Raw genomic sequence first — 45,571 nt, 5'->3', positions numbered from 1 at the left:
AGCTAACCGAATGCGGAGCGGTAGTTCAGTCGGTTAGAATACCGGCCTGTCACGCCGGGGGTCGCGGGTTCGAGTCCCGTCCGCTCCGCCATTAATTTGAAGGCCTTCCCGAATGGGAAGGCCTTTTTGCTATGGGCGCTCTTTACCCAGTGCCCTACAGATTTGCTCTATACCACGACTTTATCAGCTCAATTTACAGCCATTTGATTGGTGCTATGTCCGACCACAAATCAGGCTTCTGCCGCCTGCTGGCTACAGAGAAGTTCCATATTGACCACCCCCTCTTCCATTTGTACATCGATCTTGAAGCCAAGCCGTTTGGCGAGGTTGACCATGCCGCGATTGCTGGGCATGGTCATGCCAGATAACTGGCCAATTCCCTGCTCTTTGGCGTAACGGATGATCTTCTCCATCATCAATTTGCCGAGACCCACCCCTTTCAAGTCCGATCGCACCAGAATGGCAAACTCGGCATCGCTCTGGTCCGGGGTCGAAATGGCGCGCACTACGCCGAGGATCTGATCCTGCAGCTCGCCATCTTGCCCCACAGCCACGAAGGCCATCTCCCGGTCGTAATCGATCTGGGTCATGCGAGCCAGCTCTTCATGGCCCAGCTCGCCCACATCGGCAAAGAAGCGTTTGTACCTGTCTTCATCGGAGACTTGCAGTACGAACTGCTTGTGAGCAGGCTCATCTTCCGGCCGGATCGGGCGCAGCAGGATATGGCGCTGATCTTTAAGCCAAGCACCTTCTTCCAGCTCGGTAGGATAGGGGCGGATCGCCAGTCGGTTGCTGGCCGGGATGGCGGGGTCAGCCAGCGTGAGGCTGGCATCCAGCACCACCATTTCGGTACCGCACGCTTGTAGCGGGTGCAGATCCAGCTCATGAATTTCCGTAAAGGCGAGCAGCAGCTCGGAGAGCTGGCAGAGCACCTGACCGAGAGCATCGATATCCAGTCGCTCCGGCGTGGCCTGTTCGCGGATTTTGCGGCTCTTGAGCGCACCGATGATCTGGTAACGAGCCAGCGCCTGATTGAGCGGTGGCAAGGCAGCCACCATCTCCTGCGGTTCCGCACCCGACTCACCCAGCAGAATGACGGGGCCAAAGATGGCGTCTTGCTGGATGCGTACCCGCAGTTCGAGGCCGCCGCTGCGGCGAGCCATGCGCTGTACCAGCAGCCCTTCGATACGGGCGCCCGGATCATGCTGTTTGACCCTGTCCAGAATGGCATCTGCGGCTTGCGCCACTTCGGCCGAGGTGCGCAGATTGAGCACCACCCCGTGTACGGCAGATTTGTGCAGGATATCGGGCGAACGGAGTTTGACTGCCACCGGGTAGCCGATCTGCTCGGCAGTCAGGGTCGCCTCGATGGCGTCGGTGACGATCCAGGTTGGCAGGGTCGAGAGACCTGCGGCTTGTAAAATTGGGTGCACCAGATGGGTATCCAATCTTAGCTGTTTGCGCTCCTGCGCTTGGCGGATCAGCTGCTGGCACAGCTCGACATTGAGCTGGTTGCCATGTAGTGACGCCGGTGTCTCCATCAACTGCTTCTGGTTGCGGCGGTATTCCACCATGTGCATGAAGGCGGCCATGGCGCTTTCCGGTGTGCGGTAGGTCGGGAAGCCCGCTTCGGTAAAGAGTTTGCGCCCCTCCTGCGCCGAGTATTCACCCGCCCAGTTGGTGAGGATGTTGAAACGGCGCGCTCTGGGGTGCTGTTTCAGATGGGCAATAAGATGGCTGGCCAGCGGTGCGCTCGGTGCCGTGAGCGAGGGGGCGTGGATAATCAGGACGGCGTCGATGCCATCCTCCTGCAACACGCTGTCCAGCGCCTCCTGATAGGTGGTGATGGTGGCATCGCTGCCGATGTCTAGCGGCGGGCGAGCAAGCTTGCCACCGCGTTCCAGCAGCACATCCACCGCCATATTGGCCAGTCCGCGGCCGTTGGAGATGATGGCGAGCCGCTCCCCCTTGAGGGTCATGGAGTGGCTCAGGGTTTCGACTGCGGCAAACAGCTCGTGGGTATCTCGTACCCGCAGCATACCGGCGCGGCGGATGGCGGCGTCATAGACATTGTCGAGGCCGTGGGCCGGATCGTGGCGCCCGCTTTTCAGCACCAGGATCGGCTTGTTGCGCGAGGCTGCCCGCGCCGCCGAGAGAAAGTGGCGGGCGTCATGCAACTTGTCCATGTAGATCAAAATGGCGCGGGTGACGCTGTCGCGGGAGAGCTGGTCCAGCAGCTGGCCGAAGTCGATGTCGCAGTGATCGCCAAGGGAGATGAAGGCGGAAAAGCCCAGTTCATGCTGCTTGGCCCAATCCAGAATGGTGGTGCTGACGGCGGCGGATTGCGAGAGAAAGGCGACCTGCCCCGGCTTGGCTGCAATGGGTGAAAAGCTGGCGTTAATCCCCTGGCCGGGCAGCAGCATCCCCATGCTGTTGGGGCCGAGCAGGCGAATACCGTATTGCTGGCAGACCCGTTTCAGCTCCAGCCGCTCCTCGGGGGAAAAGTCGGCGGCCAGTATGATGGCTGCCCCCGCGCCCTTCTGGCCTAGCGCTTCCAGCAACGGCAGGACCCGCTCCCGCTTGGTGCAGATGATGGCGAGATCCGGGGTTAGCGGCAGGCTGGCGATATCGGGATAGGCCAGCACGCCGGCGATGGCCTTGTTGCGCGGGGTGACGGGGAGGATGGGCCCTTTGAACTGGCCCGCCAGCAGGTGGCGCACGATCACATGACCCGCCTTGAGCGGGTCGGTCGAGGCGCCGATCACGGCGATTGAGTGGGGTTTGAACAGCCGATCCAGACCGCTTGCTTTCATGGGCACTCCCGACAAAAGGGGGAAGATACCAGTCTAATACGCCTTTGCTGCGGGTTCTGTGACCGGATCCTGATCACCGTTTGTTCAGGGCATTGGCACGCAGATAAAAGCGCAGTTCGCCTTGCACCCGGCGAATGGCTCCCAGGTGGCGTTCCTGCAGATAGATATCCTGCTCCCGATCGAGCGCCGTGCTGGGCACGCCCATGCTTTGCAGATACTCGTCAAACAGGGTTGAACCCTTGATCTCTACCAGATGCTGTTTCATGGCTCTCCTCCCTGCGCCTTGGCGTTTGTTGATGAACGCCCAGTCTGCGATGACCTGCCGGGTTTGCCTATTGTCACTTTTGACACGAGAGCGCTCACACATCTTTCAGAGAGGGCGCCGTTGAGGTGCTGGCTGGCGTTATAGTATGGCGAGGAGCATGAGGCACGGATGGTGCGCAGGATGATCAGAGTCTGGTGGTGGTGCATGGCACTGTGGACGGTTGGCGTATCGGCAACTGAGCAGCCTATCCGCGCCTGGAATCTGCTGCTGGATCACCCCAACCCCGCCGTCGTCCAGTTGCTGCGCCTCTCTCTCGATCTCACCGTGCCCGAATATGGCCCCTACCAGTTGGTTTCCAGCCCGCAGATGGAGCAGGGGCGGGCGGTGAAGGAGCTGCGCAGCGGCGAGCTGGTTCAGGTCGGTGTCTTTGCCCCGGATGGGGAGCGAGAACGGGAGTTGCTGGCAATCCACATTCCGCTGGCCAAGGGGCTGCTGGGATGGCGGGTGTGTCTGGTTCGGCAGGGGGATGAGGGGCGTTTTGCCGCGATCGGATCGTTGGCGGACTGGCATCGCGCCGGGCTCTCCATCGGTCAGCACAGATCCTGGCCAGACACCCAGTTGCTGCGGGCTAACGGCCTCAAGGTGACGGTGGGCAATCTTTATGAGGTGCTCTTCAACATGCTGCGCAAGAAGCGCTTTGACTGCTTTCTGCGCTCGGTCATCGAGATCGAGGATGAGCTCAGGCAGCATCCCGATCTCGCCATCGAGCCCCGTCTGGTATTTCGCTATCCGCTGGCGTTGCTATTTTTCGTCTCGCCAAAATATCCGGAGCTGGCCCAGCGCATCGAGCTTGGCCTGCTGCGGGCGCGGCAGTCTGGTGCTTTTGACCGGGTCTTTGAAGAGGGATTTGGCAGTACCATTCGGCGGCTGAAACTGGATGAGCGGGTGCGCCTCGAGCTGCACAACCCCGACTTGCCGTTGCCCAGTCGCGTCATGATGGCCGATCCGGCCCTCATCTATAATCCGGTGTCAGCGCAGTGAACCCTGATTCTGCGCGGTATCCCAGAAGGCGCGGATCAGCGGTTCTTCCAGCCGCTTCTTTAGCACCCCGATCCCCACATCAAATGGCTTGAAGGCTGGCTTGAGGTCGATGATCCGCACCTTGTCGCCGAGCGGGCTGTGGTCGATTACCGCCGCTGGCACCAATCCTACGCCACAACCAAGTGCCACCATGGCGACGATCCCCTCGTTACCCGCCACTTCGGCATAGATGTTGGGGGCGATCCCCTTGTTGCGAAACCACTGATCGCTGCGTTTGCGGGCCAGCCCCTGCTCGGAGAGGATGACAGGCAGCTGCTCCCAGTTCGGCTCGCCCTGACGGAACCACTGGTTCAGCTGCGGGGCATTGCGCGGCGCGATAAAGACCAGCGGCACCAGTTGCAGGCTGGCGAACTCCAGTTTGGCGGGCAGGGCATCGGGACGGGCGGCGATGGCGAGATCGGCTTCATCGGCCAGGATCTTGTCCACCGCCAGCGCCGGGTCGCCGGTCTCCAGCTTGATCTCCAGCTGGGGGTAGCGGCGGCGAAAGCGCTCCAGTACCTCGGGCAACAGAAAGTAACTGGCGGTGACCGAACAGAAGACCCGCAGACGACCTTGCAGTGGTTCATCGCTGCGTTTGAGCTCCTGCTTGAGCTGACGCCACTCCTGCAACAGGCCGCCGCCGAATTCGCGCAGCTTCTCGCCGGCGGGGGTGAGCCGAACCGAGCGGTTGTCCCGCTCGAACAGGATGCAGCCGGTCTCCTGCTCCAGCCGCTGGATGGCGCGGCTCAGGGTGGAGGGGCTGACAGCCATGGCATCGGCACTCTTGCCGAAATGAAGGGAGTCGGCGAGGTGGAGAAACAGCTCGAGATTGCGAAGGTCCATCTTTCAGCTCCTGGCGCGGCTTGTGTGCCCGATACCCAGCGGTTGGCGGCTTGTTTCTGCCATCTCGCGGTACATTCAGCAGGCAATTATGAAGAGTGAGTCTTTCAGTTATTGCAACGTACTGTTTCGAATATATCAGTTCAGGCAATAAGTGTCCCGCGCTATAGTGGTTCAGACAACGCCGCTATCCGGCATGGAATCAATCGAACGGAGCAATCACCATGGCTAACTATTTCAACACCTTGAACCTGCGTCAGCAGTTGGCCCAGCTGGGCAAGTGTCGTTTCATGCAGCGCGAAGAGTTCGCGGACGGCTGCAACGTGCTGAAGGGCAAGAAGGTGGTGATTGTGGGCTGTGGTGCCCAGGGTCTGAACCAGGGTCTGAACATGCGTGACTCCGGGCTGGATATCTCCTACGCCCTGCGCAAGGCCGCCATCACCGAGAAGCGTGCCTCATGGCAGAAAGCCACCGACAACGGCTTCGCGGTCGGCACCTATGAAGAGCTGATCCCGACCGCTGATCTGGTGCTGAACCTGACTCCGGACAAACAGCACTCCGACGTAGTGAAAACCGTGATGCCGCTGATGAAGCAGGGCGCCGCGCTGGGCTACTCCCACGGCTTTAACGTGGTGGAAGAGGGTCAGCAGATCCGCTCCGACATCACAGTTGTGATGGTGGCGCCCAAGTGCCCGGGTACCGAAGTGCGTGAAGAGTACAAGCGTGGCTTTGGTGTACCGACCCTGATCGCCGTTCACCCGGAGAACGATCCCAAGGGCGAAGGCATGGCCATCGCCAAGGCGTGGGCCTCTGCCACCGGCGGCGACCGTGCCGGGGTGCTGGAATCCTCCTTCGTGGCGGAAGTGAAATCCGACCTGATGGGCGAGCAGACCATCCTCTGCGGCATGCTGCAGGCCGGTTCCCTGCTCTGCTACGACAAGCTGGTTGCCGAAGGCACAGACCCGGCCTACGCCGGCAAGCTGATCCAGTTCGGCTGGGAGACCATCACCGAAGCCCTGAAACAGGGTGGCATCAGCCTGATGATGGACCGCCTGTCCAACCCGGCCAAGTTGCGCGCCTTCGAGCTCTCCGAGCAGCTCAAGACCCTGATGCGCCCGCTGTTCGAGAAGCACATGGACGACATCATCGCCGGTGAGTTCTCCCGCGGTATGATGGCCGACTGGGCCGAAGACGATGCCAAGCTGTTCGGCTGGCGCGAAGAGACCGGCAAATCGGCCTTCGAAAACGCCCCGGCGTTTGCAGGCAAGATTGCCGAGCAGGAGTACTTCGACAATGGCGTGGTGATGGTGGCCATGGTCAAGGCGGGTGTCGAGCTGGCATTCGAGACCATGGTGGCTTCCGGTATCTACGAGGAGTCTGCCTACTACGAATCCCTGCACGAGTTGCCGCTGATCGCCAACACAGTTGCCCGCAAGCGTCTGTACGAGATGAACGTGGTCATCTCCGATACCGCCGAGTACGGCAACTACCTGTTTGCCAACGCTGCAGTGCCGTTGCTGCGCGAGCACTTCATGCCGACCCTGAAAGCGGGCGATCTGGGTGCCAGCAAGGCGGAAGGGCAGAGCGTCGACAACCTGGCGCTGCTGGCGGCCAACGAAGCGACCCGCAACCACCCGATCGAAAAAATCGGCCAGGTACTGCGCGGTTACATGAAGGACATGAAACGCATCGCCGTTGGCGGTTAAGCCCGCATCGGGCAGGATGATGAAGGGGCGGGGATGACGATCCCCGTCGCCGGTCGGACTGGACACCCGACCGGCCAGCCAGAAAAACCAGCCTGACAGTCATAAAAAAGCCCCGCTCATCGAGCGGGGCTTTTGCATTCAGAAAGGCTGGATAAATCAGGCTTTCCACGCTTTCCAGGTGTTGATCAGACCGTTGGTGGAGCAGTCGTGGCTGGTGACAGCCTCGTTGTTGCCCAGCTCCGGCAGGATCTTGTTGGCCAGCTGTTTGCCCAGCTCCACGCCCCACTGGTCGAAGGAGAAGATGTTCCAGATTGCGCCCTGTACGAAGATCTTGTGTTCGTACATGGCGATCAGGGCACCCAGGGTTTTCGGGGTCAGGCTCTTGAACAGGATGGAGTTGGTCGGGCGGTTGCCTTCGAACACCTTGAACGGCACCAGATCCTTGACCTGCTCCAGGGTTTTGCCAGCCGCCAGGAACTCGGCTTCAACCTCTTCCTTGCTCTTGCCGAAGGCCAGCGCCTCGGTCTGGGCGAAGAAGTTGGCCAGCAGTTTCGGATGGTGGTCACCGATCGGGTTGTGGCTGATGGCTGGCGCCAGGAAGTCACAGGGGATCAGCTTGGTGCCCTGATGGATCAGCTGGTAGAAGGCGTGCTGGCCGTTGGTACCAGGCTCACCCCAGATGATGGGGCCGGTCTGGTAGTCAACCGGCTTGCCGTTGCGATCCACGTACTTGCCGTTGGATTCCATGTTGCCTTGCTGGAAGTAGGCAGGGAAGCGGTGCATGTACTGGTCGTACGGCAGAATGGCTTCGGACTCGGCACCGTAGAAGTTGTTGTACCACAGGCCGATCAGCGCCAGCAGCACCGGCACGTTCTGCTCATAGGAGGCAGTGGCGAAGTGCATGTCCATCTCGAAGGCGCCTTGCAGCAGGGCTTCGAAGTTCTCGAAACCGACAGACAGGGCGATGGGCATGCCGATGGCAGACCAGGAGGAGTAGCGGCCGCCAACCCAGTCCCAGAACTCGAACATGTTGTTGGTGTCGATGCCGAACTCGGCCACGGCCTTGCCGTTGGTGGAGAGGGCAGCGAAGTGCTTGGCAACGTGGGCCTTGTCACCGGCGATATTGATGAACCAGTCGCGGGCGGTCAGGGCGTTGGTCATGGTCTCCTGGGTGGTGAAGGTCTTGGAGGCCACCAGGAACAGGGTGGTTTCCGGATCGATCTTCTTCAGGGTCTCGGCGATGTGGGTGCCATCGACGTTGGAGACGAAGTGCATCTGCAGGTGGTTTTTGTAGGGACGCAGTGCCTCGGTGATCATTACCGGGCCGAGATCGGAGCCACCGATACCGATGTTGACCACGTGCTGTATCGCTTTGCCGGTGTAGCCTTTCCACTCGCCGGAGATGATCTTCTCGCAGAAGCCCTTCATCTTGGCCAGTACGGCGTTCACTTCCGGCATCACATCCTTGCCGTCGCTCTCGATGGGGCGGTCGGAGCGGTTGCGCAGGGCCACGTGCAGTACGGAGCGGCCTTCGGTCATGTTGATCTTGTCGCCATTGAACATGGCATCGATCGCGCTGCGAAGATCGGTCTCTTTGGCCAGATCAACCAGCAACTTGAGGGTTTCTTCGGTGATCAGGTTCTTCGAGTAATCAACCAGGATGTCGCCGCCGAAGGTAAGGGAAAACTTGTCAAAGCGCTTCGGGTCCTGCGCGAACAGATCCTTGAGTCGGGTCTCTTTGTTTGCTGCAAAGTGTGCTTCCAGTGCCTGCCAGGCCTGGGTTTGGGTTGGATTGATATTTTTCATAGGATTCCTGAAATGCCAAGTTGTGTTTGAACCTTGCAGGCAAGGTCCCGCCAAACCTTATTATCCGAGCATTATAGCGAGCCGAACGGGCGGCCCGTGTAACAGATTTTTACCGATTGTCTTTTACTGCAATGGGTCACTGTCGGGAGCATACAACCAGAACATTGGGATTATGTGTCACGAAAGCAAGGCGGATCTTGCGCTTGCTCATGATTGGGGCCACCCCGATAGCCTGAAATTGTTTTCATCCGGTTGGCGTGGTTATGCACCGACATGGCCATGGGCTGGGGCCAGAAACGACAATGCCAGCCCGAAGGCTGGCATTGTCTGTTGCAGCAGAACCGCGATCACGCCTGCGGTTTTTGCATGTGCATCACCATCTGTGGGAAGGGGATCTCGATGCCTTCAGCATCAAAGGTCAGTTTTACCTTCTCATGGAAGTCGAACCAGACACCCCAGTAGTCAGCGGTTTTCACCCAAGGGCGCACCACTATATTGACCGAGGAGTCGGCCAGCGCGGCAACGGCGATGGTAGCGGCCGGATCTTTCAGGATGCGCGGCTCTTCGCTCACCAGACGCTCGAGGACCTGTTTGGCCTTGCGCAGGTCAGAGCCGTAGCCGATGCCAAAGGTCATATCGACGCGGCGGGTATCCATGCGCGAGTAGTTGACGATGGTGCCGTTGAGGATGGCGGAGTTCGGGACTACCACCATCTTGTTGTCACCGGAGGTGAGGGTGGTGGTAAAGAGCTGAACGGACTGCACCACACCCGCGGTGCCCGCCACTTCGATAAACTCGCCCGCCTTGATGGGGCGGAAGATAATCAGCAGGAAGCCGGCAGCGAAGTTGGAGAGCGAGCCTTGCAGCGCCAGACCGATGGCCAGACCGGCGGCACCGATAATGGCGACGAAGGAGGCGGTCTGCACGCCGACACGGCCCAGCGCGGCGATCACAACGAACACCAGAATGGCGTACTTGAGGATGCTGCCGACGAAGTGGGTGACTGTGGTGTCCAGCTTGCGGGCCTGCATCACCTTGACCACGCCACCGCTGATGAGGTTGGCGGCGATATAGCCGACCAGCAGGGTCAGCAGGGCGGCGGCGATATTGACGCCGTATTCGATCAGCAGTCCCTGATTATTGACCAGCCAGGTCTGCGCTTCGGTAATGATTTCGGGTTCCATAGAATGTCCTGTCAGGTTCTAAAAGGTTTATGGTGGATAAATCTAACACCGCAGCGCGACAGTACGGGTCGCATCTGGTACTTCTTTTCTGCCATAAAAACCTGACACAAAAAAGAAGGGAGGCCAAAGCCTCCCTTCTTTTTGCTGAATGATGCGAAAAAACCATCAGCTCTGCAGCAGCTGGCTGCGGATAAATTGCCACTGATCTTCGAAACCGGCGGTCGGCTTGAGCTTGAACTCGGAGCGCACGAACTGGCTGATGCGGCCTTCGGTGTAGGCCAGCAGCAGATTGGCCAGCATGGTTTCGTCGAGCTGGAAGCCTTGCCCCTCGCGCAGCCGCTTCTCGCGCAGCACCTGTTTGATCTGGGTCTCCAGCTTGTCGAACAGGATGCTGATGCGATCCCGCAGCCGATCGTGCTCACCCAGCAGGGCGTCGCCATTGAGGATGCGGGTGATGCCGGGATTGCGCTCGGCGAACACCAGCAGCAGCTGCAGGATATGGTGACAGCGCGCCATGGTGTCCTTCTCTTCCGCCATGATCAGATTGACCCGTGACAGCAGGGAATCCTCGATAAAGTCGATCAGCCCCTCGAACATCCGCGCCTTGCTGGGAAAATGTCGATAGAGGGCTGCTTCAGAGACGCCGACCTCGGCCGCCAGACGGGCCGTGGTGATGCGCTGACCCGGACTGGTTTCCAGCATATGGGCGAGCGCTTGCAGGATCTGATCGCGCCGACTCTGTTTCTGATTACTGCTTGCCATGGATTCCCCTAAAAAAACAATGGCTTGATTCTGTTATTAGGCACCGCCCATCGGGCTGGTGTGGTCTGTTATTGGCGACCAGAAGAACCAAAACCGCCTTCACCCCGTTCGCTCTGATTGAACTCATCGACCAGTTGGAAGCTGGCCTGAACCACCGGCATGATCACCAGCTGGGCGATGCGCTCGCCGGGTTGCATGGTGAACTCATCTTTGCCGCGGTTCCAGACCGATACCATCAGCTGACCCTGGTAATCGGAATCGATCAGGCCGACCAGGTTGCCCAGCACGATGCCGTGCTTATGGCCGAGGCCGGAGCGGGGCAGGATGGTGGCACACAGACCCGGATCCTGGATGTGAATGGCCAGACCGGTCGGCACCAGGGTGGTATCACCCGGAGCCAGAGTAAGCGGTGCATCCAGCAGTGCGCGCAGATCCATGCCGGCAGAGCCCGGTGTGGCGTAGGCGGGCAGCGGGTACTCGGTACCGATACGGGCATCCAGAATCTTCAGTTCAATTTGTGTAGTCATGAATCGCTTTTTCAGTTGGATCTTGTATTGGCGCCCCTCTTGGCAGGCGGGGTGCCGTGAGTCTTGTTCTTTCGGGACGCTCAGTGCCGGTAGTGGCGTGCAATCAGGGCGATCAGGTGACGAGCCAGCGTCAGCTTGTCGGCCAGCGGCAGCGGGGCCTGGCCCCCTTGCCAGAACACGGTCAGGGCGTTGTCATCGGCGTTGAAGCCTTGCCCCTCGCGGGACACATCGTTGGCGGCGATCATGTCCAGCCGCTTACGCTGCAACTTGTCGAGGGCGTATTGTTCCACATCCACGGTTTCGGCGGCAAATCCGACGGTGAAGGGTTTGTCTGAAAGGGCACCGACGGCCGCGATGATGTCGGGGTTTTTCACCAGCTTCACCACCATCTGGTCGTTATCGCCGGTCTTCTTGATCTTCTGACTGGCCACCTGCTCGGGGCGATAGTCGGCCACCGCCGCGCAGCCGATGAAGAGGTCGCACTCGCCGACTCGGCTCATCACAGCCTGATGCATCTGCTCGGCGCTCTCGACATCGATGCGGGTAACGCCCGCAGGCGTCGCCAGCGTCACCGGCCCGCTCACCAGCGTCACTTCGGCACCCGCTTCACGGGCAGCTCGGGCGATGGCGTAGCCCATCTTGCCAGAGCTGTGGTTGCTGATGTAGCGCACCGGATCCAGTGCCTCGCGGGTTGGCCCTGCGGTGAGCAGCAGCTTGACGCCTGCCAGCAAGGGCTCGGCGGCCAGCTGCTGGCAGCTGCGCTCCACCAGTTCGAGGGGATCCAGCATCCGGCCCGGGCCCACATCGCCACAGGCCTGGCTGCCGGCATCCGGCCCCCACAGCAGAATGCCGCGGCTGGTCAGGGTCTTGAGGTTGGCCTGGGTCGCGGCGTTGAGATACATCTGCTGGTTCATGGCAGGTGCCAGCGCGATGGGCGCCGGAGTGGCCAGACAGAGGGTGGTCAGCAGTTCGTCGGCCATGCCTGCAGCCATCCGCGCCATCAGGTTGGCGCTGGCGGGGGCGATCAGTACCAGATCGGCCCACTTGGCCAGCTCGATATGACCCATGCCAGCCTCGGCAGAGGGGTCCAGCAGGCTGTAGGCCACCGGATGACCGGAGACCGCCTGCAGGGTCAGCGGGGTGATGAACTCCTTGGCGGAGCGGGTCATCACCACCCGCACTTCGGCGCCCTGATCTTTCAGGCGGCGTACCAGCTCGGCACTCTTGTAGGCGGCGATCCCGCCACTGACACCCAACAGGATGCGTTTATCGGCCAATCTCATCTGCTGTTTCTCTATCCGGCTCATTCTGACTGGTCGGCTAAGATACCACAGGCAATGGATGACGACAGGGGTTGGCATCAAGGGGTGTGGTCGGGCGCGCGCAATTTTTTGCTATGTTTTTTCTCAACAGGGATGAGGGAGAGACAAATGAGCATCAAAGAGTGGCCGGAAGATGAACGCCCCAGAGAGAAGTTGCTGCGTCAGGGGCCCGCGGCGCTCTCCGATGCCGAGCTGCTCGCCATCTTTCTGCGCACCGGCGTCAATGGCCTGAGTGCAGTGGATCTTTCACGTAATCTATTGAATCAATTCGGCTCTTTACGCAGTTTGCTGGGGGCGGATCAACGGACATTCTGCGAGGCGCACGGCCTTGGCCCGGCCAAATATGCCCAGTTGCAGGTGGTGCTGGAGATGGCCAGACGCCATCTGGCCGAGCAGCTGCAACGGGGTGATGCCCTCACCTCGCCCCAGCTGACCCGCGACTATCTGCAGGCCCAGCTGCGGGATCGGCCGCGTGAGGTGTTTGCCCTGCTGTTGCTCGACAATCAGCACAGAGTCATTCAATTTGTTGAGCTTTTTTTCGGCACCATCGACTCGGCGAGCGTCTGGCCAAGAGAAATCGTGCAGATCGCGCTCAAACATAATGCAGCCGCGGTGATTCTGGCGCATAATCACCCGTCCGGCGTCGCCGAGCCCAGCAGGGCCGACCGCCAGATCACGGATCGGATCACGGCCGCTTTGGCCCTGATCGATATCAGAGTGCTGGATCACTTGGTGATCGGTGATGGCATCACGGTTTCTTTTGCCGAGCGCGGTTGGCTATAACTGTGCTCTGGCACCGTATTAGTTGATCTTTGATCACGGATGCTGTATAAAATGCCGCCTTCTGTTTGCCCCGCAATCGAAGGCCAGCGGGGCAGATATTTGCTCGAGCAATGAAGTAAGATTTGGAGAGACTGACATGTCTAGAGTATGCCAAGTAACCGGCAAGCGCCCGGCAGTTGGTAACAACCGTTCGCACGCTAACAACGCCACCAAGCGTCGTTTCCTGCCGAACCTGCACACTCACCGTTTCTGGGTTGAGAGTGAAAAACGCTTCGTAAGCCTGCGCGTATCCGCAAAAGGCATGCGTATCATCGACAAGCGTGGCGTTGAAGTGGTTCTGGCTGAACTGCGCGCCAGCGGTGTTAAGGTATAAGGAATTAGATCATGGCTAAAGGTATTCGCGAGAAAATTCGCCTGAACTCCAGCGCCGGTACTGGTCACTTCTATACCACTACCAAAAACAAGCGCACCATGCCCGAAAAAATGGAGATCAAAAAGTTTGATCCCGTTGTTCGTCAGCATGTGATCTACAAGGAAGGCAAAATCAAGTAATTACTTGATGCTGCATTCCCAAAAACCCGGCTTCGTGCCGGGTTTTTTTATGCGCCGAATTCAGTACACTGCCGGTTCAAAGGGAGGCTTGCCATGTTCAAATTGAGCCGCAAAGGCTGGAATAACGTGATCATCGTGGTGGTGCTGATCGTGATCACCCTGTTGCATCGTATGGAGACTGCCCAGCAGGAGAACAGCGCCAAGCGGGCTCGCCCCTTGCTGCCGGATGCAGCCGTGGTGCTCACCTGGCAGGGGCCGAGCTGGCAGATTGAGCGGATTGGTCAGGGCTGGCGCAGCATGCCGGATCTGGGACTCGACACAGCGCAGCTGGATGCCCGTCTGGCGCGCTGGCAGAGCTGGTTGCTGCCCCCCGGCGAGGTGGTGCGCGGTACCCCGGTGACCATCAAGGTGTGGATTGCCGGCCAGAACGATCCGGTCGAGATCGGCCTCTATCAGAACAGCGGCCAATATGGCGCTCAGCTGCCCTCCGGTCTCTGGCTCGCCCTCACTGCCGAGCAGTATCGCGATCTGCTGCGTCCTGCTCCCTGAGTTTCTTTTCCTTGCGAGGTGTCCATGCCCGAATTGCCAGAAGTTGAAGTCAGTCGTCAGGGGATCTCCCCCTGGCTCACCGGTATCAAGGTGACGCGCGTGGTGGTGCGGGATGGCCGCCTGCGCTGGCCGATCCCCGGTGAGATTCAGGAGCTGGTGGACCTCACCATCCATCGGGTGCGTCGCCGTGCCAAATACCTGCTGCTGGAGACCGATTTCGGTACAGCAATCCTTCATCTGGGGATGTCCGGCAGCCTGCGGGTGCTGGATATCGGCACCCCGGCCGAGAAGCACGACCACGTGGATATCGAGCTGGAGAATGGCAAGCTGCTGCGGCTCAACGATCCGCGCCGCTTCGGCGCCCTGCTTTGGACCCGTGAACCGGCCGAAGCCCATGCGCTGCTCGCCAAGCTGGGGCCCGAACCGCTCACCGATGCCTTCAGTGCTGATTACCTGCGTGAGCGCGCCAAGGGACGCAGCACCGCCATCAAACAGTTCCTGATGGACAATCAGGTGGTGGTCGGGGTGGGCAACATCTACGCAAACGAGGCGCTCTATGCTGCCGGCATTCACCCCAAACGGGCGGCGGGCAATATCAGTGCCGAGCGGCTGGGAACCCTGGTGGCCGAGATCAAGCGCGTGTTGGCCGAGGCGATTCGCCAGGGCGGCACTACCCTCAAGGATTTCACCAGCGCCGATGGCAAGCCGGGCTATTTCGTGCAGCAGTTGCAGGTTTATGGCCGTGGCGGTCAGCCCTGTTTCCACTGCCACACCCTGCTGACCGAGACAAGAATGGGCCAGCGCACCACGGTTTTTTGCAGTCATTGCCAGCGCTGAGCGCACTTTTTGCCCCGATACGGGGGAAGTTGTAACAGCGTATTTCCACTCTGTTGAAGATTTGCACAGCTGTCACTAGTATCCCGACCGTTCAGGCGGTTTGAGAATATAAAAATGACAGTTAAATCAATAGACTGGGAATATTTATCCCGGCAGGAGCGCTATTGCGCAAAATCCATGGCCCGCTTCCTCTACCCCGAGGGATGTGACCGGAAAACCTTCAATCGCGGCAAGTTCGTGCTGCGCAGCCTGCTCTATCGCAAGTCGCTGAGTCGGGTTTTCAGCCTGTTTCAGTGCGACTCGCTCAAGGCGCTGCCGGCGGTCTATCCCGAGCTGCTCGACAAGCCGATGCGACCCTATCGCTTCGCCTGTGCCAGCGCCCGTGAGCGGGCCGAGATGCTGGAAAATCACTATCAGTTGCTGCTGGAGTGCTACCCGCAGCTGATCGACCCGCTCTATCTGGGCGAGGGGATCGCGCTGGGGCACTATCCACAGAGCGGCTGCCGCATTCTGCTGCGTCACGATGGCACCTTCCGCCGCGAGGCCGAGCTGGCGCTCTCCATCGTCAATGGCGAGGGACAGCGCCTCTACAGCTGCGCCTTTTCGCTGGCGGGTAGCGTGGATCGTTTGATTCTGATGATCGGCTCCATGCAGGGGCCGGAGCCTGCGGTCGACAATGCTCAGGATCGGGTGCGCGAGCTGACCAAAGAGGGGCACGGCCTGCGGCCCAAATCCCTGCTTGTGCAGCTGGTGCTGCAACTGGCGCAGGCCATGGGGGCGGCGGAGGTGCTGGCGGTGCGCAAGCGGGCCCACGTGTTTCAGGCCAAGCGCTACAGCAGCAAGCAGAAAGCCAATTTGCAGGCCGATTATGACGAGCTGTGGCAGGAGTTCGACGCCCGGGATGTGGATGCCAACTTCGTCGCTCTGCAAGCCCAGCCGCGCAAGCCGCTGGAGGAGATCGCCTCCAAGAAGCGGGCCATGTATCGGCGCCGCTACGAGTGGCTCGATCAGCTGGTGCAGGAGATGAATGAGCGGTTTGCCCGTCAGTAACCAGCAAGCAGGCTGACCTCTCCATGCGAGAGAGATACAACAAGGGCTACCCACGGGTAGCCCTTGTTCGTAGTTGCCGTCGGGAATGGCCAGTGTGGAAGGGGATCACCCTTTCTGTTTGGCTGCGATGGCCTGGGCCACCACGGGATCGACAAACTGACGAATGTCGCCACCGTGCAGCGCCACCTCTTTCACCAGAGTGGAGGAGATAAAGGAGTTCTCCTCGGCCGGGGTGAGGAAGACGCTTTCCAGCTCAGGCATCAGGCGGCGGTTCATGTTGGCCAGCTGGAACTCGTACTCGAAGTCGGAGACGGCGCGCAGGCCGCGGATCAGCACGTTGGCCTGATGCTCTTTGGCGAAATCGACCAGCAGACCGGAGAAGCCCACCACCTTGACGTTGGGAAGCGTGCTGGTCACTTGCTGGACAAGCTGGACACGTTCTGCCAGATCGAACAGAGGTCGCTTGCTCGGGCTGTTGGCGACACCGACCACCACCTCGTCAAACAGCTTGGCGGCGCGGCCGATGAGATCGGCGTGGCCATTGGTAACGGGATCAAAAGTCCCGGGATAAATTACCCTGGTAGTCATCTTTGCGGTCCTGCAACCTGGAAATTTGGTCGCATTATAAGGTCGTCGCTTGAGAATAGCAGTGCATCAGGCAAGAATACGCCATCGCGCATCAAGCCTCCTTGCATTGGTGACAGGGAGCAAAGGGATTTTTTATGAAACGTATTCTGGTCGTTCGCAATGACAAGATTGGTGACTTCATGCTGGCGTGGCCTAGCTTCGCCATGCTCAAAGGTTCCATGGAGTGTCATGTGACTGCCCTGGTTCCGGCCTACACGGCCCCGCTGGCCCGGCTCTGCCCCTGGATTGACGAGGTGATCATCGATCCGGGCGTGCGTGCCGACAAGGAGCAACAGCGGGCACTGCTGGCCCGGATCAAGGCGGCGGCGTTCGACGCGTCCATCTGCCTCTTCTCCAACTCCCGCAACGCCATGCTGGTGTGGAAGGCGCACATCCCTTACCGGTTGGCGCCGGCGACCAAGCTGGCGCAGGTGCTCTACAACCAGCGACTGGTGCAACGCCGCTCCCGCTCCCAGAAACCGGAGTCCGAGTACAACCTGGAGCTGATCCGCCGCTTCCTGGCCGATCAGCAGGTGGCCGTGGTGGAGCCCAAGACCCCCTTCCTGCAGTTCGATGACGAGACCCTGCTAGAGGTGCGCGAGCAGTTGGCACTCAAGCTCAAGCTCGATGCCAGCCGCCCCTGGTTGATGGTGCATGCCGGCAGCGGTGGCTCGGCCAACAACCTCTCCATCGAGCAGTACGCCCGCATCATTATCAAGCTCAATCAGGCCTGCCCCGAGCTGCAGTGCGTGCTGACCGCAGGCCCGGGCGAGGAGAAGATGGCCGAACAGCTGGCGGCCGAGTTGCTGGCCCACGGTGGCAACGGCTGGATCTACCGCTCCAGCGATGGTCTGCCGATGTTCTGTCAGGTGTTGGCCAACGCAGCCCTGTTCGTTGCAGGCAGTACTGGCCCGCTCCATATCGCCGGTGCGCTCGACGTGCCGACCATCGGCTTCTTCCCGATGCGCCGCTCCGCCACCCCGCTGCGCTGGAAGCCCCTCAACAGCGAAGGACGTCACCTCGCCTTCAGCCCGCCGGAGGACAGCGATCACCCGGAGGATATGAGCCAGCTCGATCCCAAGGCCATGGTGCCGGAGATGGCCCGCTGGGCGGCGCCCTTCTGGCGCAAGTAACCCATGCAGCAATGCAGACAGGGCCCCGCGGGGCCCTGTTTCGTATGACGGTTATTCCGGCTGCTGCGGCTGCTGGCGCACCCAGAGGTCGGCGTATTTGACGAAGGTGGAGTGGGCGGAGAGGATCGCCAGCAGCAGCCCCTGCTTGCCGTCGAGGAAGCCCGCTTTGAGCAGGTACATCTTGAGGAAGCAGCCGACGGCGTGAATTAGCCCCTGACTGAGGGAGCCCTTCTTGCCGCGGGCGGTGCGCTGATCGGCCCAAGCGCGGGCATAACCGGCGGATTTGACCAGATAGTGCTCCAGATCCCGATAGGTGAAGTGGAGCAGGTCGCCATGAATGTTGACGATCTTCATGTTGGCCCGTACTTCCACCTTTTCGTGCACCAGCGCTTCATTGTAGCTGGTGAGTGCCTTGGGATAGAGACGCAGCACCCGATCCGGATACCAGCCGCTGTGGCGGATAAAGCGGCCAAACACCCAGGAGAGGCGCGGGATCGAGTAGATGGTATCGCTGGCCGGATTGGCCATCACCTCGGCGATGGCGGTTTTCAGCTCGGGGGTGAGCCGCTCGTCGGCGTCCAGCCACAGCACCCAGTCGGATTGCACGTGGGACTGGGCCAGCCGGCGCTGTTTGCCAAAGCCGGGCCACTTGGCGTTGACGAAGAAACGGGCGCCAAACTCGGCGGCGATGGCCGGGGTCTCGTCCTGACTGCCCGAGTCCAGAATGACGATCTCGTCCACCAGTCCGTCGAGGGAGGCGAGGCACTTGCGCAGGTTGTCGGCTTCATTCTTGACGATCAGAACGGCAGCCAGAGTCGGTTTTTTCACGAAATGGGGCTCACGGTTATTGCCCGGCTGGCGGGTCGAATGCGTATTGATGGGCCATTCTAACGGAAAAACGGGTCAAAGAGAGAGCCGCCATTGCCCGTTTCTATCAGCTGTTTGCCTGTCTCGTCACGTCCGGTTGGAAGCGGGGCACCGCTGGAAAAATGGGGTGACGGCAGCGTCTGCCAAGGATCTTCTGTTATTTATCCAGTCATTCTTGGGGCATAATCTCGCCCAGTGATGATTAACAGCCGGGCCAGTCCCGAGAGAAGACGCGTAATGAAAATATTGGTGATCGGCCCCTCCTGGGTCGGCGATATGGTGATGTCCCAGAGCCTCTACAAGGCGATCAAGGCCAACCATCCGGAGTGCGAACTGCACGTGATGGCCCCCGCCTGGTGCTGCGCCCTGCTGGAGCGGATGCCGGAGGTGGACAAGGCGATCACCATGCCCCTCGGCCACGGTGACTTCAAACTGGTGGCGCGCCGCCGCCTCGGCAAGCAGCTGGCCGCCGAGAAGTACGATCAGGCCATCGTCCAGCCCAACTCCATGAAGTCGGCGCTGATCCCCTGGTTTGCCCGCATTCCGGTGCGTACCGGCTGGAAGGGTGAGAGCCGCTATGGCCTGCTCAACGACCTGCGCAGCAACAAGTCCGCCTTCCCGCTGATGGTGGAGGGCTATCTGGCGCTCGCCTATCCCAAGGCGCAGATGAAGAGCCGGGCCGATATTCCGACCATTCCGCACCCGGCGCTCCACGTCGATCTGATCAACCAGAGCAAGGCGCTGGAGCGGCTGGGACTGGATCGCGCCCGCCCGGTGCTGGTGCTCTGCCCCGGTGCCGAGTTTGGCCCGGCCAAGCGCTGGCCGGAGGGGCACTACGCCGTGGTGGCCCAACAGCATCTGGACGAGGGGTGGCAGGTGTGGATCTTCGGTTCCAACAAGGATGTGCCGGTGGCCAATACCATCCGGGATCGGGTCAATCTGCTGACTCGCCCCAACTGCCACGTGCTGGCGGGCAAGACCAGCCTGCACGAGGCGATCGATCTGATGGCGCTGGCCGGCCGGGTCATCTCCAACGACTCCGGCCTGATGCACATCGCCGCCGCCCTCAACCGGCCGCTGGTGGGTGTCTATGGCTCCACTTCGCCGCTCTACACCCCGCCGCTGGCGGATCGGGTCGAGATCGTCCACACCGACATCGAGTGTCGCCCCTGTTTCAAGCGCACCTGCAAGTTCGGCCATCTCAAGTGTCTGATCGATCTGGCGCCGGAGCAGGTGGTCGATGCCTGCAAGAAGCTGGAGCAGAGTCAGTAAGATGCCCTACCGTCTGCTCTACAACCTGCTGATCCATCTGGGATTGCCGCTGGCGCTGCTGGCCCTCTACAAGCCGAAGAAAGGCAAGCCCGGCTTTGGCAAGCGCTGGGCCGAGCATCTCGGACGGCTGCCCGCCACCGGACAGGAGGCGCCGCTCTGGATCCATGCGGTGAGCGTGGGGGAGACGCTGGCCATCACGCCGCTCATTCGCGCCCTCAAGGCGGAGCGGCCCGATCTGCCGATCCTGCTCACCACCACCACCCGCACCGGCGCCGATCAGGCTGCCAGGCTGGGGGATCTGGTGATCCATCGCTACGCGCCGCTCGACTACCCCTGGGCCATTGCCGCCTTTCTCGACACCTTCAAGCCGCGTGCGCTCTGGGTGATGGAGACCGAGTTGTGGCCGAACTGGCTGGCCGCCTGTGAGGCGCGCCACCTACCGGTGACCATCATCAACGCCCGCCTCTCCGAGCGTTCCTGCCAGCGTTATGCCCGCTTCCACGGCGCCTTCGATGCCCTGAGCCGGCCGCTGACCCATCTGCTCTGCCAGCATCAGGATGACGCCGACCGCTTCGCCCGCCTCGGTATCGAGCGTTCGCGGCTGGCGGTGACCGGCTCTATCAAGTTCGATATCCAGTTTGGTGACGAGGTGCAGGCAAAAGGGCGCGCCCTGCGCCAGCAGCTGGGGGCGGATCGGCCGGTCTGGATCGCCGCCAGCACCCATCAGGGGGAGGATGAGCAGGTGCTGGCCGCCTTCGATCTGCTGCTCAAACGCCATCCCGATGCGCTGCTCATTCTGGTGCCGCGTCACCCCGAGCGGTTCGACCGGGTGGCCGAATTGTGTGCCCCTTACGGCTGCGTGCGGCGCACTGATGGTGCTGTGGTGCGTGCGGAGGATAAGGTCTATCTCGGCGATACCATGGGCGAGCTGCCGCTGATGCTGGCGGCGGCCGATGTGGCCTTTGTCGGTGGCAGTCTGGTGAAGATTGGCGGTCACAACCTGCTGGAGCCGGCAGCCCTCGGCAAGCCCTGCCTGACTGGGCCCGCCTACTTCAACTTCAGCGACATCACCCGCCAGCTGGTGGCTCAGGGGGGCGCCGCCATCGTGGCCGATGCCACCGAGCTGGGCGAGCAGGTGAGCCAGCTGTTTGCCGACGAGAGCACCCGCCGCGAGATGGGCGAGCAGGCCCGCGCCGTGGTGCTGCGCAATCAGGGAGCGCTGGCCCGCAGCCTCTCTCATTGTCTCACCGCGCTGGAGAACGACTGAGTGTCAGCCTTTCATACAGCCCGCCATCCATCATCGATGGCCGGCCATAAAAAAACGGAGCGCGATGCGCTCCGTTTTGTTTTTGGCGGTGGCCGGGATTAGCGAACGATCAGCCCCAGCAGGATGCCGACTACACCGAAGTCGGAGTCGCTGAAGGTGGTGTTGGCGAAGCCGAGGTCGCCCAGCACCGGCAGCAGGAATACCGGCAGAATGGTGAGCAGCAGCAGGCCGTTGGCGAAGGAGCCCAGGATGGCGCCGCGACGACCACCGGTGGCGTTGCCGAAGACCCCGGCAGCGGCGCCGACGAAGAAGTGCGGTACCACGCCCGGGATGATGACGGTCAGCCCCATCACGTAGAGAAGTGCCATCCCCACCAGACCGGCGGCAAAGCTCGACAGGAAGCCGATCAGTACAGCGTTGGGGGCGTAGGGGAAGACGATGGGGCAGTCGAGCGCCGGTTTGGCGTTCGGCACCAGCTTGTCGGAGATCCCCTTGAAGGCCGGAACGATCTCGGCGATGACCATCCGCACACCCTGCAGGATGACGTAGACACCGGCGGCGAAGGTGATGGACTGCATCAGGGAGAACATGAACCAGTGCTTGCCCTTGGCGACGCTGGAGACAAACTCGGGGCCGGCGAAGGCGGAGGTCACCAGGAAGATGATGCCCATGGTGAAGGAGATGGCCACCGGGGTATCGCGCAGGAACAGCAAGCTCTTCGGTACCTGCACATCTTCGCAGCTGTGGGCCTTGTTGCCGAACTTGGCGCCGATCAGGGCGGAGAGCACGTAGGAGCAGGTGGAGAAGTGGCCCAGCGCCACGTCATCGGAGCCGGTGATCTGCTTCATGAAGGGGTGGGCGATGGCCGGGAAGAAGACCATGGCGACGCCGACCACCAGACTGCCCACCGCGATCAGCGGCACGCCACTCATGCCGCCGGCAGAGAGGATCACCGCCACCATCATCGACATGAACAGGGTGTGGTGACCGGTCAGGAAGATGAATTTCCACGGGGTCAGACGGGCGATCAGGATGTTCACCAGCATGGCGAAGAACATGATCATCGCCATCTCCTTGCCAAACGAGGTCTGGGCGATGGAGACGATGGCCTCGTTGTTGGGGACGACCCCCTTGATGCCGAAGGCGTGCTGGAAGATGACGGCAAAGTCACCCAGCGAGTTGATCACCAGGGTGGCACCGGCCCCCAGAATGACGAAACCCATGATGGTCTTGACCGTGCCCTTTATGCACTCGGTCACCGGTTTCTTCTGGGCAATCAGGCCGATAAGCGCGATCAGGCCGACCAGCACGGCGGGCTCGGACAGCACGTCAAACATCAGAAAGTTGAAAAATTCCATGGTCAGCTCCTGGCAATGGAAGATGCGGCCTGCAGGCCGCATGGAGGATCCTTAGAGGGCGCCCAGTTCGCGCAGGGCGGTGGCGAGCTTCTCTTTCATCGCGGCCTTGTCGACCATGTTGTCGAGGGCCACCAGACGGCCGTTGACGCCCATGCTCTGTAACTGCTCGGCGATGTCGCGGGTGGCGACAAAGATCTCGGCGGTTTCGCTGCCGGCGGAGGCCAGATCGCGGTGATCCACCTCGGCGGTGACTGCCAGCTCTTTCAGGATGCTCTTGATGCTCATCTCCATCATCAGGCTGGTGCCCAGACCGTGACCGCATACAACCAGAATTTTCATTGTCTCTTCCTCTGTCAGGTGCGCCGTGGCGCAGATCAGTAGCGCGCCAGAATGCGCAGGATGTCGTCTTTGGTGTCGGCCGCGATAATGGCCGCCACGTCCTCTTCATTCATAAACAGCTCGGCCAGCTGGGCGATGGTCTCCACGTGGGAGTTGCTGTCGCTGGCAGCCAGGGTGATCAGCAGCTGGATCGGGTCGTTGCCCTCGGAGTCGAAGTTGACACCCTGCTTGATGACGGTCAGCCCCAGACCCAACCGGTTGACGCCGTCTTCGGGACGAGCGTGGGGCATAGCCAGACCGGGGCCCAGCACGTAGTAGGGGCCGAGCTCTTCATGGGAGCGAAACAGCGCCGCCACGTAGGAGGGTTCGATGGTGCCATTGGCCAGCAGGGGCGCCGTCGCCAGCTCGATGGCGTGACGCCAGTCGCGGGCTGCGGGTTCGATGCGGATGACATCCTCGGTCAGCAGTTGAGTCAGCATGGTGGTGATCCGGCTAGTTAAGATGGCGCCAATCTATCGATCTTGCGGTGGTGAAACTGTGAGGGTGATCGCGAAAGTTAGCGCTATCAGATAGCGCTAACATCAAACTGTGATAGCGCTATCACTTCACCCATTAACGGGAGTCATCTTGCCCCCGTGATCCGGGAAAGAGGGTAGAATCGGCCCTGAGCAAATGGTCAGTGGCGCTCTTTTGCCTTAAAGTGAGCAGCCGCAAGTCGAGGATGGGATGGATGTCAGAAGCAAAGAAGCGCCGTAGCACGGGTCGGGTGACCCTCAACGATGTGGCCCAGCTGGCCGGTGTGGGGGCCATGACGGTTTCCCGTGCCCTGCGCACGCCGGAGATGGTCTCCTACAGGATGCGCGAGCGCATCGAAGCTGCGGTGGAAGAGCTCGGCTATATCCCCAATCGGGCCGCCGGGGCGCTGGCCTCTGCGACTTCCCAGACTATCGTAGTGATCGTCCCGAGTCTGGCGGAAGCTGGCTGTGGCGAGATGATCGCGGGCCTGCAACAGACCCTGCTCGAGGAGGGTTACCAGATCATGCTGGGGGATGCCCAGCATCTGAAACAGCAGGAAGAGAGCCTGCTGACCAGCTTTTTGCAGCACAATCCGGCGGCGGTTGTGCTGTTTGGTGGCGATCCCGGCGAGACGATCCGTACCCGCCTGAAAGCCTCCCGCCTGCCGGTGGTGGAAGTGGGTGCCATGGCCCGCAGCCCCATCGACATGAACGTGGGGGTCTCCAACTTCGATGCCGGTTATCAGCTCACCCGCCACCTTATCGAGCGGGGCTACCGCAATATCGGTTTTCTCTGTGCCCGTCAGGAGCAGTGGATGCTGCAACAGCGGATGCAGGGCTGGCACAAGGCGCTGCTCGACAACTACCTCTCCCCCGATGCCATCATCAACACCTCGGAGCGGCCCAGCTTCAGCACCGGTGCCACCATGCTGGGGGAATTTCTGCTGCGCTGGCCCGAGCTGGACGCGCTGATCTGCGTCAACGATGAACTGGCGGCCGGGGTGCTGTTCGAGTGCCAGCGCCGCCATTTGAATGTGCCGGGCAAACTCGCCATCGCCGGATTTGACGATCTGGATGTGGCGCGCGCCTGTTATCCGACCCTTACTTCGGTCAAGATCCCCTATCGCAAAATGGGACAGGAGGCTGCCGAGCTGATCCTGCGCCAACTGGCCGGGGAGCCCGTGATGGGCACTGCTCTGGTTCTCGATTTTCAACTGCAAAAGCGTCAAAGCAGCTGATCCCCGTTTCACACGTCATCAAAGAGGCAACCATGTTCAAGGCTCTGTTACTGGAAAACCAAGACGGCAAGACTGTTCCGACTCTGACCCGGCTGGCCGAGAGCCAGTTGCCGGAAGGTGAGGTGCGGGTGGCGGTCGCTTACAGCTCCATCAACTACAAGGACGGGCTGGCCATCACCGGCAAGGGCAAGATAGTGCGCCAGTGGCCGCTGGTGCCCGGTATCGACTTCGCCGGTACCGTGCTCGAATCTGCCGACAGCCGCTATCAGCCCGGCGACAAGGTGGTGCTGACCGGTTGGGGCGTGGGCGAAGGGCACTGGGGCGGCATGGCCGAACAGGCGCGGGTCAAGGGGGACTGGCTGGTGCCGTTGCCCGCCGGGCTGGATGAGCGCCAGGCCATGTGCATCGGTACCGCCGGTCTCACCGCCATGCTCTGCGTGCTGGCGCTGGAAGAGGCGGGCATTACTCCCGCAAGTGGCGAGGTGCTGGTCACCGGCGCGGCAGGCGGTGTTGGCTCCACCTCGGTTGCCCTGCTGGCGGCCCTTGGCTATCAGGTGGCAGCGCTGACCGGTCGGCCCGAAGAGCAGGGCGCCATGCTCACTGCGCTGGGTGCCAGCCGCATCGTGCCGCGCAGCGAACTGCTGGTGCCCGCCAAACCGCTGGAGAAGCAGCTATGGGCCGGTGCCATCGATACCGTCGGCAGTCAGGTGCTGGCCAAGCTGCTGGCCCAGATGAACTATGGCGGCGCTGTGGCAGCTTGTGGGTTGGCGGGCGGTTTCGATCTGCCGACCAGTGTGATGCCCTTTATCCTGCGCAATGTGCGGCTGCAGGGGGTCGATTCGGTGATGTGCCCGCTGGCACGTCGTCAATTGGCTTGGCAGCGACTGGCACGGGATCTGCCAGCCAGCTTCTTTGCTCAGGCGGTCACCGAGATCGGGCTGGAGCAGGTGGTCGAGGCTGCCGAGGCCATCACGCTGGGTCAAATCGCGGGGCGCACTCTGGTCAAACTTTGAACTCTGACGACTGGCGAGCCCGACATTTCCGGATAGAATTGGATTGCGGGTGAACTATCCAAGGAGAGTGAAGATGGGTGGACACAAGCCGGATTACGACTCGTCAGACGATGATTGGGAGCCGGAATCCTGGGAAGAGGAGCTGGATCAGTGGGAAGACGAAAGCTGGCAGGATGATGACCCTTTCGATGACCAGTGAACCACGGCATTGAACGAACAGGCGGGCTTTGGGCCCGCCTGATTTTTTTGCCGCGCTCACACGGCTGAGCGTTCGTCCTTGGTCAGGGGCGGGGCGCTGGGTAGAATGAACTGCCCAAATGACGCTCAAGGATGACTATGCGACTCTCCATCATATTGTTGGCTGCCCTGCTGGGTGGCTGTGTCTCCAACGATGACCCTTGCGAGAAGGTGTGGAGTGAGGTTGGGGAGGCGGATGGCAAGCTGGGCTTCACCACCGAGCGGATCGAGTTCCATCAGGGCCAGTGTGGCAAGAAGGTGGATCCCGAACTGTGGAAGCAGGGACATCAGAAGGGATTGGCATGGTATTGCCGCCCCGAGCATCTCTATCTGGCTGGCCGTTCAGGCGAGGAGTATCGCGGTGTCTGTCCGAATGATACCCAGGCGCGCAGATTGTTCGAACAGGGACGTCAGGGGTGGACCGACCAATAACGCCCTGACAGGGAGGGGCGTTACTCCTCTTTCAAGCGCAGCGGTTGGCAGAGGTAACCCTTGTCATTGGCACTGCGGGCACACTTGCTGCAGACAAACTTGGGTTTGCGGACTATCTTGCGCAACGCCTTGAGATCGGTGGGGATCTCGTGACGGCGCCATTCACACAGGGTTTTGCTGCCCATAACGACTACCTCTACGACTTGACGGCCGTATTGTAATCGATTTTCATTTCGAATAAACCGGCAAAGCTCGCTTATTGGCCGGTATGCCAATAAGCGATTGTTTCGGGAGGGATTACTGGTAGAGGAACTTGGTGAAGATAAGCTCGCGCACCGCTTTCTTGCCGGTCTCTTTCACCAGCAGTTCGTTGACGGTTGTCTCGCACTCCTTTCGCAGCTCTTCTCGGTTGGTCAGGGACTTCACTTGATCGGCATTTTTGCTGCCAATCAGACGGATGATTGCATCGCGGATCAGCGGGTCATGCTGCTCCAGCAGCTTGAGGTCGGCTTCGTTTTCCGCCATCAGCTCCACCGTGACCCGGATATAACCGAGGGTTTTGCTATCACTCAGGTAGTTGGTGATGATGTCGGGATCGAGTGCATGGTAGGAGAAACCGGGCTTGGCAGCCCCCTCTGTGCCCTCGGCGGGCGGCTCATCTTCAGCCAGAGCTTGCTGCTGCAGGGCGCCACAGCTCAGTAACAACACCAGCAGAATTTTGAAGATCTTCATATAGATGGCTCATCAGCAAGAGATAACCCATTTTTGATGTTGCCATCGGGGCCGTCAAGCACGGATGTTCTTACATTTCGCTATTGATTTACGGATAATAAACCGGATTTTAACCTGAACACGGAAATCTCTGGATGGTGAAGCTGTGAAGTCCGAGTTGACTGTTCCCCTCACGCCGTTAAGCGGGTGGCTGGCCCCCGAATGTTGCGAATTGCCCGCCAGCTTGCGCCCCTGGCTGCTGGAGCCCGGCTCCATGACCCGGCGGCTGCGTCAGCACAATCGCCATTTTTCGGTGGAGTGGCTGGGCAATCACCCGGTCGCCCTTACTGCCGATGAGCAGTGGCTGGTGGATTCGGCCTCGCCGGCCGGTACCTGCCGCGAGGTGATCCTGCATGGGGATCGTGGGCCCGCAGTGCTGGGCTGGACCCTGTTTGCCGATGACGCACTGCAAGGGAGCGGCATTGCCGAGCTTGGCGAGCAGCCGCTGGGTGAGCGGGTATTTGGCCATGAGCCTGCCCGCCGCGATCACCTGCAGCTGGCCCGTTTCGATGTTGCCGCCAATCCCCGTTGCCCGGCCGCCACTGTCTGGGGGCGTCGTTCCCGTCTGTTTCTGGGGCAGTGGCCACTGCTGGTGCACGAGCTGTTTCTGCCCTCTCTCGTCTGTGACAAGGAGCTGGAGTGAATCTGTTAACCAAGGAGCGGGGACTTGCCTATATGCAGTTGGCCCGCGTCGACAAACCCATCGGTACTCTGCTGCTGCTGTGGCCAACCCTGTGGGCGCTCTGGCTGGCCGCTGGTGGCCTGCCCAATCTCTGGGTGCTGACCGTGTTTGTGGTCGGCGTCTTTCTGATGCGCTCGGCAGGGTGCGTCATCAACGACTATGCGGATCGCAACTTCGACGGCCACGTCAAACGCACCGCTGGTCGCCCCTTGCCTACGGGTAGAGTCAAGCCGTGGGAGGTGCTGGCGCTCTTCTTCGTGCTGGCGCTTATCTCGTTTGGTCTGGTGCTGACCATGAATCCGCTCACCATCGGTCTGTCGTTTGTCGCCCTGCTGCTGGCGGTGAGCTACCCCTTCATGAAGCGCTTTATCTCCAATCCCCAGCTGGTGCTCGGGATGGCCTTCTCCTGGTCGATCCCGATGGCCTATGCGGCGCAGGCGGATGCCCTGCCGCTGGTGGCCTGGCTGCTCTTCTTTGCCAATCTGCTCTGGACCGTGGCTTACGACACCCAGTACGCCATGGTGGATCGGGATGACGACCTCAAGATCGGCCTCAAATCCAGCGCCATCCTGTTTGGTCGTTACGACAAACGGATCATCGGCGCATTGCAACTCTCGACTTTGCTGCTGCTGTTGGCGGTCGGGCAGCTGATGACGCTGGGGGGCTGGTATTACTGGGGATTGCTGGGGGCGGCGGTGCTGTTTGTCTATCAGCAGCGGCTTATTCGTGAGCGGCAGCGAGAAGCCTGCTTCCAGGCGTTTCTCAACAACAACTATGTGGGGGCGCTGGTGTTTGTCGGTCTGGTGCTCGACTACCTGCTGGCGTGACATGTTCCCGCGCAGACTCCGATAAAAAAGAAGGCCGCATCGTGCGGCCTTCTTTGTTTGCATTGCAGATCAGAGCTGATTGCCTGCCTGAATGGTGCGGCGGATCTTGTTGCTCAGCAGCGGCACTATATTGTCGGCCAGCGCCTGGAAGCGGCCGAGGTCCGGCTTGCACTCTGGGGAGAGGTAACCCTCTTTGCGCAAGGTGTGGATCAGGGTGCTGAACAGCTTCTGGTCGAAGAACTCGGGGGCGTTGATGCCGTGCAGGGTGCCGAGGCGCTCTGCCATCATCAGGCCGTCCGCCTCCAGCTGCTCCGCCTCGATATGAGGCTGGGCCAGCACCCGGGTCAGCACGATGGCGTAGCGTTGCAGGGTCTCCTGAATACTCTCCGCCAGCAGCAGCAGGCGCATCTGGTTGGCCGGATTGACCCAGTAGCCGTCATCGCGGGTCTCGATCAGTTGCTGGGTCTGCAGCGCGTCGAGCAGGCTGTCAACCAGCGCCGGTAGCTTCTCCTCTTCATAACGCAGGAACAGCTCGGTCTTGAGCAGCGGATAGATGTCGATGCAACGAGCCATGATCTCGCTGCGGGAGATCCCCTCGCAGCGTTCGATTAGTGCCGCCACCAGAGAAGGCATGGCAAACAGGTGGAGGATGTTGTTGCGGTAGTAGGTCAGCAGGATCGCCTGATAGCGGTCGAGACTGATGATCTGCCCCAGCTTGTCCTCGCTCACCTCGAACTTGTTGAGCTCCATCGCCTGATCCAGCAGGGTCTTGGCATCCTCATCCGGAATGGTGCTCTGCGGGCTGTAAGGCACCGCTTTGAGCAGATCCAGATAGGTGTTGAGCTGGGCCTGCAATTCGTCGCGGGTCAGGGCGTGGCGCTCGGCGGCCAGCAGCGCCAGCGCACTCAGGGTCAGGCCGTTGACCGCGGCAGCGCCGTTGATGCGGGTCATCAGCAGTTCGGCCAGATTGTTGACGGTGCCCGCCATCCACTCCGGACGCTCCTCTTCCCCGATGTGCTTTTTCCAGTCGGGGATATGTTCGCTCAGGTAGCTGTTGAGAGTCAGCGGCTCGCCGAAGTTGACGAAACCACGGCCGTAGTTGCGCAGCTTGCGCAGGATGCCGAGCACCTGCAGGAAGCTCTCTTTCTCCTTGCGACTCCCCTTGAGCTCGTTGTGGTAGGTGTTCACCTCCATCACGTGCTCGTAGCCCAGATAGACAGGCACCAGAGTGACCGGCCTGTCCAGCCCGCGCATCATCGCCTGCAGGGTCATCGCCAGCATGCCGGTCTTGGGCGGCAGCAGACGGCCGGTACGGGAGCGACCGCCTTCGGTGAAGAACTCTACCGAGTAACCCTTGGCAAACAGCAGGTTGAGGTATTCCCGGAATACCGTGCTGTAGAGCGGGTTGCCCTTGAAGGTGCGGCGAATGAAGAAGGCGCCGCCGTGGCGGAAGATGGGGCCCGCCGGCCAGAAGTTGAGGTTGATGCCTGCCGCGATATGGGGCGGCACCATCCCCTGGTGGTAGATGACGTAGGAGAGCAGCAGGTAGTCCATGTGGCTGCGGTGGCAGGGAACGTAGACGATCTCGTGCCCTTCCTGCGCCAACTGGCGTACCTTCTCGGCGCCATTGACCGACAAACCGCGGTAGAGCTTGTTCCACAGCCAGCCGAGGAAGCTCTCGCCCAGGCGGATCAGCCGGTAGGAGAAGTTGGAGGCGATCTCGTCCATGTAGCCATGGGCACGCTTTTGCGCCTTCTCGAGGCTGATCCCCTCGCGCTGGGCCTCCTCTTCAATCGCCTGCTGGATCACCGCGGAGTCGAGCAGCTGCTTGAACAGCAGGTTGCGGTTCGGCAGTTTCGGGCCGGTGGCAGCCAGCTGCTGACGGCTGAAGTGGGTACGGGCCACTCGCGCCAGCTTGTGGGCGATCGCCTCGTCGGTGCCGTGCTTGTCGGCCATGTAGCGCAGGGAGAGCGGCGGCGAGAAGCGCACCAGATTCTCGCGACCCTTGAGGATCACGATAAGCGCCTTCTTCAGCCGGTTCGGCGCCAGGCTGCTGATGATGTTGAGGCCTGAGGCTTCTTCCCCTTCCCGACCCGGAGCGCGGCCCCAGAACAGGGTGACGGGCACCACCTGGATATCCAGCTCGGGATCCTGCTTGTGCAGATCCAGCAGCTGGTGGAACTCCTGCAGAAAGGGGAGCGGTTTGCTGCGTTTGCCAAACAGGGGAGGCGGACGATCCAGACAGACATAGCGCGGCAGCAGCTGGCCGTTCAGTTCCAGCGGCGTGAAGGGACCGGGCAGACCGAGATCCTCGCAGCATTGCTGCAGGGTCATCAGGTCGGTGATCGAACTGGTTTTCAGGGCATAGACGATGGGTCTGGCCGGATCCAGATTGAGTTCTGTGATGGGATTTTCCGGCAGGCTCTTGTGATTGACCAAGCCGCTGACCGGCCATTGCAAGATGGCTCTGGAAATCTTCTGTCCTAGGGACATGTGCGTCTGCTCTCCAAAAAAATGCGGCGTGAGCATAGCAAATCGACAGCCCCTTGTCGCCGAGAGGTACGATGAGTCGGCTGCGCAGGATCAAAACAGCAGTAAATGAGGGGTTGGTTGCGACAAATGTCAGCTGCGCCTTGCCTTGGCCACTGCACTGTATATACTGCCAGTGTGCTGTATAAAAAGACAGGTGCCAATTCTATGAAACCCCTTACCCCCCGCCAGGCCGAAGTGCTGGAGCTGATCAAGGTGAACATGAGCGAGACCGGTATGCCGCCGACTCGTGCCGAGATTGCCCAGAAGCTTGGTTTCAAGTCGGCCAATGCGGCCGAAGAACATCTGAAGGCCCTGGCCAAAAAAGGGGTCATCGAGATCATGCCGGGCACGTCCCGCGGCATTCGCCTGTTGCTCGAAGAGGAAGAGGTGCTGGAAGAGAGCGGCCTGCCGCTCATCGGCAAGGTTGCCGCCGGTGAACCTATCCTGGCTCAGGAGCATATCGAGAGCCACTATCAGGTTGATCCCGCCCTGTTCCACCCGCGCGCTGATTTTCTGCTGCGGGTGCAGGGGATGAGCATGAAGAACATCGGCATTCTGGATGGCGATCTGCTGGCGGTGCACAAGACCCAGGAGGTGCGCAACGGTCAGGTGGTGGTCGCCCGTCTCGATGAGGATGTCACCGTCAAGCGCTTCCAGCGCAAGGGCAGTCAGGTATGGCTGTTGCCGGAAAATGAAGAGCTCTCCCCCATCGAGGTGGACCTCTCCTGCCAGCAGCTCACCATCGAAGGACTGGCTGTCGGGGTGATCCGCAACGCCGACTGGATGTAATCATCCCCGCCAACTGCGTTTGCCACACGGCCTCCTTCGGGAGGCCGTGCTGTTTCTGGCACACTTTCCCTGTCATATCAAACAGATCATCGGCGGCGGCATTTTTGTCCTGCGCGACCGGCTACCAATCATCCATTTCAGATATATGCTCAGATCAGTGCCCTGTCGCCGAGACAGGGCTTGGCACCTCCCTCTGACCATCGCAATGCGCCGGTACGGAAGGGCCGGTAACAACGAGAATCGGGCAGTACACCTTCACGGGATATGAAGGGGGAGTGGGGAGATCCCGAGCCTTGTCGGGCAAAGGGGACCACTCGTAATGGTTGCAGATAGTCGTGACGGGCCTGTTCCCAGTTCAGGCCGACGAAGCAACATGACCTGTCGGTCAAGGAGGACTGGTATGGCATCAAGATCGCCATGGGATTCAGAGGCTGGGGCTGCGCCAGCGGAATCGTCAATCACCCGTTTTGTCAAAGGTAGCCGGATGACCTGGTTTTACGGTCTCTGGCTGCACCATCGTGGTTCGCACTGGACGCTCTGGCTGGGATGCCCGAAAGAGAAGGTGGTGCGTCTGGTGCTGCTGTTCAAACGGGGTCACGGTGATCGCCAGGGGGAAGAGGGCTGGCTGGCCCCCGTGATTCCCATCGGCGTGCGGGCCATCGGCAAGATGTTGCAGCAGGGGCGTAACGCTCGCCCCTGAGCAGAAGAGACCAACAAATCCATCCATAACCGGCACCCGAGGGGGCCGGTTTTTTTATGGCCGCAACTGGCGATTAATTATGCCAAATGGTCGACTCCTGACAGGGCGTTGCACAAGGTTGAACCACCTTGGCGGCTCGCTGGGGTACAATGCCCCCTCTTGTCCGGTCACTGCTGGCCATCTGCCTCGAACTGAAAGGGTCTCTTGTTATGATGAAGCTCCGCTATCCCCTGCTCTTTCTGCTGCTGACAGCCTGCCTGATCCTGGTGTTCTACGCCACGCAGCCAGAGCAGCCGGAACAGGCCGATTATTATCCGGCGGGGCGGGACATCAATGATTTCGCCTTTACCGATGCGGACAACCAGCCGTTCACTCCTGCCAACCTGAAGGGGCACTGGACCTTCCTGTTTGTCGGCTACACCTTCTGCCCCGATATCTGCCCCACCACCCTGGCAGATATGCGTTCCGTCTATGACCAACTGAAGAAGATGGCGCCCGACAGTCAGGTGGTGTTTATCTCGGCGGATCCCCAGCGTGATGATATTCCACGTCTCAAGACCTATACCGCCTTCTTCAATCCCGAGTTCAAGGCGGCCACTGCTCCCCACGACAAGCTGTTCCCGTTCGTGCGCAATCTGGGGCTGATCTACTCCATCGCCAATCAGGGGGAGAAGGATTACCTGATCGATCACTCCGCCTCCATCGTGCTCATCAATCCCAAGGGCAAGCTGCAGGCGGTATTCCGCCCGCAGGTGGCGCCGGGTCAGGTGCCCCGGGTGCAGATGGCCACCATGCTCTCTGACTTCGCCCGCATCCTGAAGCTGGCAGGCCACTGAGCGTGACCCCAGCTGTTGCCCCCTGGTGGCGAGATCCCTCTCGCCACCGCGCTGTGTTTGCGCTCGCCCTGCCCATGGTTTTCTCCAATATCACCACCCCCTTGCTGGGGCTGGTGGACACCTGGGTGATCGGTCATCTCGGTCAGGCCTGGTTTCTGGGGGGCGTTTCGGTCGGTGCAACCCTGATCAACCTCATTTTCTGGCTGCTCGGCTTCTTGCGGATGTCGACCACCGGCCTGACGGCGCAGGCGCACGGCGCCGCTGATGGTCGTGCCCAGCTCGATACCCTGCTGCGGGCGCTGGGGCTGGCCATTGCTCTCGGCCTGACGCTGCTGCTGTTGCTCTTCCCGCTGTTGCCACGGCTGATCGCCCTGAGTGGCGGCTCGCCCGAGGTGCAGCTCTATGCGGGCCAATATGTGGCGGTGCGGATCTGGAGCGCCCCGGCGGCGCTCTGCAATCTGGTGATCATGGGCTGGCTGCTGGGGATGCAGGATGCCCGCAGCCCCATGGTGATGCTGATCCTCACCAATCTGGTCAATATGGCGCTCGACGCCCTGTTTGTGCTCGGGCTCGGCTGGCAGGTGCGGGGTGTGGCGGCGGCCTCGGTCATAGCGGACTACTGTGCGCTGGCAGTCGGCATCTGGCTGGTACGCCGTCAGCTGTGGCAACTGGCGCCGACGGTGTGGCTGGATGGCTGGCAGCGCTGGCGACAGCTCGCGCCCATGGTGCGGCTGCTCGGTCTCAACCGCGATATCTTCCTGCGCTCCCTCTGTTTGCAGCTCTGCTTCGCCTTCATGACTCTGCAAGGGGCACGACTGGGGGATGTGGCGGTGGCCGCCAATGCGGTGCTGCTCAACTTCCTGATGCTCATCTCCTACGGGCTCGATGGTTTTGCCTATGCGGTGGAGGCCATGGTAGGACGAGCCACCGGTCAGCGGGATCGGCAGAAACTGCGGGAGGCCATCGTGCTCAATCTGGGCTGGGCCGCCCTCATCGCCAGTGGTTTTACCCTGGTGTTTGCCCTCTTTGGTGCCCACCTTATCGGCTATATCACCGACATTCCGGCCGTGGTGGCGGAGGCACATCGTCAGCTTCCCTGGCTGATCGCCATGCCCTTGCTGGCGGTCTGGTGCTTCCTGCTGGATGGCGTGTTCATCGGGGCGACCCGGGCGCGGGAGATGCGCAACAGCATGTTGATGGCCGCCTTTGGCGGCTTCTTCCCGATCTGGTGGCTCTGTCAGTCGTGGGGCGTGGCCGCGTTATGGGCGGCGATGGCGGCGCTGATGGTGGGGCGCGGCCTGTCGCTGGGGGTCACTTGCTGGCGGCTGGAGCGCAGCGGGCATCTGCTCGACGCCCGCCACTGATCATCGGTGGCGCTTACATGGCACCGTCGTAGCCGAGCTGGCGCCAGCTCTCGTAGACAAAGACAGACACCGCGTTGGAGAGGTTCATGCTGCGGCTCTGGGGCACCATAGGGATGCGTAGCCGCTGCTCGAATGGCAGACTCTCGATGATCTCGATGGGCAGGCCGCGACTCTCCGGGCCAAACAGCAGGGCGTCGCCAAGGGCATATTGTGCTGCCGAGTGCGCGGTGCGGCCCTTGGTGGTGCAGGCAAACACCCGCTTGGGCGCCACGGCAGCCAGAAAAGCCTCATAGCTCGGCCAGCGCTTCACCTCGGCAAACTCGTGATAGTCGAGTCCCGCCCGCTTTACCCGCTTGTCATCCCACTCAAATCCCAGCGGCTCGATCAGATGGAGCCGGTAACCGGTATTGGCGCAGAGCCGGATGATATTGCCGGTGTTGGGCGGAATTTCCGGTTGGTAGAGGACGATATCGAGCATGACGAGCTCCTGCAAAGAGATGTAAAGCCAAGAAGGGGCGCCAGCATACCCAGCGCCCGTCCGGATGAAAAGGATCAGGCGATGGGCAAGCGGATGGTGATGGTTAGCCCGGTCGGGTGATTGTTGCTGGCCGCAATGGTGCCGCCGTGGCGCTGGATCGCCTCCGAGGCGATGGCCAGCCCCAGCCCGGTGCCGCCAGTTTTGGCGTTGCGGGCGTCATCGACCCGGAAGAAGGGTTGGAACAGCAGCGCCTGTTGCTCGTCAGGCACGCCGGGGCCGTCATCTCGAATGGTCATCACCCACTCCTGCCCCTCTCGATACCAGTCCACCTTGATGAACTCGCGGGCATATTTGAGGGCGTTGCGCAGGGGGTTCTCCACCGCCCGGGCCAACAGCTCTGGCCACATCTGGATCGACTCTGCGGGCAGCGGCGGCAGTCTGAGTTGTTTGCCGCTCTGATTCGCTTCGAACATGGCATCTTCGAGGATGGGTTCCAGCAGGTCGGCCAGCGGGTGCACCACCGGTGCCTCCACATGCTGCTGCACCCGCGACAGATCCAGCAGATCGCCGATCAGCTTGTCCAGCCGTCCGATCTCCGATTCGATCCGCGCCAGCTCGGCGCTGTCACCCTGCTTGCGGCGGATCAGCGCCTGCGCCAGTTGCATCCGGGTGAGGGGGCTGCGCAGCTCGTGGGAGATATCGGAAAGCAGCTGTTTCTGCTTCTGGATCATGCTCTTGAGTGTCTCCACCATGCGGCTGACGTTATCCGCCAGCTGGCCGATCTCGTCGCCCCGTCCCAGGTTGGGGATCTGTACCTCCAGATTGCCGGCCGCCAGTTGGGAGACCGATTTCTGCAACTGCAGGATGGGGCGGGTCAGCCGCCAGGCGAGCAGCAGGCAGAGCGGGGTGCTGACCAGCATCGAGATGCCCAGAATGCGGATCGGGTGATCCAGCACCTGTATGAACAGGAACAGGTAGGGGTTCTCGGCATTGAGGCCGAAATAGACGTGATAGCGATGGCCGTGGTGCTCCATCAGGAAGGGGCCGGCGATCGCCTTGCGATCCTCGTTGCCCAGCATGGGATTGGCCGGGTCGTCAGCATCCACCATAAAGCGCACCACGAACTTGCGCGGATGGGTGGTGGACTGGATCTGCCCCTTCTCGTCGCGCAGGTAGACGTTGTCCACCGGCAGCATGGCGATCTTGTCCATCGCCTTGGCCAGATCGAAATCCTGATCCGGCTCGGCGGCGTTGAGCAGAGCCTGCACGTTGTTCTGCATCCGCGCGACTTCGTGGGTCGGCAGCGGGATCTGGTTGCGGGGATCCAGGGTCGGCAGGCTGATCACGGCGGCCAGCATCACCAGCAGCATGAACCAGAGGAAGATGTGGGTCGAGATCCCGTTGAGGGAGTTGATGCGCTCTATTCTTGCTCTAGCCACAGGTAACCGCGCCCCCGTACGGTTTTGAAGCGGGGCTGGCCATCGGTGCGGTCCGGCAGCTTCTTGCGCAGGTTGCTCAGGTGCATGTCGATGGCCCGATCGAAGGGTTCCAGCTTCTTGCCCAGCACCTGTTCGGAGAGGTGGCTCTTGCTGACGATCTGGCCGGGATTGCGCAGCAGGCACTCCAGCAGGCCAAACTCGGTGGCGGTCAGCTCCAGCAGTTGTTCGCCGCAGCGGGCCTGCTGCAGGCCGGGTTGCAGCACGATATCCATGAAGTGCACTTCGTCGGAGGAGTTGCCGCGCTGGGGCGGGGCGCTCTGGGTACGGCGCAGGATGGCGCGTACCCGGGCCAGCAGCTCCCTGTCATCGAATGGCTTGGCCAGATAGTCGTCGGCACCCGCTTCCAGACCGTTGACCCGATCCTGGCTGTCGCCGCGGGCGGTCAGCATCAGCACCGGGGTGTCGTGGGTCTTGCGCAGCTTGGTCAGCATGGCAAAGCCGTTGAGCTTGGGCATCATCACGTCCAGCAGCACCAGATCGAAGCTTTGCTCCGCCAGCCGTTGCAGCCCCTCTTCACCATCCTCGGCGACCGTGACCTGAAATCCCTCCAGGGTCAGAATTTCGGTGAGCAGTTGGGTCAATTCAAGATCGTCGTCGACCAGGAGTATTCTGTTCATCTGGTGTTATTCCGCAGATTTTCGCGCCAAACTGACGCCGGGGTCAGGGTATAATAAGTTTTTCATCGCCAGAGGAAAGCCGGTTTTGAGCCATCAACAATATTCCCGTTGGGTGACCTTTGCCAGCATAGCGGCGGTCACCACCGCTACCCTGCTGATCATCGGCAAACTGATCGCCTGGCTGATGACCGACTCGTCGACCCTGCTGGCATCGCTCACCGACTCCTTCATGGATGTGAGTGCCTCCATCATCAACTTGCTGGCCATTCGCTATGCGCTTGCCCCCGCTGATGACGAACACCGTTTCGGTCACGGCAAGGCGGAGTCGCTGGCGGGCCTCATCCAGTCGGCCTTTATCTCCGGCTCCGCCCTGCTGCTGGTGATGCACGGAATTTCATCCCTGCTCAATCAGGCGCCTATTTTGCGGCTGGAGGCGGGTCTCTGGGTCAGCGGTGGCTCCATCGTGCTGACCCTGCTGCTGGTCAGCTTCCAGAGCTTTGTCATTCGCAAGACCAACAGTGTGGCCATCAAGGCCGACATGCTGCACTACCGTTCCGATCTGCTGCTCAATGCCGGTGTCTTGCTGGCGCTGGTGCTGGCGGGGCAGGGGTGGTACTGGGCCGATGGCCTGTTTGCCATCCTGATCGGGCTATTCCTGCTGTGGGGGGCGGGACACATCGGCTACGAGTCGGTGCAGGCCCTGCTCGATCGTCAGTTGCCAGCGGAAGAACAAGCGAGAATAATGGCGCTCTGCTGTGCCGTAGAAGGTGTACACGGCGTACATGACCTGCGCACCCGTCAATCCGGGCCGACCCGATTCGTACAGTTGCATCTTGAACTGGATGATCAGATCCCCCTGGTCAAGGCCCATCAGATCGCCGATGAAGCCGAACTGGCGGTACGCCAGGCATTCGAGCGGATGGATGTCATCATCCACATGGACCCCATCTCGGTGCTGACAAAAGAACAACAGAGCCCTCACCCAGAACAACAGTAGGCTGCAACATGGATGAACTGGTTGCCAAAACCTGGCACAAAATTCAGCAAGAAGCACAGTGCATGGCGGCCCAGGAGCCGATGCTGGCCAGCTTCTTCCACTCCACCATTCTCAATCACAAGAATCTGCGTTCGGCCCTCAGCTTCCAGCTGGCCAACAAACTCGACAGCGCCACCATGCCCGCCATCGCCCTGCGCGAGGTGATCGAGCTGGCCCTGCGCAGCGAGCCCGAGCTGCTGACGGTAGTGGCGGCCGACATCTGCGCCGTGCAGGAGCGCGATCCTGCGGTCGATCTCTTCTCCACCCCGCTGCTCTATCTCAAGGGGTTCCATGCCCTGCAGGGGTACCGGGTCGCCAACTGGCTGTGGCGTCAGGGGCGCCGCTCGCTGGCCCTTTATCTGCAAAACCAGATCTCGGTGGTGTTCGGGGTGGATGTGCATCCGGCCGCCCGTATCGGCAAGGGGATCATGTTTGACCATGCCACCGGCATAGTGGTGGGCGAGACAGCGGTGATTGAAGATGATGTCTCCATCCTGCAGAGCGTGACCCTCGGCGGTACCGGCAAGGAGAGCGGCGATCGCCATCCCAAGATCCGCGAAGGGGTGATGATAGGGGCGGGCGCCAAGGTGCTCGGCAATATCGAAGTGGGCGTGGGTGCCAAAATTGGCGCGGGCAGCGTGGTGATCAACCCGGTGCCGCCTCATACCACGGTCGCTGGCGTACCCGCCAAGATCGTCGGCCGTCCGGAGTGCGACAAGCCTTCACTGGATATGGATCAGTGTCTCTGATCTCCCGGCCGGAGTAGTCGATGGCCAAACGCTGGTCGGGTTATCTGATTTTGGGGATGTGGCTGCTCAACCTGCTGCATCTCTATCTGGGGCTCTCCCCCTGGCCTGCGGCCATTGCGGCCTGGGGGGCGTCACTGCTCACCTGGCCCTGGCTGGTGGGGGCTGCCAAGCGGCAGGCGCTGGCCCTTTATGGCGCGGCGCTGTTGCTGCTCTTCTTCTCTTGGTGGCGGGGAGCGACCCTCACCGCCGGTGACTGGCTGCTGCCCAACATCAATATGCTCACCATGTTTGCCGCGGTGAGCACCCTCAACCTCGCCACCTCCGGCTTGCTAACCGGCACCACCTCCTGGACCGGGCGTAAAGGTCTGTGGAGCACCATGGCCAGCCTCAATCTGCTGGGGGCGGTCATCAACCTCTCGGTGCTATTTATCATCGGCGATCGGCTGGAGCGCAATGGCTCCCTGGAGCGGCGTCAGGTGATGGTGCTGAGCCGGATTTTCTGTGCCGCCGCCTTCTGGTCACCTTTCTTTGTCGCCATGGCGGTGGCGCTCACCTATGCGCCGGGCTTGCAGCTCTCCCATATTTTGCCGTTCGGGATCCTTGCCGCCTTGTTGGCGATGGGGCTGACCGCCTGGCAGGTGGAGCGGATCGGGGTGGCTGACTTTGCCGGTTATCCGCTGCGGCTGCAGACGCTGGGGTTGCCGGTCACCTTGGCGCTGCTGGTACTGCTCATCAAGCAGATTTGGCCCCAGCTCGGCATTCTGGCGGTGATCGCGCTGGTGGCCCCGCTGCTGGCGCTGCTCTTTATGCCGAGGGTTGGGCGCAAGGCGGCCCTCAAGCGGCAGGTGGTGGAGCGTTTCCCCGCCATCGGCGGTCAGCTGGTGCTGTTTCTGGGGGCCGGTTTGCTGGCGGCAGGCATCAACAGTGCGCTGTCGGTCATCGATTTCGGTGCCGGTCACGGCCTGCCGCTGTTCAACCACTTTGGCTGGCTTGAGGCATCCGTCACCCTGCTATTGATCCTGCTGGTGGCCATCGTCGGGGTGCATCCGCTCATCAGTATCTCCGGGCTGGCGCCACTGCTCTGGCCGCTGGCGCCGGATCCCAGCCTGCTCGGCATGTGTTTCCTGCTGGGATGGGGGCTTGCCACCGGCACCAGTCCGCTCTCCGGCTCCAATCTGGCGCTGGCCTCCCGCTACAACCTCAGTGCCGGGCTGATTCTGCGCTGGAACCTGCTTTATGGCCTGCTGATGTATGTTGTCGCCTGTCTGTTGCTGGGGGCTTATATCGCCTTGCATGGATAACGGCGGCGCCGTCAGGAGGGGGCAAATGATGCGCGGGTGGCGAGGCCTTTTACGCACGGTTCAGTGTGTTGTCGCGGCTCGGGCGCAGGATGCGAGAAAAATAGACGCATATTTAGACAATACATCTATGGAAGGCGCATTTTACAGCGCACTGGCTTGTTTGTGCCGATGCGCTCGGGGTATGCTGGCTTCACGCGCTTGAATCGCCCTCTGTGGGGCATCGCAATTGAACAAACAGGTATGCATATGTCACTAGAAGTCCTTGAGCAACTCGAATCCAAAGTACAATCCGCCGTCGACAACATCTCCCTGCTGAAGATGGAGCTGGACGAGCTGAAAGAGCAGAACAGCAAGCTGCAAGACGAGAACCATCAGCTGCGCAACGAGCACACTGCATGGCAGGAGCGTCTGCGTGCCCTGCTGGGCAAAATGGATCAGATGGGCGAAACCATCTAATTCATCGCCTTCAGGCAGAATTGAAAACGGGCCGCTCCATGCGCGGCCCGTCTGTTTTTGGCGGGATGGGAATTACAGCGCCAGCAGTTGCTTGACTGTCTTCTCGATGCCGTTTGCCGCTTCGACTATGTTGTTGGCCAGCATGTAGGCGGGGGTGGAGATCACCTTGCGCTCCTGATCCACCACGAATTCGTTGACCGGGCAGTTGAGATGGCTGCCCCCCATCGCCTCGATGGCGTTGGCGGTACCCTCGTCATGGCCGATGGTCGCCAGCGTCCCGGCACCATAGATCAGCGGGATCATGGCGGGTGCGATGCAGATATAGGCGGCCGGTTTGTTGGCGTTGGCAAAGCTCTGGCACGCTTTCAGCACATCGGGCTGGATCTGGCACTCAGCTCCTTTGATAGCGAAGTCGCACAGGTTTTTGGCCGCGCCAAAGCCGCCGGGCACCAGCAGCGCGTCGTAATCGGCCGCATCCAGCTCGGCCACATCCTTTATCTGGCCACGACAGATGCGGGCCGCTTCGACCAGCACATTGCGGCTCTCTCCCTCGCTCACTTCACCGGTCAGGTGGTTGATGACATGGAGCTGCGCCACGTTCGGGGCGAAGCACTGGACGGCGGCTCCCTGACGGGCCAACGCCAGCAGGCTGATGACGGCCTCGTGGATTTCGGCCCCGTCAAAGACACCGCAGCCACTCAAAATCACGGCCACTTTTTTCATGGCAAACTCCTCGTTGTTGAAAATGTGAGCCAGGATGGATTGTTGTACTTTTGTATGGTTATCGCTCGCCCTCCGCTGGTCAAGTCATCTTGCTGTGCTAGGATTGTTTCGTTTTGGATCCTGCCGTACCTACTCCCTTAAATCTTTTTCCACATTGATCGAGATCATTCTAACTGTCTTGCGATCGGTTTTTACGATCTCAACATATTGTTTTTAATGGCTTTTTATATTCTTATGCACAGTTTTATCACTGTGCGCTCTGATGCGTCCCATTTTTGAACACAGAGTTATCCACAGACTGAGTCCCTTAATCAGGCGCTGTGTGCTGTTGCTGCGCCCCTTGGTGTGAGGGGGGCCCTGTGGCATCCTAGCGGCTGTTTATCTCTGGCAGGACGATTTCATGGCCCCTAGCAATCCCCTTATTCTGGTCGACGGCTCCTCTTATCTTTACCGCGCCTTCTTCGCCTCCCAGCAGGCCGATCTGCGCACATCGACCGGTTTGCCGAGCGGCGCCGTCCGTGTCATGGCCAACATGATGCGCAGCCTGCGCAAGCAATATCCTGACTGTCATGTGGCCGTGGTGTTTGATGCCAAGGGCAAGACCTTCCGCGACGACATCTATCCCGAGTACAAGGCGACCCGCGCCAGCATGCCGGACGATCTGCGCAGCCAGGTTGCGCCTATCCACCAGATGATCAAGGCGATGGGTTTCCCCTTCCTGATGGTGGAGGGGGTGGAGGCTGACGACGTGATCGGCACCCTGGCCCGCCAGGCGACCGAGAAGCAGCTGCCGGTACTGATCAGCACAGGTGACAAGGATATGGCACAGCTGGTCTCCGACCATGTCACCCTGATCGACACCATGAAAGATGTGAAGACCGATAGGGAAGGGGTGATCGAGAAGTTTGGCGTACCGCCCGAGCTCATCATCGACTATCTGGCTCTGATGGGGGACAAGGTCGACAACATTCCCGGCATGACCGGCGTCGGTGAAAAGACTGCACTGGCCCTGTTGCAGGGGATTGGCAGCATCGACGAGATTGCCGCCAACCTCGACAAGGTAGCTGCGCTCGGCTTCCGTGGCTCCAAGGCGTTCGCCGACAAGTTCCGCGAGCAGGAGGAGCAGGTTCGCCTCTCCTATCGACTGGCGACCATCAAGACCGATGTCGAGCTGGAACAGAGTCTGGAAGAGCTGTTGCTCAAGCCGGTCGACAAGGAGTCCCTGCTGGCGGTCTATCGCGAATACGAGCTGCGCAACCTGATCAAGGAGCTGGAATCCGGTGGTGAAGAGGGCAGCGAGAGCGCCGGACAAGACGAGGCTGGCGATGAGAGCGCCGCTCCGGTTGCCGCCATCGAAACCGACTACCGCTGCATTCTGGACGAAGCCGAGTTTGACGGCTGGCTGGAACAGCTGAAAGCGGCACCGTTGTTTGCCTTCGATACCGAAACCACCAGTCTCGACTATATGGAGGCGCGGATCGTCGGTGTCTCCTTCGCGGTTGAGCCGGGCAAGGCTGCTTATGTGCCGTTTGGCCACGACTATCTGGGGGCACCGGTACAGCTGAGCGAGGCCGTGGTACTGGGCAAGCTCAAACCGCTGCTGGAAGACCCGACCCGTCTCAAGGTGGGGCAGAACCTCAAGTACGACCGCAACGTGCTGCTCAATCACGGTATCGAGCTGCAGGGTATCGCCTACGACACCATGCTCGAGTCCTACGTGCTCAACTCCACCGCCAGCCGTCACGACATGGATTCACTGGCCCGCAGGTATCTGAACGCCGAGACCATCTCGTTCGAAGAGATCGCCGGCAAGGGGGTCAAGCAGCTCACCTTCAACCAGATCGAGCTGGAGCAGGCGGCTCCTTACGCGGCGGAAGATGCCGACATCACCCTGCGTCTGCATCAGGCGCTGTGGGGCAAGCTCTCTGCCGAGCCGGGTCTCGCCAAGGTGTTCAGCGAGATCGAACTGCCGCTGCTGCCGGTGCTGGCGCGGATGGAGCGGCTCGGTACCACCATCGAACCCAAGCTGCTGCATCAGCAGAGTCAGGAGATCGAAGTGCGTCTGGCAGAGCTGGAGAAACAGGCTCACGAGCTGGCAGGGCAGGAGTTCAATCTCTCCTCGCCCAAGCAGCTGGGGGAGATCCTCTTCACCAAGCTGGGGCTGCCGATCATCAAAAAGACCCCCAAGGGTGCCCCATCCACTGCGGAAGAGGTACTGGCCGAGCTGGCGGAGACCTATGAGCTGCCGCAACTGCTGATGGAGCACCGTGGGCTGGCCAAGCTCAAGTCCACCTACACCGACAAGCTGCCGCTGATGATCAAGCCGCAGACCGGGCGGGTGCACACCTCCTATCATCAGGCGGTGGCGGCGACCGGCCGGCTCTCCTCCACCGATCCCAACTTGCAGAACATCCCGGTACGCAACGAACAGGGGCGCCGCATCCGGCAGGCCTTCATCCCGTGCGCCGGTTACAAGCTGGTGGCGGCGGACTACTCCCAGATCGAGCTGCGCATCATGGCGCACCTCTCCGGCGACAAGGGTCTGCTGACCGCTTTCGCCGAAGGCAAGGACATCCACAAGGCGACCGCCGCCGAGGTGTTCGGGGTGGCGCTCGAGGCGGTGACCAGCGACATGCGCCGCAGTGCCAAGGCGATCAACTTCGGCCTCATCTACGGCATGAGTGCCTTCGGTCTGGCCAAGCAGCTGGGGATCGGTCGTGCCGAAGCGCAGAAGTACATGGATCTCTACTTCGAGCGCTACCCGGGCGTGCTGGAGTATATGGAGCGCACCCGTCAGCAGGCGGAAGCCCAGGGGTATGTCGAGACCCTGTTTGGTCGTCGCCTCTATCTGCCGGATATCAAGTCCCGCAACGCCGGTCTGCGCAAGGCAGCCGAACGGGCCGCCATCAACGCGCCCATGCAGGGTACGGCTGCCGACATCATCAAGCGCGCCATGATCAACGTAGATGGTTGGATCCGCGGAATCGAAGATGAGTCGATCCGCATGCTGATGCAGGTACACGATGAACTGGTGTTCGAGATCCGCGAAGAGAAGCTGGAGGAGTACATCGCCATCATCAAGGAGAAGATGGCTGCCGCAGCTGCACTGGATGTGCCGCTGGTGGTGGAGGCGGGCACCGGCGACAACTGGGATCAGGCCCATTGATCTCATGTCTGTCGTCATCGACATCTATATAGCTATATAAGACGCAAAGCCCGGCATCATGCCGGGCTTCTTGTTTATGGTGGCGGGGTGTCAGGCTTCTTGCAGATACTCGTCCTTGAGCAGCACATAATTGTCGGCCGAGGTTTTGAGGAAGGCGACCTCGGCCGGCTTGAGTGGGCGAGCCTGTTTGACGGGATTACCTATATATAGAAAGCCTGACTCGAGTCGCTTGCCCGGCGGCACCAGACTGCCGGCTCCGATCATCACATCATCTTCGACCACGACGCCATCAAGCAGAATGGCACCCATACCGACCAATACCCGGTTGCCGATGGTGCAGCCGTGCAGCATCGCCTTATGGCCGACTGTGACATCTTCACCGATCAGCAGTGGATAGCCGGCCGGATTGCTGGCGCTCTTGCGGGTCAGGTGCAGCACCGTGCCGTCCTGAATATTGCTGCGGGCGCCGATACGGATATGGTTCACATCCCCCCGTGCCGCCACCATGGGCCAGATGCTGGCATCGTCAGCCAGCTCGATATCGCCCACCAATGTCGCGCAGGGGTCAACATATACCCGCTTGCCCAGTTGTGGGCGTTTTCCTTTGTAGGGTCTCAGTCGCAAGTCCATCTTGGCCTCCATGTTTTCGGCCATTCTAACAACCTGAAGGC

The 45,571-nt window shown here is 60.9% G+C and carries 47 protein-coding genes and 1 tRNA gene; 27 read left to right on the top strand and 21 right to left on the bottom strand.

The window, feature by feature from the left end; all coding sequences use genetic code 11:
* Positions 1–14 precede the first annotated feature (14 nt).
* Positions 15–91 (top strand) — tRNA-Asp (locus ACW5XC_RS18845).
* 139 nt (positions 92–230) lie between these two features.
* Here ACW5XC_RS18845 and ACW5XC_RS18840 read toward each other — a convergent pair.
* Positions 231–2,813: a bifunctional acetate--CoA ligase family protein/GNAT family N-acetyltransferase gene (locus ACW5XC_RS18840; RefSeq protein WP_456516102.1), complete on the bottom strand. Its 2,583-nt coding sequence runs from the start codon at positions 2,811–2,813 to the stop codon at positions 231–233.
* Between the two features lie 73 nt (positions 2,814–2,886).
* Entirely contained in the window at positions 2,887–3,078 is a 192-nt protein-coding gene (locus tag ACW5XC_RS18835) for a hypothetical protein (RefSeq protein ID WP_005339486.1), read from the bottom strand.
* A gap of 180 nt (positions 3,079–3,258) precedes the next feature.
* On the opposite strand from ACW5XC_RS18835, the gene ACW5XC_RS18830 reads away from it, so the two are divergent.
* Positions 3,259–4,119: an ABC transporter substrate-binding protein gene (locus ACW5XC_RS18830; RefSeq protein ID WP_042054807.1), complete on the top strand. Its 861-nt coding sequence runs from the start codon at positions 3,259–3,261 to the stop codon at positions 4,117–4,119.
* On the opposite strand, the gene ilvY is transcribed toward ACW5XC_RS18830, so the two are convergent.
* The gene (gene ilvY / locus ACW5XC_RS18825) at positions 4,108–5,001 is read right to left on the bottom strand and encodes an HTH-type transcriptional activator IlvY (protein WP_042054778.1); all 894 of its coding nucleotides are present in this window, start codon (positions 4,999–5,001) and stop codon (positions 4,108–4,110) included. The genes ACW5XC_RS18830 and ilvY overlap by 12 nt on opposite strands.
* Before the next feature lie 221 nt (positions 5,002–5,222).
* Between ilvY and ilvC the strand changes: the two genes are divergently transcribed.
* Complete coding sequence (gene ilvC, locus ACW5XC_RS18820; protein WP_041210772.1) at positions 5,223–6,704, top strand: ketol-acid reductoisomerase; 1,482 nt, start codon at positions 5,223–5,225, stop codon at positions 6,702–6,704.
* A gap of 156 nt (positions 6,705–6,860) precedes the next feature.
* Here ilvC and pgi read toward each other — a convergent pair whose 3' ends face one another.
* From pgi to coaBC, 5 genes are all read right to left on the bottom strand, one after another.
* A complete protein-coding gene (pgi, locus tag ACW5XC_RS18815; RefSeq protein ID WP_019446534.1) occupies positions 6,861–8,510 on the bottom strand; it encodes a glucose-6-phosphate isomerase in 1,650 nt (549 codons plus the stop codon).
* A 347-nt stretch (positions 8,511–8,857) separates the two neighbouring features.
* Positions 8,858–9,694 (bottom strand): mechanosensitive ion channel domain-containing protein, encoded by an 837-nt coding sequence (locus ACW5XC_RS18810; protein WP_042054780.1) that lies wholly within the window; start codon positions 9,692–9,694, stop codon positions 8,858–8,860.
* A gap of 165 nt (positions 9,695–9,859) precedes the next feature.
* Positions 9,860–10,456, bottom strand: a complete 597-nt coding sequence (slmA, locus tag ACW5XC_RS18805) for a nucleoid occlusion factor SlmA (RefSeq protein WP_005339495.1) — start codon at positions 10,454–10,456, stop codon at positions 9,860–9,862.
* A 68-nt stretch (positions 10,457–10,524) separates the two neighbouring features.
* Positions 10,525–10,983, bottom strand: coding sequence for a dUTP diphosphatase (gene dut, locus ACW5XC_RS18800; protein ID WP_005339498.1), 459 nt, complete (start codon positions 10,981–10,983; stop codon positions 10,525–10,527).
* 80 nt (positions 10,984–11,063) lie between these two features.
* Positions 11,064–12,266, bottom strand: a complete 1,203-nt coding sequence (coaBC, locus tag ACW5XC_RS18795; RefSeq protein WP_042054781.1) for a bifunctional phosphopantothenoylcysteine decarboxylase/phosphopantothenate--cysteine ligase CoaBC — start codon at positions 12,264–12,266, stop codon at positions 11,064–11,066.
* Positions 12,267–12,413: 147 nt separating this feature from the next.
* Between coaBC and radC the strand changes: the two genes are divergently transcribed.
* The 6 genes from radC to ACW5XC_RS18765 all read left to right on the top strand — a co-directional run bounded on the left by radC (position 12,414) and on the right by ACW5XC_RS18765 (position 16,076).
* The gene (radC, locus tag ACW5XC_RS18790; RefSeq protein ID WP_042054782.1) at positions 12,414–13,088 is read left to right on the top strand and encodes a RadC family protein; all 675 of its coding nucleotides are present in this window, start codon (positions 12,414–12,416) and stop codon (positions 13,086–13,088) included.
* Between the two features lie 136 nt (positions 13,089–13,224).
* A complete protein-coding gene (rpmB, locus tag ACW5XC_RS18785; RefSeq protein ID WP_005307492.1) occupies positions 13,225–13,461 on the top strand; it encodes a 50S ribosomal protein L28 in 237 nt (78 codons plus the stop codon).
* Positions 13,462–13,472: 11 nt separating this feature from the next.
* Positions 13,473–13,640: a 50S ribosomal protein L33 gene (gene rpmG / locus ACW5XC_RS18780; RefSeq protein WP_005307500.1), complete on the top strand. Its 168-nt coding sequence runs from the start codon at positions 13,473–13,475 to the stop codon at positions 13,638–13,640.
* A 93-nt stretch (positions 13,641–13,733) separates the two neighbouring features.
* A complete protein-coding gene (locus tag ACW5XC_RS18775; RefSeq protein WP_042054783.1) occupies positions 13,734–14,189 on the top strand; it encodes a hypothetical protein in 456 nt (151 codons plus the stop codon).
* A gap of 24 nt (positions 14,190–14,213) precedes the next feature.
* Complete coding sequence (gene mutM / locus ACW5XC_RS18770; RefSeq protein WP_021231536.1) at positions 14,214–15,026, top strand: bifunctional DNA-formamidopyrimidine glycosylase/DNA-(apurinic or apyrimidinic site) lyase; 813 nt, start codon at positions 14,214–14,216, stop codon at positions 15,024–15,026.
* Positions 15,027–15,140: 114 nt separating this feature from the next.
* Entirely contained in the window at positions 15,141–16,076 is a 936-nt protein-coding gene (locus tag ACW5XC_RS18765) for a VirK/YbjX family protein (RefSeq protein WP_080771402.1), read from the top strand.
* Positions 16,077–16,181: 105 nt separating this feature from the next.
* Here ACW5XC_RS18765 and coaD read toward each other — a convergent pair whose 3' ends face one another.
* Positions 16,182–16,664: a pantetheine-phosphate adenylyltransferase gene (gene coaD, locus ACW5XC_RS18760; protein ID WP_040069411.1), complete on the bottom strand. Its 483-nt coding sequence runs from the start codon at positions 16,662–16,664 to the stop codon at positions 16,182–16,184.
* A gap of 134 nt (positions 16,665–16,798) precedes the next feature.
* On the opposite strand from coaD, the gene ACW5XC_RS18755 reads away from it, so the two are divergent.
* Positions 16,799–17,836: a glycosyltransferase family 9 protein gene (locus tag ACW5XC_RS18755; RefSeq protein WP_042054785.1), complete on the top strand. Its 1,038-nt coding sequence runs from the start codon at positions 16,799–16,801 to the stop codon at positions 17,834–17,836.
* 51 nt (positions 17,837–17,887) lie between these two features.
* Here the strand turns inward: ACW5XC_RS18755 and ACW5XC_RS18750 are convergent, their stop codons facing one another.
* Positions 17,888–18,664 carry a glycosyltransferase family 2 protein gene (locus ACW5XC_RS18750; protein ID WP_005357395.1) on the bottom strand — a complete coding sequence of 259 codons (777 nt, stop codon included), beginning with the start codon at positions 18,662–18,664 and terminating at the stop codon, positions 17,888–17,890.
* A gap of 276 nt (positions 18,665–18,940) precedes the next feature.
* Here ACW5XC_RS18750 and waaF point away from each other — a divergent pair, with 276 nt between their 5' ends.
* Positions 18,941–19,975, top strand: a complete 1,035-nt coding sequence (gene waaF, locus ACW5XC_RS18745) for a lipopolysaccharide heptosyltransferase II (protein ID WP_042054786.1) — start codon at positions 18,941–18,943, stop codon at positions 19,973–19,975.
* Between the two features lies 1 nt (position 19,976).
* A complete protein-coding gene (gene waaA / locus ACW5XC_RS18740) occupies positions 19,977–21,242 on the top strand; it encodes a lipid IV(A) 3-deoxy-D-manno-octulosonic acid transferase (RefSeq protein WP_042054788.1) in 1,266 nt (421 codons plus the stop codon).
* A gap of 98 nt (positions 21,243–21,340) precedes the next feature.
* On the opposite strand, the gene ACW5XC_RS18735 is transcribed toward waaA, so the two are convergent.
* From ACW5XC_RS18735 to ACW5XC_RS18725, 3 genes are read right to left on the bottom strand one after another with little or no spacing between them, the layout of a single operon-like run.
* Entirely contained in the window at positions 21,341–22,600 is a 1,260-nt protein-coding gene (locus ACW5XC_RS18735) for a PTS ascorbate transporter subunit IIC (protein ID WP_042054808.1), read from the bottom strand.
* A 51-nt stretch (positions 22,601–22,651) separates the two neighbouring features.
* A complete protein-coding gene (locus ACW5XC_RS18730) occupies positions 22,652–22,939 on the bottom strand; it encodes a PTS sugar transporter subunit IIB (protein ID WP_005356014.1) in 288 nt (95 codons plus the stop codon).
* 35 nt (positions 22,940–22,974) lie between these two features.
* The gene (locus ACW5XC_RS18725; RefSeq protein WP_033136381.1) at positions 22,975–23,418 is read right to left on the bottom strand and encodes a PTS sugar transporter subunit IIA; all 444 of its coding nucleotides are present in this window, start codon (positions 23,416–23,418) and stop codon (positions 22,975–22,977) included.
* 251 nt (positions 23,419–23,669) lie between these two features.
* Between ACW5XC_RS18725 and ACW5XC_RS18720 the strand changes: the two genes are divergently transcribed.
* The 4 genes from ACW5XC_RS18720 (at position 23,670) to ACW5XC_RS18705 (ending at position 26,374) form a co-directional block, all read left to right on the top strand.
* On the top strand, positions 23,670–24,692 hold the full coding sequence (locus tag ACW5XC_RS18720) for a LacI family DNA-binding transcriptional regulator (protein ID WP_042054789.1): 1,023 nt from the start codon (positions 23,670–23,672) through the stop codon (positions 24,690–24,692).
* 32 nt (positions 24,693–24,724) lie between these two features.
* Entirely contained in the window at positions 24,725–25,705 is a 981-nt protein-coding gene (gene acuI, locus ACW5XC_RS18715) for an acrylyl-CoA reductase (NADPH) (protein ID WP_042054790.1), read from the top strand.
* A gap of 73 nt (positions 25,706–25,778) precedes the next feature.
* Entirely contained in the window at positions 25,779–25,904 is a 126-nt protein-coding gene (locus tag ACW5XC_RS18710; protein ID WP_255940094.1) for a hypothetical protein, read from the top strand.
* Between the two features lie 137 nt (positions 25,905–26,041).
* Positions 26,042–26,374, top strand: a complete 333-nt coding sequence (locus ACW5XC_RS18705; RefSeq protein WP_042054791.1) for a DUF2799 domain-containing protein — start codon at positions 26,042–26,044, stop codon at positions 26,372–26,374.
* 20 nt (positions 26,375–26,394) lie between these two features.
* Here the strand turns inward: ACW5XC_RS18705 and ACW5XC_RS18700 are convergent, their stop codons facing one another.
* Positions 26,395–26,559, bottom strand: coding sequence for a hypothetical protein (locus ACW5XC_RS18700; RefSeq protein WP_005339525.1), 165 nt, complete (start codon positions 26,557–26,559; stop codon positions 26,395–26,397).
* Positions 26,560–26,671: 112 nt separating this feature from the next.
* Positions 26,672–27,106: a flagellar basal body-associated protein FliL gene (locus tag ACW5XC_RS18695; protein WP_040069400.1), complete on the bottom strand. Its 435-nt coding sequence runs from the start codon at positions 27,104–27,106 to the stop codon at positions 26,672–26,674.
* A gap of 145 nt (positions 27,107–27,251) precedes the next feature.
* Between ACW5XC_RS18695 and ACW5XC_RS18690 the strand changes: the two genes are divergently transcribed.
* Both ACW5XC_RS18690 and ubiA read left to right on the top strand, forming a co-directional pair.
* Positions 27,252–27,788 (top strand): chorismate--pyruvate lyase family protein, encoded by a 537-nt coding sequence (locus ACW5XC_RS18690; protein ID WP_042054793.1) that lies wholly within the window; start codon positions 27,252–27,254, stop codon positions 27,786–27,788.
* A complete protein-coding gene (gene ubiA / locus ACW5XC_RS18685) occupies positions 27,785–28,654 on the top strand; it encodes a 4-hydroxybenzoate octaprenyltransferase (protein ID WP_042054794.1) in 870 nt (289 codons plus the stop codon). The genes ACW5XC_RS18690 and ubiA overlap by 4 nt, the downstream gene beginning before the upstream one ends.
* 69 nt (positions 28,655–28,723) lie before the next feature.
* Here ubiA and plsB read toward each other — a convergent pair whose 3' ends face one another.
* Complete coding sequence (gene plsB, locus ACW5XC_RS18680; RefSeq protein WP_042054796.1) at positions 28,724–31,147, bottom strand: glycerol-3-phosphate 1-O-acyltransferase PlsB; 2,424 nt, start codon at positions 31,145–31,147, stop codon at positions 28,724–28,726.
* 204 nt (positions 31,148–31,351) lie between these two features.
* Between plsB and lexA the strand changes: the two genes are divergently transcribed.
* The 4 genes from lexA to dinF all read left to right on the top strand — a co-directional run bounded on the left by lexA (position 31,352) and on the right by dinF (position 34,875).
* Positions 31,352–31,975 (top strand): transcriptional repressor LexA, encoded by a 624-nt coding sequence (gene lexA / locus ACW5XC_RS18675; RefSeq protein ID WP_005339540.1) that lies wholly within the window; start codon positions 31,352–31,354, stop codon positions 31,973–31,975.
* 484 nt (positions 31,976–32,459) lie between these two features.
* Complete coding sequence (locus ACW5XC_RS18670; RefSeq protein ID WP_019446524.1) at positions 32,460–32,675, top strand: hypothetical protein; 216 nt, start codon at positions 32,460–32,462, stop codon at positions 32,673–32,675.
* 209 nt (positions 32,676–32,884) lie between these two features.
* Positions 32,885–33,511: an SCO family protein gene (locus tag ACW5XC_RS18665; RefSeq protein WP_005339543.1), complete on the top strand. Its 627-nt coding sequence runs from the start codon at positions 32,885–32,887 to the stop codon at positions 33,509–33,511.
* Between the two features lie 2 nt (positions 33,512–33,513).
* Complete coding sequence (gene dinF, locus ACW5XC_RS18660) at positions 33,514–34,875, top strand: MATE family efflux transporter DinF (RefSeq protein WP_042054797.1); 1,362 nt, start codon at positions 33,514–33,516, stop codon at positions 34,873–34,875.
* 13 nt (positions 34,876–34,888) lie between these two features.
* Here dinF and trmL read toward each other — a convergent pair whose 3' ends face one another.
* The 3 genes from trmL to ACW5XC_RS18645 form a co-directional block, all read right to left on the bottom strand.
* Positions 34,889–35,353 carry a tRNA (uridine(34)/cytosine(34)/5-carboxymethylaminomethyluridine(34)-2'-O)-methyltransferase TrmL gene (trmL, locus tag ACW5XC_RS18655; protein WP_005339545.1) on the bottom strand — a complete coding sequence of 155 codons (465 nt, stop codon included), beginning with the start codon at positions 35,351–35,353 and terminating at the stop codon, positions 34,889–34,891.
* A 74-nt stretch (positions 35,354–35,427) separates the two neighbouring features.
* A complete protein-coding gene (locus ACW5XC_RS18650; protein ID WP_080771403.1) occupies positions 35,428–36,792 on the bottom strand; it encodes an ATP-binding protein in 1,365 nt (454 codons plus the stop codon).
* Positions 36,774–37,469, bottom strand: a complete 696-nt coding sequence (locus ACW5XC_RS18645; protein ID WP_005339549.1) for a response regulator — start codon at positions 37,467–37,469, stop codon at positions 36,774–36,776. The genes ACW5XC_RS18650 and ACW5XC_RS18645 overlap by 19 nt, the downstream gene beginning before the upstream one ends.
* An 85-nt stretch (positions 37,470–37,554) precedes the next feature.
* On the opposite strand from ACW5XC_RS18645, the gene fieF reads away from it, so the two are divergent.
* The 4 genes from fieF (at position 37,555) to ACW5XC_RS18625 (ending at position 41,011) form a co-directional block, all read left to right on the top strand.
* On the top strand, positions 37,555–38,466 hold the full coding sequence (gene fieF / locus ACW5XC_RS18640; RefSeq protein WP_005339551.1) for a cation efflux pump FieF: 912 nt from the start codon (positions 37,555–37,557) through the stop codon (positions 38,464–38,466).
* An 8-nt stretch (positions 38,467–38,474) separates the two neighbouring features.
* Entirely contained in the window at positions 38,475–39,254 is a 780-nt protein-coding gene (gene cysE, locus ACW5XC_RS18635) for a serine O-acetyltransferase (RefSeq protein WP_019446522.1), read from the top strand.
* Positions 39,255–39,274: 20 nt separating this feature from the next.
* Positions 39,275–40,555 carry a hypothetical protein gene (locus tag ACW5XC_RS18630; RefSeq protein ID WP_042054799.1) on the top strand — a complete coding sequence of 427 codons (1,281 nt, stop codon included), beginning with the start codon at positions 39,275–39,277 and terminating at the stop codon, positions 40,553–40,555.
* Between the two features lie 246 nt (positions 40,556–40,801).
* Entirely contained in the window at positions 40,802–41,011 is a 210-nt protein-coding gene (locus ACW5XC_RS18625; RefSeq protein WP_005339554.1) for a cell division protein ZapB, read from the top strand.
* Positions 41,012–41,083: 72 nt separating this feature from the next.
* On the opposite strand, the gene elbB is transcribed toward ACW5XC_RS18625, so the two are convergent.
* The gene (gene elbB / locus ACW5XC_RS18620; protein WP_042054801.1) at positions 41,084–41,734 is read right to left on the bottom strand and encodes an isoprenoid biosynthesis glyoxalase ElbB; all 651 of its coding nucleotides are present in this window, start codon (positions 41,732–41,734) and stop codon (positions 41,084–41,086) included.
* 400 nt (positions 41,735–42,134) lie between these two features.
* Between elbB and polA the strand changes: the two genes are divergently transcribed.
* A complete protein-coding gene (gene polA, locus ACW5XC_RS18615; RefSeq protein ID WP_042054803.1) occupies positions 42,135–44,900 on the top strand; it encodes a DNA polymerase I in 2,766 nt (921 codons plus the stop codon).
* Between the two features lie 90 nt (positions 44,901–44,990).
* Here the strand turns inward: polA and ACW5XC_RS18610 are convergent, their stop codons facing one another.
* Entirely contained in the window at positions 44,991–45,530 is a 540-nt protein-coding gene (locus tag ACW5XC_RS18610) for a gamma carbonic anhydrase family protein (RefSeq protein ID WP_202012698.1), read from the bottom strand.
* Positions 45,531–45,571 lie beyond the last annotated feature (41 nt).

This window comes from Aeromonas sp. 25-AL00135, from assembly GCF_054052385.1.
Note: the sequence above shows the minus strand (reverse complement) of the source record. Positions and strands in the feature narration are given on the sequence as shown.

Coding starts and splice junctions, on each gene's coding strand:
- ACW5XC_RS18840 (WP_456516102.1), bottom strand. CDS start 2,813: ATGAAAGCAAGCGGTCTGGATCGGCTGTTCAAACCCCACTCAATCGCC.
- ACW5XC_RS18835 (WP_005339486.1), bottom strand. CDS start 3,078: ATGAAACAGCATCTGGTAGAGATCAAGGGTTCAACCCTGTTTGACGAG.
- ACW5XC_RS18830 (WP_042054807.1), top strand. CDS start 3,259: ATGATCAGAGTCTGGTGGTGGTGCATGGCACTGTGGACGGTTGGCGTA.
- ilvY (WP_042054778.1), bottom strand. CDS start 5,001: ATGGACCTTCGCAATCTCGAGCTGTTTCTCCACCTCGCCGACTCCCTT.
- ilvC (WP_041210772.1), top strand. CDS start 5,223: ATGGCTAACTATTTCAACACCTTGAACCTGCGTCAGCAGTTGGCCCAG.
- pgi (WP_019446534.1), bottom strand. CDS start 8,510: ATGAAAAATATCAATCCAACCCAAACCCAGGCCTGGCAGGCACTGGAA.
- ACW5XC_RS18810 (WP_042054780.1), bottom strand. CDS start 9,694: ATGGAACCCGAAATCATTACCGAAGCGCAGACCTGGCTGGTCAATAAT.
- slmA (WP_005339495.1), bottom strand. CDS start 10,456: ATGGCAAGCAGTAATCAGAAACAGAGTCGGCGCGATCAGATCCTGCAA.
- dut (WP_005339498.1), bottom strand. CDS start 10,983: ATGACTACACAAATTGAACTGAAGATTCTGGATGCCCGTATCGGTACC.
- coaBC (WP_042054781.1), bottom strand. CDS start 12,266: ATGAGATTGGCCGATAAACGCATCCTGTTGGGTGTCAGTGGCGGGATC.
- radC (WP_042054782.1), top strand. CDS start 12,414: ATGAGCATCAAAGAGTGGCCGGAAGATGAACGCCCCAGAGAGAAGTTG.
- rpmB (WP_005307492.1), top strand. CDS start 13,225: ATGTCTAGAGTATGCCAAGTAACCGGCAAGCGCCCGGCAGTTGGTAAC.
- rpmG (WP_005307500.1), top strand. CDS start 13,473: ATGGCTAAAGGTATTCGCGAGAAAATTCGCCTGAACTCCAGCGCCGGT.
- ACW5XC_RS18775 (WP_042054783.1), top strand. CDS start 13,734: ATGTTCAAATTGAGCCGCAAAGGCTGGAATAACGTGATCATCGTGGTG.
- mutM (WP_021231536.1), top strand. CDS start 14,214: ATGCCCGAATTGCCAGAAGTTGAAGTCAGTCGTCAGGGGATCTCCCCC.
- ACW5XC_RS18765 (WP_080771402.1), top strand. CDS start 15,141: ATGACAGTTAAATCAATAGACTGGGAATATTTATCCCGGCAGGAGCGC.
- coaD (WP_040069411.1), bottom strand. CDS start 16,664: ATGACTACCAGGGTAATTTATCCCGGGACTTTTGATCCCGTTACCAAT.
- ACW5XC_RS18755 (WP_042054785.1), top strand. CDS start 16,799: ATGAAACGTATTCTGGTCGTTCGCAATGACAAGATTGGTGACTTCATG.
- waaF (WP_042054786.1), top strand. CDS start 18,941: ATGAAAATATTGGTGATCGGCCCCTCCTGGGTCGGCGATATGGTGATG.
- waaA (WP_042054788.1), top strand. CDS start 19,977: ATGCCCTACCGTCTGCTCTACAACCTGCTGATCCATCTGGGATTGCCG.
- ACW5XC_RS18735 (WP_042054808.1), bottom strand. CDS start 22,600: ATGGAATTTTTCAACTTTCTGATGTTTGACGTGCTGTCCGAGCCCGCC.
- ACW5XC_RS18730 (WP_005356014.1), bottom strand. CDS start 22,939: ATGAAAATTCTGGTTGTATGCGGTCACGGTCTGGGCACCAGCCTGATG.
- ACW5XC_RS18725 (WP_033136381.1), bottom strand. CDS start 23,418: ATGCTGACTCAACTGCTGACCGAGGATGTCATCCGCATCGAACCCGCA.
- ACW5XC_RS18720 (WP_042054789.1), top strand. CDS start 23,670: ATGTCAGAAGCAAAGAAGCGCCGTAGCACGGGTCGGGTGACCCTCAAC.
- acuI (WP_042054790.1), top strand. CDS start 24,725: ATGTTCAAGGCTCTGTTACTGGAAAACCAAGACGGCAAGACTGTTCCG.
- ACW5XC_RS18710 (WP_255940094.1), top strand. CDS start 25,779: ATGGGTGGACACAAGCCGGATTACGACTCGTCAGACGATGATTGGGAG.
- ACW5XC_RS18705 (WP_042054791.1), top strand. CDS start 26,042: ATGCGACTCTCCATCATATTGTTGGCTGCCCTGCTGGGTGGCTGTGTC.
- ACW5XC_RS18700 (WP_005339525.1), bottom strand. CDS start 26,559: ATGGGCAGCAAAACCCTGTGTGAATGGCGCCGTCACGAGATCCCCACC.
- ACW5XC_RS18695 (WP_040069400.1), bottom strand. CDS start 27,106: ATGAAGATCTTCAAAATTCTGCTGGTGTTGTTACTGAGCTGTGGCGCC.
- plsB (WP_042054796.1), bottom strand. CDS start 31,147: ATGTCCCTAGGACAGAAGATTTCCAGAGCCATCTTGCAATGGCCGGTC.
- lexA (WP_005339540.1), top strand. CDS start 31,352: ATGAAACCCCTTACCCCCCGCCAGGCCGAAGTGCTGGAGCTGATCAAG.
- ACW5XC_RS18670 (WP_019446524.1), top strand. CDS start 32,460: ATGACCTGGTTTTACGGTCTCTGGCTGCACCATCGTGGTTCGCACTGG.
- ACW5XC_RS18665 (WP_005339543.1), top strand. CDS start 32,885: ATGATGAAGCTCCGCTATCCCCTGCTCTTTCTGCTGCTGACAGCCTGC.
- trmL (WP_005339545.1), bottom strand. CDS start 35,353: ATGCTCGATATCGTCCTCTACCAACCGGAAATTCCGCCCAACACCGGC.
- ACW5XC_RS18645 (WP_005339549.1), bottom strand. CDS start 37,469: ATGAACAGAATACTCCTGGTCGACGACGATCTTGAATTGACCCAACTG.
- cysE (WP_019446522.1), top strand. CDS start 38,475: ATGGATGAACTGGTTGCCAAAACCTGGCACAAAATTCAGCAAGAAGCA.
- ACW5XC_RS18630 (WP_042054799.1), top strand. CDS start 39,275: ATGGCCAAACGCTGGTCGGGTTATCTGATTTTGGGGATGTGGCTGCTC.
- ACW5XC_RS18625 (WP_005339554.1), top strand. CDS start 40,802: ATGTCACTAGAAGTCCTTGAGCAACTCGAATCCAAAGTACAATCCGCC.
- elbB (WP_042054801.1), bottom strand. CDS start 41,734: ATGAAAAAAGTGGCCGTGATTTTGAGTGGCTGCGGTGTCTTTGACGGG.
- polA (WP_042054803.1), top strand. CDS start 42,135: ATGGCCCCTAGCAATCCCCTTATTCTGGTCGACGGCTCCTCTTATCTT.
- ACW5XC_RS18610 (WP_202012698.1), bottom strand. CDS start 45,530: ATGGACTTGCGACTGAGACCCTACAAAGGAAAACGCCCACAACTGGGC.